The sequence below is a fragment of the Escherichia sp. HH41S genome, assembly GCF_009820115.1.
Lineage (GTDB): Bacteria > Pseudomonadota > Gammaproteobacteria > Enterobacterales > Enterobacteriaceae > Escherichia > Escherichia coli_F.
In genome coordinates this window covers 1-57,671 of the sequence record NZ_VNXE01000123.1, presented here as the reverse complement: position 1 = coordinate 57,671, position 57,671 = coordinate 1, and the positions used below count along the sequence as shown (strand labels likewise).

General features: G+C 48.6%; 52 protein-coding genes and 1 riboswitch (1 of these 53 running past the window's edge). Of the genes, 24 read left to right on the top strand and 28 right to left on the bottom strand.

Annotated features, from left to right (window positions below; genetic code table 11):
• Both ompX and FQZ95_RS24430 read right to left on the bottom strand, forming a co-directional pair.
• Positions 1-272: the 5' portion of an outer membrane protein OmpX gene (gene ompX / locus FQZ95_RS24435; protein WP_001295296.1), read on the bottom strand. The gene continues 244 nt to the left of window position 1, outside the view; the window shows 272 of its 516 coding nt (coding positions 1-272); the start codon lies at positions 270-272; its stop codon lies off the left edge, out of view.
• 52 nt (positions 273-324) lie between these two features.
• Complete coding sequence (locus tag FQZ95_RS24430; RefSeq protein WP_120795379.1) at positions 325-390, bottom strand: protein YliM; 66 nt, start codon at positions 388-390, stop codon at positions 325-327.
• 234 nt (positions 391-624) lie between these two features.
• Here FQZ95_RS24430 and rhtA point away from each other — a divergent pair, with 234 nt between their 5' ends.
• The 6 genes from rhtA (at position 625) to ybiO (ending at position 7,323) form a co-directional block, all read left to right on the top strand.
• Positions 625-1,512: a threonine/homoserine exporter RhtA gene (rhtA, locus tag FQZ95_RS24425; RefSeq protein WP_001295297.1), complete on the top strand. Its 888-nt coding sequence runs from the start codon at positions 625-627 to the stop codon at positions 1,510-1,512.
• A 298-nt stretch (positions 1,513-1,810) separates the two neighbouring features.
• Positions 1,811-2,314 carry a DNA starvation/stationary phase protection protein Dps gene (gene dps / locus FQZ95_RS24420; RefSeq protein WP_000100800.1) on the top strand — a complete coding sequence of 168 codons (504 nt, stop codon included), beginning with the start codon at positions 1,811-1,813 and terminating at the stop codon, positions 2,312-2,314.
• A 403-nt stretch (positions 2,315-2,717) separates the two neighbouring features.
• Positions 2,718-3,464 (top strand): glutamine ABC transporter substrate-binding protein GlnH, encoded by a 747-nt coding sequence (gene glnH / locus FQZ95_RS24415; RefSeq protein WP_000843866.1) that lies wholly within the window; start codon positions 2,718-2,720, stop codon positions 3,462-3,464.
• A gap of 138 nt (positions 3,465-3,602) precedes the next feature.
• Positions 3,603-4,262 carry a glutamine ABC transporter permease GlnP gene (glnP, locus tag FQZ95_RS24410; protein WP_001159065.1) on the top strand — a complete coding sequence of 220 codons (660 nt, stop codon included), beginning with the start codon at positions 3,603-3,605 and terminating at the stop codon, positions 4,260-4,262.
• Positions 4,259-4,981: a glutamine ABC transporter ATP-binding protein GlnQ gene (gene glnQ / locus FQZ95_RS24405; RefSeq protein ID WP_000569076.1), complete on the top strand. Its 723-nt coding sequence runs from the start codon at positions 4,259-4,261 to the stop codon at positions 4,979-4,981. The genes glnP and glnQ overlap by 4 nt, the downstream gene beginning before the upstream one ends.
• Before the next feature lie 116 nt (positions 4,982-5,097).
• Positions 5,098-7,323, top strand: coding sequence for a mechanosensitive channel protein (gene ybiO / locus FQZ95_RS24400; protein WP_160530845.1), 2,226 nt, complete (start codon positions 5,098-5,100; stop codon positions 7,321-7,323).
• On the opposite strand, the gene rlmF is transcribed toward ybiO, so the two are convergent.
• The gene (gene rlmF / locus FQZ95_RS24395) at positions 7,320-8,246 is read right to left on the bottom strand and encodes a 23S rRNA (adenine(1618)-N(6))-methyltransferase RlmF (protein ID WP_160530843.1); all 927 of its coding nucleotides are present in this window, start codon (positions 8,244-8,246) and stop codon (positions 7,320-7,322) included. The genes ybiO and rlmF overlap by 4 nt on opposite strands.
• 275 nt (positions 8,247-8,521) lie before the next feature.
• On the opposite strand from rlmF, the gene mcbA reads away from it, so the two are divergent.
• The 5 genes from mcbA to ybiJ all read left to right on the top strand — a co-directional run bounded on the left by mcbA (position 8,522) and on the right by ybiJ (position 13,084).
• The gene (gene mcbA / locus FQZ95_RS24390; protein ID WP_000710619.1) at positions 8,522-8,782 is read left to right on the top strand and encodes a DUF1471 family periplasmic protein McbA; all 261 of its coding nucleotides are present in this window, start codon (positions 8,522-8,524) and stop codon (positions 8,780-8,782) included.
• Between the two features lie 264 nt (positions 8,783-9,046).
• Positions 9,047-11,329 carry a catecholate siderophore receptor Fiu gene (locus FQZ95_RS24385; protein WP_160530842.1) on the top strand — a complete coding sequence of 761 codons (2,283 nt, stop codon included), beginning with the start codon at positions 9,047-9,049 and terminating at the stop codon, positions 11,327-11,329.
• Between the two features lie 212 nt (positions 11,330-11,541).
• Complete coding sequence (gene ybiX / locus FQZ95_RS24380; protein ID WP_160530840.1) at positions 11,542-12,219, top strand: PKHD-type hydroxylase YbiX; 678 nt, start codon at positions 11,542-11,544, stop codon at positions 12,217-12,219.
• Positions 12,220-12,292: 73 nt separating this feature from the next.
• On the top strand, positions 12,293-12,559 hold the full coding sequence (gene ybiI, locus FQZ95_RS24375; RefSeq protein ID WP_000146357.1) for a C4-type zinc finger protein YbiI: 267 nt from the start codon (positions 12,293-12,295) through the stop codon (positions 12,557-12,559).
• 264 nt (positions 12,560-12,823) lie between these two features.
• Positions 12,824-13,084 (top strand): DUF1471 family protein YbiJ, encoded by a 261-nt coding sequence (gene ybiJ, locus FQZ95_RS24370; RefSeq protein ID WP_000849301.1) that lies wholly within the window; start codon positions 12,824-12,826, stop codon positions 13,082-13,084.
• A gap of 228 nt (positions 13,085-13,312) precedes the next feature.
• Here the strand turns inward: ybiJ and hcxB are convergent, their stop codons facing one another.
• The 5 genes from hcxB to rhlE form a co-directional block, all read right to left on the bottom strand.
• Positions 13,313-14,398 (bottom strand): hydroxycarboxylate dehydrogenase HcXB, encoded by a 1,086-nt coding sequence (gene hcxB / locus FQZ95_RS24365; protein WP_160530838.1) that lies wholly within the window; start codon positions 14,396-14,398, stop codon positions 13,313-13,315.
• 140 nt (positions 14,399-14,538) lie between these two features.
• Complete coding sequence (gene ybiB / locus FQZ95_RS24360) at positions 14,539-15,501, bottom strand: DNA-binding protein YbiB (protein WP_088541628.1); 963 nt, start codon at positions 15,499-15,501, stop codon at positions 14,539-14,541.
• A gap of 27 nt (positions 15,502-15,528) precedes the next feature.
• Positions 15,529-17,679: an ATP-dependent DNA helicase DinG gene (dinG, locus tag FQZ95_RS24355; protein WP_032183796.1), complete on the bottom strand. Its 2,151-nt coding sequence runs from the start codon at positions 17,677-17,679 to the stop codon at positions 15,529-15,531.
• Between the two features lie 283 nt (positions 17,680-17,962).
• A complete protein-coding gene (locus tag FQZ95_RS24350) occupies positions 17,963-19,975 on the bottom strand; it encodes a type III effector (protein ID WP_160530836.1) in 2,013 nt (670 codons plus the stop codon).
• A gap of 607 nt (positions 19,976-20,582) precedes the next feature.
• The gene (gene rhlE / locus FQZ95_RS24345) at positions 20,583-21,947 is read right to left on the bottom strand and encodes an ATP-dependent RNA helicase RhlE (protein WP_000007133.1); all 1,365 of its coding nucleotides are present in this window, start codon (positions 21,945-21,947) and stop codon (positions 20,583-20,585) included.
• 228 nt (positions 21,948-22,175) lie between these two features.
• Between rhlE and cecR the strand changes: the two genes are divergently transcribed.
• The 5 genes from cecR to FQZ95_RS24320 are packed head-to-tail and all read left to right on the top strand — an operon-like array spanning position 22,176 to position 27,817.
• A complete protein-coding gene (gene cecR / locus FQZ95_RS24340; protein WP_001296991.1) occupies positions 22,176-22,847 on the top strand; it encodes a DNA-binding transcriptional regulator CecR in 672 nt (223 codons plus the stop codon).
• A gap of 2 nt (positions 22,848-22,849) precedes the next feature.
• Positions 22,850-23,845: a secretion protein HlyD gene (gene hlyD, locus FQZ95_RS24335; protein ID WP_001296990.1), complete on the top strand. Its 996-nt coding sequence runs from the start codon at positions 22,850-22,852 to the stop codon at positions 23,843-23,845.
• Complete coding sequence (locus tag FQZ95_RS24330; protein ID WP_105277041.1) at positions 23,838-25,574, top strand: ATP-binding cassette domain-containing protein; 1,737 nt, start codon at positions 23,838-23,840, stop codon at positions 25,572-25,574. The genes hlyD and FQZ95_RS24330 overlap by 8 nt, the downstream gene beginning before the upstream one ends.
• Entirely contained in the window at positions 25,567-26,700 is a 1,134-nt protein-coding gene (locus FQZ95_RS24325; protein ID WP_000070131.1) for an ABC transporter permease, read from the top strand. The genes FQZ95_RS24330 and FQZ95_RS24325 overlap by 8 nt, the downstream gene beginning before the upstream one ends.
• Positions 26,701-26,710: 10 nt before the next feature.
• Positions 26,711-27,817, top strand: coding sequence for an ABC transporter permease (locus FQZ95_RS24320; RefSeq protein ID WP_000469031.1), 1,107 nt, complete (start codon positions 26,711-26,713; stop codon positions 27,815-27,817).
• On the opposite strand, the gene FQZ95_RS24315 is transcribed toward FQZ95_RS24320, so the two are convergent.
• Complete coding sequence (locus FQZ95_RS24315) at positions 27,779-28,189, bottom strand: YbhQ family protein (RefSeq protein ID WP_000871981.1); 411 nt, start codon at positions 28,187-28,189, stop codon at positions 27,779-27,781. The genes FQZ95_RS24320 and FQZ95_RS24315 overlap by 39 nt on opposite strands.
• A gap of 132 nt (positions 28,190-28,321) precedes the next feature.
• On the opposite strand from FQZ95_RS24315, the gene FQZ95_RS24310 reads away from it, so the two are divergent.
• Genes FQZ95_RS24310 through FQZ95_RS24300 form a run of 3 tightly spaced genes read left to right on the top strand, consistent with a single transcriptional unit; the run spans position 28,322 to position 31,277 of the window.
• Positions 28,322-29,083: an endonuclease/exonuclease/phosphatase family protein gene (locus FQZ95_RS24310; protein ID WP_160530835.1), complete on the top strand. Its 762-nt coding sequence runs from the start codon at positions 28,322-28,324 to the stop codon at positions 29,081-29,083.
• Positions 29,080-30,321 carry a cardiolipin synthase ClsB gene (clsB, locus tag FQZ95_RS24305; protein ID WP_115738781.1) on the top strand — a complete coding sequence of 414 codons (1,242 nt, stop codon included), beginning with the start codon at positions 29,080-29,082 and terminating at the stop codon, positions 30,319-30,321. Before FQZ95_RS24310 ends, clsB begins: the two co-directional genes overlap by 4 nt.
• Positions 30,321-31,277, top strand: coding sequence for a lysylphosphatidylglycerol synthase domain-containing protein (locus FQZ95_RS24300; protein ID WP_160530833.1), 957 nt, complete (start codon positions 30,321-30,323; stop codon positions 31,275-31,277). Before clsB ends, FQZ95_RS24300 begins: the two co-directional genes overlap by 1 nt.
• A 3-nt stretch (positions 31,278-31,280) precedes the next feature.
• Here the strand turns inward: FQZ95_RS24300 and FQZ95_RS24295 are convergent, their stop codons facing one another.
• From FQZ95_RS24295 to moaA, 11 genes are all read right to left on the bottom strand, one after another.
• Positions 31,281-31,502, bottom strand: coding sequence for a hypothetical protein (locus tag FQZ95_RS24295; RefSeq protein WP_000471748.1), 222 nt, complete (start codon positions 31,500-31,502; stop codon positions 31,281-31,283).
• 13 nt (positions 31,503-31,515) lie between these two features.
• A complete protein-coding gene (locus FQZ95_RS24290) occupies positions 31,516-31,872 on the bottom strand; it encodes a DUF3969 family protein (protein WP_088541620.1) in 357 nt (118 codons plus the stop codon).
• Between the two features lie 8 nt (positions 31,873-31,880).
• Entirely contained in the window at positions 31,881-32,579 is a 699-nt protein-coding gene (locus tag FQZ95_RS24285) for a hypothetical protein (RefSeq protein ID WP_160530831.1), read from the bottom strand.
• 23 nt (positions 32,580-32,602) lie between these two features.
• Positions 32,603-33,316: a Bax inhibitor-1/YccA family protein gene (locus FQZ95_RS24280; protein ID WP_160530829.1), complete on the bottom strand. Its 714-nt coding sequence runs from the start codon at positions 33,314-33,316 to the stop codon at positions 32,603-32,605.
• Between the two features lie 68 nt (positions 33,317-33,384).
• On the bottom strand, positions 33,385-34,125 hold the full coding sequence (locus tag FQZ95_RS24275) for a Bax inhibitor-1 family protein (protein ID WP_237428053.1): 741 nt from the start codon (positions 34,123-34,125) through the stop codon (positions 33,385-33,387).
• A 109-nt stretch (positions 34,126-34,234) separates the two neighbouring features.
• Positions 34,235-34,939, bottom strand: a complete 705-nt coding sequence (locus FQZ95_RS24270; protein ID WP_000373624.1) for a Bax inhibitor-1/YccA family protein — start codon at positions 34,937-34,939, stop codon at positions 34,235-34,237.
• 136 nt (positions 34,940-35,075) lie between these two features.
• A complete protein-coding gene (gene moaE / locus FQZ95_RS24265) occupies positions 35,076-35,528 on the bottom strand; it encodes a molybdopterin synthase catalytic subunit MoaE (RefSeq protein ID WP_000852287.1) in 453 nt (150 codons plus the stop codon).
• Between the two features lies 1 nt (position 35,529).
• Complete coding sequence (gene moaD, locus FQZ95_RS24260; RefSeq protein ID WP_000598604.1) at positions 35,530-35,775, bottom strand: molybdopterin synthase sulfur carrier subunit; 246 nt, start codon at positions 35,773-35,775, stop codon at positions 35,530-35,532.
• The gene (moaC, locus tag FQZ95_RS24255) at positions 35,768-36,253 is read right to left on the bottom strand and encodes a cyclic pyranopterin monophosphate synthase MoaC (protein ID WP_000080885.1); all 486 of its coding nucleotides are present in this window, start codon (positions 36,251-36,253) and stop codon (positions 35,768-35,770) included. Before moaC ends, moaD begins: the two co-directional genes overlap by 8 nt.
• A gap of 2 nt (positions 36,254-36,255) precedes the next feature.
• Positions 36,256-36,768, bottom strand: coding sequence for a molybdenum cofactor biosynthesis protein B (gene moaB, locus FQZ95_RS24250; RefSeq protein ID WP_000084639.1), 513 nt, complete (start codon positions 36,766-36,768; stop codon positions 36,256-36,258).
• Between the two features lie 21 nt (positions 36,769-36,789).
• Complete coding sequence (moaA, locus tag FQZ95_RS24245; protein ID WP_160530827.1) at positions 36,790-37,779, bottom strand: GTP 3',8-cyclase MoaA; 990 nt, start codon at positions 37,777-37,779, stop codon at positions 36,790-36,792.
• A riboswitch (molybdenum cofactor riboswitch) is annotated at positions 37,767-37,911 on the bottom strand. Its footprint overlaps the gene before it by 13 nt.
• A gap of 265 nt (positions 37,912-38,176) precedes the next feature.
• Here moaA and yvcK point away from each other — a divergent pair.
• Complete coding sequence (gene yvcK, locus FQZ95_RS24240) at positions 38,177-39,085, top strand: uridine diphosphate-N-acetylglucosamine-binding protein YvcK (protein WP_001246025.1); 909 nt, start codon at positions 38,177-38,179, stop codon at positions 39,083-39,085.
• 175 nt (positions 39,086-39,260) lie between these two features.
• Here the strand turns inward: yvcK and FQZ95_RS24235 are convergent, their stop codons facing one another.
• The gene (locus FQZ95_RS24235) at positions 39,261-41,558 is read right to left on the bottom strand and encodes a pentapeptide repeat-containing protein (protein WP_105268528.1); all 2,298 of its coding nucleotides are present in this window, start codon (positions 41,556-41,558) and stop codon (positions 39,261-39,263) included.
• A 483-nt stretch (positions 41,559-42,041) separates the two neighbouring features.
• Between FQZ95_RS24235 and FQZ95_RS24230 the strand changes: the two genes are divergently transcribed.
• Positions 42,042-43,694, top strand: a complete 1,653-nt coding sequence (locus FQZ95_RS24230; RefSeq protein WP_000553521.1) for a hypothetical protein — start codon at positions 42,042-42,044, stop codon at positions 43,692-43,694.
• Between the two features lie 158 nt (positions 43,695-43,852).
• Here FQZ95_RS24230 and uvrB read toward each other — a convergent pair whose 3' ends face one another.
• The 5 genes from uvrB to bioB form a co-directional block, all read right to left on the bottom strand.
• Positions 43,853-45,874 carry an excinuclease ABC subunit UvrB gene (uvrB, locus tag FQZ95_RS24225; protein WP_000042541.1) on the bottom strand — a complete coding sequence of 674 codons (2,022 nt, stop codon included), beginning with the start codon at positions 45,872-45,874 and terminating at the stop codon, positions 43,853-43,855.
• A 578-nt stretch (positions 45,875-46,452) separates the two neighbouring features.
• Positions 46,453-47,130 (bottom strand): dethiobiotin synthase, encoded by a 678-nt coding sequence (gene bioD, locus FQZ95_RS24220; protein WP_000044827.1) that lies wholly within the window; start codon positions 47,128-47,130, stop codon positions 46,453-46,455.
• Positions 47,123-47,878: a malonyl-ACP O-methyltransferase BioC gene (gene bioC / locus FQZ95_RS24215; RefSeq protein WP_000246780.1), complete on the bottom strand. Its 756-nt coding sequence runs from the start codon at positions 47,876-47,878 to the stop codon at positions 47,123-47,125. The genes bioD and bioC overlap by 8 nt, the downstream gene beginning before the upstream one ends.
• Positions 47,865-49,019: an 8-amino-7-oxononanoate synthase gene (bioF, locus tag FQZ95_RS24210; protein ID WP_160530825.1), complete on the bottom strand. Its 1,155-nt coding sequence runs from the start codon at positions 49,017-49,019 to the stop codon at positions 47,865-47,867. Before bioF ends, bioC begins: the two co-directional genes overlap by 14 nt.
• Positions 49,016-50,056: a biotin synthase BioB gene (gene bioB, locus FQZ95_RS24205; RefSeq protein WP_000951213.1), complete on the bottom strand. Its 1,041-nt coding sequence runs from the start codon at positions 50,054-50,056 to the stop codon at positions 49,016-49,018. Before bioB ends, bioF begins: the two co-directional genes overlap by 4 nt.
• An 86-nt stretch (positions 50,057-50,142) precedes the next feature.
• On the opposite strand from bioB, the gene bioA reads away from it, so the two are divergent.
• From bioA to FQZ95_RS24190, 3 genes are all read left to right on the top strand, one after another.
• On the top strand, positions 50,143-51,432 hold the full coding sequence (gene bioA, locus FQZ95_RS24200) for an adenosylmethionine--8-amino-7-oxononanoate transaminase (RefSeq protein ID WP_160530823.1): 1,290 nt from the start codon (positions 50,143-50,145) through the stop codon (positions 51,430-51,432).
• A gap of 58 nt (positions 51,433-51,490) precedes the next feature.
• A complete protein-coding gene (locus FQZ95_RS24195) occupies positions 51,491-51,967 on the top strand; it encodes a kinase inhibitor (protein ID WP_000767391.1) in 477 nt (158 codons plus the stop codon).
• A gap of 743 nt (positions 51,968-52,710) precedes the next feature.
• The gene (locus tag FQZ95_RS24190; protein ID WP_001767111.1) at positions 52,711-54,042 is read left to right on the top strand and encodes a sensor domain-containing diguanylate cyclase; all 1,332 of its coding nucleotides are present in this window, start codon (positions 52,711-52,713) and stop codon (positions 54,040-54,042) included.
• Positions 54,043-54,115: 73 nt separating this feature from the next.
• On the opposite strand, the gene FQZ95_RS24185 is transcribed toward FQZ95_RS24190, so the two are convergent.
• Both FQZ95_RS24185 and FQZ95_RS24180 read right to left on the bottom strand, forming a co-directional pair.
• Positions 54,116-54,700: a tail fiber assembly protein gene (locus tag FQZ95_RS24185; RefSeq protein ID WP_001473977.1), complete on the bottom strand. Its 585-nt coding sequence runs from the start codon at positions 54,698-54,700 to the stop codon at positions 54,116-54,118.
• A partial coding sequence (locus tag FQZ95_RS24180; RefSeq protein WP_160530821.1) for a phage tail protein occupies positions 54,700-57,671 on the bottom strand: 2,972 nt, incomplete at its 5' end. The genes FQZ95_RS24185 and FQZ95_RS24180, both read right to left, overlap by 1 nt.

The following is a 57,671-nucleotide window of genomic DNA, read 5'->3' as shown; positions in this document are numbered from 1 at the left end:
CCAGCAGTGATGCCGTAGTACTGGTTTTTGTTGTAGTCACCAGAGCTTGCAGTACGGCTTTTCTCGGTGTAAGTGAAAGAACCGATCACACCCAGCGGGCTGTTGTCTTCTTCATAGCGGTATTTCAGGTTGAAACCGCCCATTTTGTTCATTTGGCCCTGAGCGTCGCTCTGTGCGTAACCGCCAGTTACGGTAGAAGTCGCAGCTACGGAAGTACCTGCGGTGAAAGCCAGAACTGCGGCCAGTGCTGAAAGACATGCAATTTTTTTCATAACCACCTCAAATGTGATTCAAATAAGTCCTAAGTTTTAAATATATCAAAAATTAATGGGAAACTCTTCGCGATTTATGATGTCTAACGGGCCATTTCATGTAACAGAACGTTTCCATACACCGCTATCCATCTAAATTTAAATCACTTTTTCAGAGAACTGCGTAAGTATTACGCATGTATTCCCTGTCATTCATCCAGATTATTCCTAATCACCAGACTAATGATTCCATCAATCCTGGCGCATTTTAGTCAAAACGGGGGAAAATTTTTTCAACAAATGCTCAACCAGCATTGGGTATATCCAGTACACTCCACGCTTTACTTAGGTTTAGATATTTGTGGGAGAAAGGATGCCTGGTTCATTACGTAAAATGCCGGTCTGGTTACCAATAGTCATATTGCTCGTTGCCATGGCGTCTATTCAGGGTGGAGCCTCGTTAGCTAAGTCACTTTTTCCTCTGGTGGGCGCACCGGGTGTCACTGCGCTGCGTCTGGCATTAGGAACGCTGATCCTCATCGCGTTCTTTAAGCCATGGCGACTGCGCTTTGCCAAAGAGCAGCGGTTACCGCTGTTGTTTTACGGCGTTTCGCTGGGTGGGATGAATTATCTTTTTTATCTTTCTATTCAGACAGTACCGCTGGGTATTGCGGTGGCGCTGGAGTTCACCGGACCACTGGCGGTGGCGCTGTTCTCTTCTCGTCGCCCGGTAGATTTCGTCTGGGTTGTGCTGGCGGTTCTTGGTCTGTGGTTCCTGCTACCGCTGGGGCAAGACGTTTCCCATGTCGATTTAACCGGCTGTGCGCTGGCACTGGGGGCCGGGGCTTGTTGGGCTATTTACATTTTAAGTGGGCAACGCGCAGGAGCGGAACATGGCCCTGCGACGGTGGCAATTGGTTCGTTGATTGCAGCGTTAATTTTCGTGCCAATTGGAGCGCTTCAGGCTGGTGAAGCACTCTGGCACTGGTCGGTTATTCCATTGGGTCTGGCGGTCGCTATTCTCTCGACCGCTCTGCCTTATTCGCTGGAAATGATTGCCCTCACCCGTTTGCCAACGCGGACATTTGGTACGCTGATGAGCATGGAACCGGCGCTGGCTGCCGTTTCCGGGATGATTTTCCTCGGAGAAACATTGACACCCATACAGCTGCTGGCGCTCGGCGCTATCATCGCCGCTTCAATGGGTTCTACGCTGACAGTACGCAAAGAGAGCAAAATAAAAGAATTAGACATTAATTAAATTTACATTTCTGCATGGTTATGCATAACCATGCAGAATTTCTCGCTACTTTTCCTCCACACCGTCTTTATATATCGAATTATGCAAAAGCATATTTATTCCGAAAATTCCTGGCGAGCCAATAAATAAGAATTGTTCTTATCAATATATCTAACTCATTGAATTTTTATTAGTTTTGTTTTTCACGCTTGTTACCACTATTAGTGTGATAGGAACAGCCAGAATAGCGGAACACATAGCCGGTGCTATACTTAGTCTCGTTAATTACTGGGACATAACATCAAGAGGATATGAAATTATGAGTACCGCTAAATTAGTTAAATCAAAAGCGACCAATCTGCTTTATACCCGCAACGATGTCTCTGACAGCGAGAAAAAAGCAACAGTAGAGTTGCTGAATCGCCAGGTTATCCAGTTTATTGATCTTTCTTTGATTACCAAACAAGCGCACTGGAACATGCGCGGCGCTAACTTCATTGCCGTACATGAAATGCTGGATGGCTTCCGCACCGCACTGATCGATCATCTGGATACCATGGCAGAACGTGCAGTGCAGCTGGGCGGTGTAGCTCTGGGGACCACTCAAGTTATCAACAGCAAAACCCCGCTGAAAAGTTACCCGCTGGACATCCACAACGTTCAGGATCACCTGAAAGAACTGGCTGACCGTTATGCGATTGTCGCTAATGATGTACGTAAAGCGATTGGCGAAGCGAAAGATGACGACACCGCAGATATCCTGACCGCCGCGTCTCGCGATCTGGATAAATTCCTGTGGTTTATCGAATCTAACATCGAATAAATCCATCGCTGATGGTGGAAAACTTTAGTACCCGATAAAAGCGGCTTCCTGACAGGAGGCCGTTTTGTTTTGCAGCCCACCTCAACGCACTTATTTAGTGCATCCATCTGCTATCTCCAGCTGATTAAGTAAATTTTTTGTATCCACATCATCACACAATCGTTACATAAAGATTGTTTTTTCATCAGGTTTTACGCTAAATAATCACTGTGTTGAGTGCACAATTTTAGCGCACCAGTTTGGTGCCCCAGAATGGTGCATCTTCAGGGTATTGCCCTATAAATCGTGCATCACGTTTTTACCGCATCTCGATAAATCAATGAGTTGCAAAACTGGCACGATTTTTTCATATATGTGAATGTCACGCAGGGGATCGTCCCGTGGATAGAAAAAAGGAAATGCTATGAAGTCTGTATTAAAAGTTTCACTGGCTGCACTGACCCTGGCTTTTGCGGTTTCTTCTCATGCCGCGGATAAAAAATTAGTTGTCGCGACGGATACCGCCTTCGTTCCGTTTGAATTTAAACAGGGCGATAAATACGTGGGCTTTGACGTTGATCTGTGGGCTGCCATCGCTAAAGAGTTGAAGCTGGATTACGAACTGAAGCCGATGGATTTCAGTGGGATCATTCCGGCACTGCAAACCAAAAACGTCGATCTGGCGCTGGCGGGCATCACCATTACCGACGAGCGTAAAAAAGCGATCGATTTCTCTGACGGCTACTACAAAAGCGGCCTGTTAGTGATGGTGAAAGCTAACAATAACGATGTGAAAAGCGTGAAAGATCTCGACGGGAAAGTGGTTGCTGTGAAGAGCGGCACTGGCTCCGTTGATTACGCGAAAGCAAACATTAAAACTAAAGATCTGCGTCAGTTCCCGAACATCGATAACGCCTATATGGAACTGGGCACTAACCGCGCAGACGCCGTTCTACACGATACGCCAAACATTCTTTACTTCATCAAAACTGCCGGTAACGGTCAGTTCAAAGCGGTAGGTGACTCTCTGGAAGCACAGCAATACGGTATCGCGTTCCCGAAAGGTAGCGATGAGCTGCGTGACAAAGTCAACGGCGCGTTGAAAACCCTGCGCGAGAACGGAACTTACAACGAAATCTACAAAAAATGGTTCGGTACTGAACCAAAATAATAACGCTACGCCTGTAAAGCGCACTGGCAGTCCCCTCTCCCCTCTGGGGAGGGGGGTTGGGTAAGGGGCGCAAACCCGCTCCGACGCAATTAATTACCCTAACTTTGATTATTTACACCACGGTAACAGGAACAACATATGCAGTTTGACTGGAGTGCCATCTGGCCTGCCATTCCGCTTCTGATTGAAGGTGCCAAAATGACCCTGTGGATTTCTGTCCTCGGTCTGGCTGGCGGCCTGGTGATCGGATTGCTGGCAGGTTTTGCACGCACCTTCGGTGGTTGGATAGCCAACCACGTCGCGCTGGTCTTTATTGAAGTGATCCGCGGCACACCTATTGTCGTCCAGGTGATGTTTATCTACTTTGCCCTGCCGATGGCGTTTAACGACTTACGCATCGACCCATTTACTGCGGCGGTGGTCACCATCATGATCAACTCCGGCGCGTACATTGCGGAAATCACGCGTGGTGCGGTGCTGTCTATCCACAAAGGTTTCCGTGAAGCAGGACTGGCTCTCGGCCTTTCACGTTGGGAAACCATTCGCTACGTCATTTTACCGCTGGCACTGCGTCGTATGCTGCCGCCGCTGGGTAACCAGTGGATCATCAGCATTAAAGACACCTCGCTGTTTATTGTTATCGGCGTGGCGGAACTGACCCGTCAGGGGCAAGAAATTATTGCCGGTAACTTCCGCGCCCTTGAGATCTGGAGCGCCGTTGCGGTGTTCTATCTGATTATTACCCTGGTGCTGAGCTTTATTCTGCGTCGTCTGGAAAGAAGGATGAAAATCCTGTGATTGAATTTAAAAACGTCTCCAAGCATTTTGGTCCAACCCAGGTGCTGCACAATATCGATTTGAACATTGCCCAGGGCGAAGTCGTGGTGATTATCGGGCCGTCCGGTTCCGGTAAATCGACCCTGCTGCGCTGCATCAACAAACTGGAAGAAATCACCTCCGGCGATCTGATTGTCGATGGCCTGAAGGTTAACGATCCGAAAGTTGACGAGCGCCTGATTCGCCAGGAAGCGGGTATGGTGTTCCAGCAGTTTTACCTCTTCCCGCATCTGACGGCGCTGGAAAACGTGATGTTTGGTCCGCTACGCGTGCGTGGCGCGAACAAAGAAGACGCGGAAAAACTGGCGCGTGAGCTGCTGGCGAAAGTCGGTCTGGCAGAACGTGCACATCACTACCCTTCCGAACTTTCTGGTGGTCAACAGCAGCGTGTGGCGATCGCCCGCGCGCTGGCGGTGAAGCCGAAAATGATGCTGTTTGATGAACCGACTTCCGCTCTTGACCCGGAACTGCGCCATGAAGTGCTGAAGGTTATGCAGGATCTGGCTGAAGAAGGGATGACGATGGTGATCGTGACACACGAAATCGGTTTTGCCGAGAAAGTCGCTTCGCGCCTGATCTTTATCGACAAAGGCCGGATTGCGGAAGATGGCGATCCGCAGGTGTTGATCAAGAACCCACCGAGCCAGCGCTTGCAGGAATTTTTGCAGCACGTCTCTTAACTTCTCAGCCTCCCTTTCCCCCGAAAGGGAGGCACACCAGATTCCTCTCATTTAAAATCGCCCCTCCCCCAGCATCTATACTTATCTTTTTGCTCTGTTTTCTCACTGGAGGAGTCATGCGGTGGATCCTGTTCATCCTCTTCTGCCTGCTGGGCGCACCTGCCCACGCGGTATCCATACCCGGCGTTACAACCACAACGACAACGGACTCAACGACTGAACCGGCCCCGGAACCGGATATCGAACAAAAAAAAGCGGCCTATGGCGCACTGGCGGATGTGCTGGATAATGACACCTCGCGTAAAGAGTTGATCGACCAGTTGCGCACCGTCGCCGCGACGCCTCCTGCGGAACCCGTACCGAAGATCGTGCCGCCGACGCTGGTTGAAGAGCAAACCGTGCTGCAAAAAGTCACCGAAGTCAGCCGCCATTATGGTGAAGCCCTTTCCGCCCGCTTCGGACAACTTTATCGCAATATCACCGGCTCCCCGCATAAGCCGTTTAATCCACAAACCTTCAGCAATGCGCTGACCCATTTTTCAATGTTAGCGGTATTAGTGTTTGGTTTTTACTGGCTGATTCGCCTGTGCGCACTTCCGCTGTATCGCAAAATGGGCCAGTGGGCGCGGCAAAAAAATCGTGAGCGCAGTAACTGGTTGCAGCTTCCGGCGATGATTATCGGGGCGTTTATTATCGACCTGCTGTTACTGGCACTGACATTATTTGTCGGTCAGGTTTTAAGCGACAACCTGAATGCGGGCAGTCGCACCATCGCTTTCCAACAAAGTTTGTTTCTCAACGCCTTTGCCCTGATTGAATTTTTCAAAGCTGTACTACGCCTGATTTTTTGCCCAAACGTGGCGGAACTGCGCCCGTTCACGATTCATGACGAGACCGCCCGTTACTGGAGCCGTCGCCTGAGCTGGTTAAGCAGCCTGATTGGCTATGGCCTGATTGTGGCCGTGCCGATTATCTCTAATCAGGTGAATGTACAGATAGGTGCGCTGGCGAACGTCATCATTATGCTGTGCATGACGGTCTGGGCGTTGTACCTGATCTTTCGTAATAAAAAAGAGATTACCCAGCATTTGCTCAACTTCGCGGAACACTCGCTGGCCTTTTTCAGCCTGTTTATTCGCGCTTTTGCGCTGGTGTGGCACTGGTTGGCAAGCGCCTATTTTATCGTGCTGTTTTTCTTTTCGTTGTTCGATCCGGGCAACAGCCTGAAATTTATGATGGGTGCAACGGTGCGCAGCCTGGCGATTATTGGTATCGCAGCGTTTGTTTCCGGTATGTTTTCCCGCTGGCTGGCGAAAACCATTACCCTCTCGCCACATACTCAGCGTAACTATCCCGAGCTGCAAAAACGGCTGAATGGATGGCTTTCGGCGGCACTGAAAACAGCGCGTATTCTGACAGTCTGCGTGGCGGTAATGCTGCTGTTGAGCGCATGGGGATTGTTCGATTTCTGGAACTGGCTGCAAAACGGCGCGGGGCAGAGAACCGTAGATATCCTGATCCGTATCGCACTCATTCTTTTCTTCTCGGCGGTTGGCTGGACGGTGCTCGCCAGTTTGATCGAAAACCGGCTGGCTTCGGATATTCATGGCCGCCCGCTACCCAGCGCCCGTACGCGTACCCTGCTGACGCTGTTCCGTAACGCGCTGGCGGTGATTATCAGTACCATCACCATCATGATTGTGTTGTCAGAAATCGGCGTCAATATCGCGCCATTGCTGGCAGGTGCCGGGGCATTAGGTCTGGCTATCTCGTTTGGTTCGCAAACGCTGGTGAAAGATATCATCACCGGCGTGTTTATACAGTTTGAAAACGGCATGAACACTGGAGATTTGGTGACTATCGGGCCGTTGACCGGCACTGTGGAACGGATGTCGATTCGCTCCGTGGGCGTACGCCAGGATACCGGGGCGTATCACATCATTCCGTGGTCTTCGATTACCACCTTTGCTAACTTTGTCCGCGGCATTGGTTCGGTAGTGGCAAATTATGATGTTGATCGCCATGAAGATGCAGATAAAGCCAATCAGGCACTGAAAGATGCGGTAGCGGAATTAATGGAAAACGAAGAAATTCGCGGGCTGATTATTGGTGAACCGAATTTTGCCGGGATTGTCGGCTTAAGCAATACCGCGTTTACACTGCGTGTTTCGTTCACCACGCTGCCACTCAAACAGTGGACGGTACGCTTTGCCCTCGACAGCCAGGTGAAAAAACATTTCGACCTGGCGGGCGTTCGCGCGCCAGTGCAGACTTATCAGGTGCTGCCTGCTCCGGGCGCGACCCCGGCTGAACCGTTGCCGCCGGGGGAACCAACGCTTTAACGCTGGCGATTGACAAAACGGCGGCGCTGCTCGTCGTTCATAAAGGTCCAGGCAATAAAGCGGCTCTGCTTTTGCCCCTGGGCCATCTCTTTTTTGACCACTTTCACCGCGCCCACGTCCGTCAGAGCACGATACAACGGCGGTAAGTTTTCGCCACGAGATACCAGCGAGGTAAACCACATCACCTGCTTCGCGAAGCCTTTGCTCTCTTCAATCATCTTTTTGATAAAAGCCACTTCACCGCCTTCACACCACAACTCCTGTTGCTGACCACCAAAGTTCAATGCATCGTCTTTGTTCAGCCCCAGATTACGCCGTTTACGCTCACTACCCGCCCGTGCCGCAGCGGCGGAATCGTGGAATGGCGGGTTACACAAGGTCGCGTCGTATTGCTCGTTTTTGTGGATAATACCGTTAAAAATCGCCCCGCTCTCTTTTTGCCGACGCAGACGAATGGCGCGATTAAGCCCCGGATTAGCGCTGATGATCGCCTGCGCGCTGCTTAACGCCTGGCTGCTGGTTTCACTACCGGTAAAACGCCAGCCGTATTCATGTACGCCAATCAGCGGATAAATACAGTTCGCACCAACGCCGATATCCAAAATGCTGGCCCTGGCTGGAATTGTTCCTGTTGCTTCTGCCAGTAAATCGGCAAGGTGATGAATATAATCCGCCCGGCCCGGTACTGGCGGGCAGAGAAAACCGTCCGGGATATCCCAGTTCGCTACGGCGTAAAAATGGGCCAGCAACGCCTTATTGAGCGCCTTCACCGCCAGCGGATTGGCAAAGTCTACACTTTGCTCCCCGGCAGGTGTAAGCGTGAGGAATTGCCTGAGTTCAGGATTGACCTGACAAAGCGTGGCGAGATCGTAGCGGCTGTGATGACGGTTGCGCGGATGCAACCCCGGTTTCTGGGCGGACATAGCATTCTCCTTTAAGCAGCGGCGTAAGATACCCGCATAACGCGACAGGGTAAATATCTGGCGTCGTGTATCATGCGCAAAATATGCCACTTATCTTGTTACCCCATCAATTCATCATAAAAATCAGCATCATGCATGTCATTGATTTGTCTTATTTTGTAAAAATATATCGTTCAAAAAACAAGCACATCTCTGTCAATTTTTTGCGTCATTTTCATCGTCCAGGCGACCTACACTTATCAGGCACTACCCGTTGTATTTATGAGGATGTCATTATGAAAAAGTGCCTCACACTACTGATTGCCACCGTCCTGAGCGGAATCTCTCTCACGGCTTATGCCGCGCAACCGATGAGTAACCTGGACAGCGGTCAGCTACGGCCCGCCGGTACCGTTTCGGCAACTGGCGCATCAAACCTAAGCGATCTGGAGGATAAACTGGCAGAAAAAGCGCGCGAGCAAGGCGCGAAAGGTTATGTCATTAATTCCGCAGGCGGAAATGACCAGATGTTCGGTACTGCAACCATCTACAAATAACCCCACCAACGTAACTGCATTCGCCTCTGGATGCAGTTTTCGCCTGTTTTGTAATCAAAAAACATCAAATATGAACGCAATGTAAATAAATGTATTTCTTTTTCGCGCAATGGGTGATAGAAAATCGCGCCAAGTGATAATGCTTATCAAAATTATTATCACTTGCACGAACACTATCACGGGATTAACAGTGGCATCGCATCCGCAGAGAGGCTTTCTCGTGGCAGTGAAAATTTCAACATATAAGAAAAAGTCACCTGCAAAATGGAAAACAATCGCAATTTCCCTGCCAGACAATTTCATTCGCTCACGTTCTTTGCCGGTCTTTGTATTGGTATTACGCCTGTGGCACAGGCACTCGCCGCCGAAGGGCAAGCTAACGCGGATGACACGCTGGTTGTCGAAGCATCAACGCCTTCGCTTTATGCACCACAACAATCTGCCGATCCGAAATTCTCGCGTCCGGTAGCAGATACGACCCGCACGATGACGGTGATTTCTGAACAAGTGATTAAAGATCAGGGCGCAACCAACCTTACCGATGCGCTCAAAAACGTCCCCGGCGTGGGTGCGTTTTTTGCTGGTGAGAACGGTAACTCCACCACTGGCGACGCCATTTATATGCGCGGTGCCGATACTTCTAACAGTATTTATATTGATGGGATTCGCGATATCGGCAGCGTCTCACGCGACACCTTCAATACCGAACAGGTCGAAGTGATTAAAGGGCCGTCCGGCACCGACTACGGGCGCAGCGCGCCGACGGGCTCGATCAATATGATCAGCAAGCAGCCGCGCAATGATTCAGGCATTGACGCTTCCGCCAGTATTGGCAGCGCCTGGTTCCGCCGCGGCACGCTGGACGTCAATCAGGTCATTGGTGATACCACCGCGGTGCGCCTGAATGTGATGGGTGAAAAAACGCACGATGCCGGACGCGACAAAGTTAAAAATGAGCGTTACGGCGTCGCCCCTTCTGTAGCTTTTGGCCTTGGCACAGCGAATCGTTTGTATCTTAATTATCTGCATGTCACCCAGCACAACACGCCAGACGGCGGCATTCCGACCATCGGTTTGCCGGGCTATTCTGCCCCATCTGCGGGAACGGCGGCCCTGAATCATTCCGGAAAAGTTGATACGCATAACTTTTACGGCACGGATTCCGATTACGACGATTCGACCACCGACACCGCTACCATGCGTTTTGAGCACGACATCAACGATAACACCACCATTCGCAATACTACCCGTTGGTCGCGCGTAAAGCAGGATTACCTGATGACGGCGATTATGGGCGGGGCATCGAATATTACCCAGCCCACCAGCGATGTGAATAGCTGGACGTGGTCACGTACGGCGAATACCAAGGATGTGAGTAATAAAATTCTCACCAACCAGACCAACCTGACCTCGACGTTCTATACCGGTTCTATCGGTCATGATGTCAGTACTGGCGTGGAATTTACCCGTGAAACGCAGACTAACTATGGCGTTAATCCGGTCACGTTACCTGCGGTGAATATTTATCATCCTGACAGCAGCATTCATCCTGGCGGCCTGACGCGTAACGGCGCAAACGCCAATGGTCAGACGGATACCTTCGCTATTTATGCCTTCGATACGCTGCAAATCACCCGTGATTTTGAGCTGAACGGCGGGATCCGTCTGGATAATTATCATACTGAATATGACAGTGCCACCGCCTGCGGCGGCAGTGGCCGAGGTGCCGTTACCTGCCCAGCTGGCGTGGCGAAAGGTTCTCCGGTCACCACTGTTGACACCGCCAAGTCTGGCAATCTGGTGAACTGGAAAGCCGGGGCGCTGTATCACCTGACGGAAAACGGCAATGTCTATATTAACTATGCCGTTTCCCAACAGCCGCCGGGCGGCAACAACTTCGCCCTTGCGCAGTCTGGCAGCGGTAACAGTGCCAACCGTACCGATTTTAAACCGCAAAAAGCCAACACCAGCGAGATTGGCACCAAATGGCAGGTTCTGGATAAACGCCTGTTGCTCACCGCCGCGCTGTTCCGTACTGATATCGAAAATGAAGTTGAGCAAAATGATGACGGAACTTACTCGCAATACGGTAAGAAACGCGTCGAAGGCTATGAGATATCCGTGGCCGGGAATATCACTCCCGCGTGGCAGGTGATTGGCGGCTATACCCAGCAAAAAGCAACCATCAAAAACGGCAAAGATGTTGCCCAGGATGGTTCCTCATCGCTGCCGTATACCCCGGAGCACGCCTTTACCTTATGGAGCCAGTATCAGGCAACCGATGATATCTCTGTTGGCGCGGGCGCTCGCTATATCGGCAGTATGCATAAAGGTTCAGACGGCGCGGTGGGAACGCCAGCATTTACCGAGGGTTATTGGGTCGCCGATGCCAAACTGGGGTATCGGGTTAATCGCAATCTCGACTTCCAGCTAAACGTCTACAACCTGTTTGATACCGATTACGTCGCCTCAATCAACAAGAGCGGCTACCGTTATCACCCGGGCGAGCCAAGAACCTTCCTGCTTACCGCCAATATGCATTTCTGATTCAGATGTGGGGCGCAGGGCTCACTAATGTTGATGGCGAGAACAGGACTGCCTGATGCGCTGCGCTTATCAGGCCTACAAGGTTGTGCAATGCATTGAATTCACATCATTTGGTAGGCCGGATAAGGCGTTCACGCCGCATCCGGCATGAACAAAGCACCTGCTGTTAAAAATCGGTGTAGGGTAAAAGCCCCACTTTTTGGAGAACTTGTATGATGTACCACATTCCCTGCGTGTTATCGCCACAGGACGTCGCGCGGTTTCGTGAACAACTGGAACAAGCCGAATGGGTTGATGGACGCGTCACCACCGGCGCACAAGGTGCGCAAGTTAAGAATAATCAACAGGTCGACACCCGCAGTGCGTTATACGCCGCCCTGCAAAATGAGGTGCTGAACGCGGTTAACCAACATGCATTGTTCTTTGCCGCTGCCTTGCCGCGTACCCTTTCCACGCCGCTGTTTAATCGTTATCAGAACAATGAAACTTACGGTTTTCATGTGGATGGCGCGGTACGCAGTCACCCACAAAACGGCTGGATGCGCACTGACCTTTCTGCCACGCTGTTTTTAAGCGATCCACAAAGCTACGACGGCGGCGAACTGGTCGTTAATGACACCTTCGGACAACATCGGGTAAAACTCCCGGCAGGCGATCTGGTGTTGTACCCTTCCAGCAGCCTGCACTGCGTGACCCCCGTAACCCGTGGCGTACGGGTGGCATCATTTATGTGGATCCAGTCGATGATCCGCGATGATAAAAAGCGCGCCATGCTGTTCGAACTGGACACCAATATTCAGTCGCTGAAAAGCCGCCATGGCGAAAGTGAAGAGATCCTGTCGCTGCTCAATCTTTATCATAATCTGCTGCGGGAATGGTCGGAGATCTGACGCTTGAACTGCCCGAGTTCGTCCCTATATTAGCTACACTTAACTGTACAAGCATTGATATGGGGAGGACGATATGGCATCCGGTTGGGCTAACGATGACGCCGTCAACGAACAGATCAACAGTACAATTGAAGATGCGATTGCTCGTGCCCGGGGTGAAATTCCGCGTGGCGAGAGCCTGTATGAATGTGAAGAGTGCGGCGCCCCCATCCCGCAGGCCCGTCGGGAAGCCATTCCTGGCGTGCGCTTATGCATTCACTGCCAACAGGAGAAAGATTTACAAAAACCAGCTTATACAGGATATAATCGCAGAGGTTCGAAAGACAGCCAGTTACGTTAACTGCAACTGGCGGGATGTTTAGTGAGTGTAATTTGTATTTTGCGTGGCATTCCGTGCCTTTAACGCTGCCGTGACTGCCACGCTGTATAAAACAAGTCCATAAGTACAACAAATAAATGGTTTATCAGTATGTTAGATATCAATCAATTTATTTGAACAAGGCGGTCAATTCTCTTCGATTTTATCTCTCGTAAAAAAACGTGATACTCATCACATCGACGAAACAACGTCACTTATACAAAAATCACCTGCGAGAGATTAATTATGAAAACTATCAATACTGTTGTTGCTGCTATGGCTCTTTCAACTCTGTCCTTTGGCGTGTTCGCGGCGGAACCGGTAACGGCATCCCAGGCACAGAACATGAATAAAATCGGCGTGGTTTCTGCCGATGGCGCATCCACCCTCGATGCCCTGGAAGCGAAACTGGCTGAGAAAGCTGCGGCTGCTGGTGCCAGCGGATACAGCATCACTTCTGCCACCAACAACAATAAATTAAGCGGAACTGCGGTTATCTATAAGTAATTCGTAGGCCGGATAAGGCGTTCACGCCGCATCCGGCAACAGGTGCCTGATGCGACGCTACAGCATCTTATCAGGCCTACAAAATCCGAACCGTTGGACGGATAAGGCGTTGACGCTACGTCCAGCAAAAGTATTTCCCTGTCTGTTTGCCGACAGACGCATATGCTCTAACCCTCATTGATCCTATGTTACCCTTGTTTGCCCGTCCGTCACTGGACGGGCTTTTTTTTAGCTGGCTAACTGCTGAAAGAAAGCCTGCAACACCTCTTCCGGCATACCAATCTGCCGTGCCGCATCACAAATGGCCTGCCAGCTTCCCGCATCCAATGGAATCCCCTGCTCCTGCCGTTCGCGACGCGTGTTAACTTCCCACTCGCCCGGTAGCAAAATCGGCTTATCGTCATCATGCGGCGAGGCTTTCACCCACTCGGCAAAGGCTTCGGTCTGCGCGCTACAATCCGGCGCGCCGAACAGTTCCGGGTTGATGATGATAGTGGTCATGCAGTTAAGAATGGCATCGGGACTGGTTTGTAACGTTTCCTGATGCGTCGTTTTACCGCCGGAAAGCGCCCCACCAAGAATTTCACACATCGCTGCAAGGGCGTAGCCTTTATGTTCGGCAAAGGTCAACAGCGAACCCAACGGCGACTCCTGCATTACCGCCGGATTTGTTGTCGGTACGCCGTTAACGTCAATCAGACAGCCTGGCGGCACGGGTACGCCTTTATGCCAGGCGACGCGAGTTTTCCCAAATGCGATGGCGCTGGTGGCGTAATCGAGCAACAGCGGGAAATTATCTTTACGTGGGAAAACCACACAGAACGGGTTGGTGCCAAAGCGGCTGTCGCGGCCGTGGAACGGCGCGACCATTGGAATACCCACCACGCTAACAAAGTGGATAGAGACAAACCCCGCCGCCGCGCACTGTTCTGCCCAGTAACCAATACGACCGATGTGATGCGAGTTATGCAGCGCCACGGCGGCTATGCCGTGCTGATGCGCTTTCTCAATCCCCAGCGCCATCGCTTCGTGTGCCGCGACCTGACCAAATGCGCGAGCGCCATCAAGCGTAACCACCGCGCCCGCTTCTTTAACGATTTTGGCATGGTGGTTAATTTGCAGATGCCCCTGACTCCAGGAACGCACATAGCTTGGGATCATGCCAATACCATGTGAATCATGCCCTGCCAGGTTTGCCGCGATTAAATGATCGGCAACTAATTTCGCTTCTTGTTCCTCGCTACCCATCTGACGAAATACAGCCTGAATAAAACTGTGCAGCGTCTGAGCATCAAAGCGATGACCACTTTCCATGATTAACTCCTGTTTATGTTATGTGTTTGTTGTTTTTTTATGCTGCACGCCGGGCGCGGGAAGGTCAATAAAGATGCAGGAATTTCATATTGCGGTGGGGTAAAAGCCGGATGACATGGATCATCCGGCTGAGAAAGAAATTAAAATGCCTGATGAACGCGCGCCAGGGCGTCGCTAATAGTTGCCGCTTCACCTGTTGCCACCAGGCAGCAAGCCATCTGGATTTTCAGCGATTCGGGAATCGGCTCGCTGCCAGCCAGGCAACGCTCAATCCACTGCGCCGTGGTTTCCGGATCTTTTGCTTGTGGCAGTAACTCGCTACCAGCAGGGTCCTGTTTTTCATACAGCACCCGCATTCCTTCGCGGTCAATGAGATTGATCTGCGGGCAGCGCTGCGGATTAGCATACACTTCACCTTCAGTACCATGCATTAGTAGCGCCCGCCCGCCGATATCGCTAAAGAACTTCGCGACGCGTCCAATGTATTCCGGATGCGAAACGCTGGAAAGACGCAGCGCCTCACCTTCGGCAAATGGTGTCGCCAGTTTCGCCAGGGTATGTGCACTGTTACGCACGCCCATCCGCCAGCGCATCGCCAGTTGTTTTTCCAGCGGCGGGCAAAACGCGCCGACTGGCATAAACACCGGTTGATGTTCGTCGAGCTTCGCCTGCGCCTGCCCGCCGTGCAACGTTGGCGTAATACCCATCAGTTCGAAAATGGTTTCTGTCAGCACGCGAGTTGGATCTTCGCTAACCCCGTGAACCACCACAGGAAAACCGAGTTTGTGCAGCAGAATCGCCAACAACGGCGTCAGGTTGGCCTGTTTACGCGCGCCGTTGTAACTGGGGATGACTATCGGCATCGGCTTGCTAACAGGCGGCGTCAGTTTGATGGTGTGATTTTGCATGGCTTCGTAAAAGCCGAGCATCTCTGCTTCCCCTTCCCCTTTGATACGCAGCGCAATCAATACGCCGCCCAACTCAAGGTCAGGGACTTCACCATTGAGCATATGGGCATACAGACCGCGCGCAGTATCCCGGTCTAAATCGCGCGCGTGGTTTTTCCCGCGCCCGATCTCTTTAATGATTTTGCGATAGTCCATTTACGACTCCTTACCTGACTCACATCATTAACGCCGCCGACGGCGTGGGGATTTCGTTTTTTCTTTCTTTTTAACTATACCTTCAGGGACTTCCGGTTGCTCTATCGGAAATACCGGTAATGCATCCAGTAGTCGCTTGCCATAATTTTTGGTCAGCAAGCGTTTGTCGTAAATCACCACTTCGCCCCAGCAACCGTGGCTTCGAATCAGTCGCCCAACCTGCTGAATCAGGTTAAACGAGGCGCTCGGCAGGCTTTGTACTTCAAACGGATAGCGGTTGAGGCTTTTCAGCCATTCACCTTCGGTGATCACCACCGGGCTGTCGATGGGCGGAAAAGCGATTTTGTGGATATGCACCTGGCTGAGCAGATCACCTTTCAAATCAAGCCCTTCGGCAAATGACTGTAAACCCACCAGCACGCTACGCTCACCGTTGGCGACGCGTTTGCGGTGCAGTTCAACTAAACGGTAACGCGGTTGATCGCCCTGCACCAGCAACATCAGGCGTAAATCCGTCACATAGTCGAGAAATCGCTGCATTGCCCGTCCGCTGGCAAACAGCACCAACATACCGAGATGTTTTTTGCTCTCCACCTGTTCACGGAAAAAGGCCGCCATTTCAGCAATATGCTGTTCTTCGTTGTCGATGGAAGGCTCAAAGCGCATCCGGGGAATAACAATTTTGCCCTGTTCGCAGTGGTTAAAGGGCGAATCCAGCGCCACAAAGCGGTCACCCGCTTTCTCTTTCAGCCCGCTCATCTCCTGCAAACGCGAAAAACTGTTCAGCGAACGCAAGGTTGCGGAGGTAACAATAATGTGCGGAATACTACGCCACAACAGCCTTTCCAGCTGATCGCTGACACGTATTCCCACGCAGTGAAACCAAAGGTGTAACTGCCCGTCGCGCTCTTCCCGCGTCGCCCATTTAGTGACGGGTGCACCGGAAGATTGCGCCAGAGACGCCAGCCGCCAGAGTTTGCTTTGCGCCTCGAACATCCCCAACGCGCGGTTCATCTGCAAAATCAACCGATGCAGACGCACAATGTCGTGGCTGCCGGTTTTCTCACTTAAATCGTTAAGAAATAACTCCGCCAGACCACGCAGCATCTCGGTGAGTTTTGCCAGCCGCTGGCAGATCTCCAGCACTTCATCAGGCAGTTCGCCCATCGCAAAACGGTGCTCTGCCTCCTGCCCGGCAGGCATGTAGAGATTGAGAATGTTGTTTAACGAGGCGATAAGCTCATACAGCTCTTCACAATGCGCATTCAAACGTTCAGGGATTGCCAGCGGTGGGATGGTCTTCGGGCGAAACTGCTCCATACAGGTAGCAACAAGCTTCGTAAACAAGTCCAGCTGCAGCCGATACCACGGCGCGGTAATTTCGGCGCTCATCTCCAGCGCATCCCGTGCCACATCAGGCAAGTGATGACCTTCATCCAGCACCAGCAGTAAATTTTTCGGGTCAGGCAATACGGCTTCGCTTTCCATCGCCGCCATCACCAGCGCATGGTTTGCCACGACAACTTCGGCTTCCTGAATTTCCCGACGAGCGACAAAAAACGGGCATTCGCGATAGTAATAACAGTTGCGGTTGAGGCAGCTGGCTTTGTCGGTACTCAAACGACGCCAGAGATCGTCATCAATGGCGATATCCGTATGATCGCGCAGACCATCCCATTTATAAGTGTCGAGATCGCCCTTCAACTTCGCACAACGTTTTTGCTCTTCCTGATTGTTCGGCGTCAGTTCGTCGTCAAGAAACGCCAGCAGATCCTGTTGCGTGGGTTCAGTGCTGGCGAGCGCCGTCAGATTACGCGGGCAAACGTAGCGCCCACGCCCGAAAGCGGCGGTAAATTTAAGATCGGGAATGATCTTTTTCAGCAACGGTAAATCTTTGCTGTAGATCTGATCCTGCAAGGCCACGTTAGCGGTACTCACCACCAGCGTTTTTTGCTCTTCGCGAGCAATGGCTATGCCGGGGATTAAATAGGAGAGCGTTTTCCCAACGCCGGTGGGTGCTTCAATCGCCAGATGCCGCCCTTCTTCTCCGGCCAGCGTTTTGGCGACGTCCGCAATCATCTGCCGCTGCGGCGCACGGGGAATAAAGTCGGGGATCTGTTCCTGAAGCGCCTTATACCAGGCGGCAATTTGCGCTTTAAGCGCGGCGGTTAATGCCATGAGAAAACCTGAAATACTGTATAAACAGCCAATATTGTGGCATTTTTCGGTTTTCAGGGGTAATGGTTTTTCTGTTTCTGGAAAGCTGCTCGCAATAACGCCCTCTCGCAATATATTTGATTGAAAGTTCGACGGCACAGTGAGCGCCAGTCTTCAGGGCAGAAAACAGCAAGTGATACCGCATTTCGTGGTTACACTTGCCGCCGTCATCGCTTCGCAGGAACCGGTATTGCCCGCCCTGGCCTGAGCCAGGGCCATCAATGCCATTATTCTGCTGCGATCTTTACAGCCATGCGTCTGGCGTCCACTCGGATAAAACTTTAGAAAAACGATATTGTGCGTAGTGGACCATATCACGATATAACGAACTTATACGCAGCTGGTTGGCCTCTTCATTAGACAGATTATTGAAATCAAGCAATACCGCTTTGTATGTATTAAAAGTTTGAGTGCTTATCATATTTTCATCTAAAGAGTGAGCTTTAGCCAATAAAGCAAATGCATAACGTTTTAAAATTTTTGACGCATCAGGAATACCGTTAAAGACATTACTGTGAGAAATATTTGCAAATACGGCGGACAGACAGAAAAATATTTTAGATTTATCACTTTCACTGGCCTCTTTGAGATCCAGCATCATTAATAGATTAGTGTAATGTTTTTCTTTCAAAGTATGCTGTTGCCATTGGTCTGAATCGGTCATCAAAGAGGAAAATAATGATTTAAATTCTGTCGATTGATTATCCGATTCTGGCACAAAGTCTGTTTTTCGCATTATTGCTGACATAAATACATCACGAATATAACCTTTCAATCCAAGAGCATTGAGAATCAATTGGTGTTTCTTATTTTTCTGCGCATATTCCCATCCTTTTGCAAATAAAGGAAATGCACACGTACAAATCTCTTCTGGATCATCTCTGACAACTTCATGGGTATCCTGCAAAGATGGATAAATAGAGTAATTATTCCAGATGGTCTTTTTCTTAACTTCTGGCTCAAGCATTGAGATTAACGCCTGGTGCGATAAGCGCATTACTCGCCCAGAGTTATCGGATGATAACAGGATATAACATTTATTATCTTTATCTAACAATCCTTGCAGCTGATTGAAATTCAACTTTATTTCTTCAGTAACGAATTGTTTTATTTCAGGTAATACCTGATAATTGTGATAAAGGTCAAATGCTAAGTTTTTCTCTTCAACACTTCTGTTTTCAAAAAGCAAATCAACAAATTGAATAAATCTATAATTTTCAGAAACCATCAACTCTGGTCTCTTTAAAAAGAGAGCATAGAAAAAGTTTATTATTTCCGCATCGTTACTCAGATTTTTATTTCTGAAGTAGCACAGATACGTATCCAGTACGCGCATAACAAGTTCATGATCGCTATTAAGTGGGGATTTTAATAGTTTTGCTATTATGGACGATGGGAATGCTACCATGTCCCGCAGCGTGAAGAGTTCCATGCCATCAGTTAATTGCGATAGCAAATCTTTTACTGTTTTTATGTTATAAGTATTATCATTGAAAGATTCGTCTGCCAGAGACTCTAGTTTTTCTATCATCCCCCCGATTACAAATATATCTTTTTCGCTCTCCACGTCATGATTAGACATATCATCGACGATATCTTTAACTTTACTATCACTTTCATATAGTTTTTCTCTCACAATATTATTAGCGTTTACTGCAGAAGTCGCATCATAATAGGATGGCGGAATAATAACAGAGAATTCGTTAGTGAATATAGAATGATATGCAAGATTATCATCATTCAATTTCTCACCAACGTTAAGCGAATTAACATTCCTCAGAATATGCGTCTCAATCTGACTGTCAAAAAGACTTTTAGAAAAACCACTACCTTCAGTCAGTTCAATTTTCATCCTGAGTATTTTATTTTTGAGGTCAGAAAATGTATTTACATAAGGAATAAAAACATCTGATGAATTAGAGTTATTTTTCTTTCCATTAATATTATCTATTCGGACAGTGATCCCTTTCTCATCACGAGGAATTGCATCATTCATATTTATAGAGATAATTTTTTCATGTCTGGATTGGCCGGTTTTAATCGTCATACTGATATCATTTGCGCTGATCTCCGAAATCTCACTGACGAATTTTTTAAAAGCATTATAGCGCTGGTGGCCTGCATTAAATTTGCCAAATGAGATATAATATGCGAAATGTTCAAGGAAACCATGTAATTCCAGTAAATTAACCGGGTCAGAACCATGCACCATATTTAATAACATCGTCGCATAACCATTGCATTTTGAACAATCCATACACCGCTCCTTTGCACATGAATGATCTGCGGATCATAAGCCTGGCAAAATAGGGAATCTTACAGAAATCGCTCATTTTTAACTTTTCGTACTGCAAACTCAGGATCAACCGGGTTATGAAAGTCTGCTGCTGTACGGATCTAAACAGGCTGGCAATCAATCTTTCTATCAATAAGCAGAAATGAGCGATTTTTGATAGTTTATTGGAAATGCTAAAGATATACGGTAATGAAACGACTGCACACTTTATTTTGCTTAGGGAGATAGTCGGATACACTATAGACAATGAAAATAATAAAATCAGGGACAGAATCAAGCTAATACTAAATCACATATCTCATAATAATTTTCCAGATGATGAACAAACACTTTATGCAATAGCATGTTTATTCCAGACTTTCCCAGAATTTGTTTATGAATATCAACCAATGTTATTAACAATAATTCAAATTGCAAGAAGAAATAATTTCATTGCCATTTTATATACACTAGATAGATCATAAAGCAAATTTATTAAAACAATAAAATCAGACATGTCATGCATGTCTGACCGTGTTACCTGAATAATAGGCAAAAGCCTGTGATACTCTTTTGCCCTTACATGGTATTACTGCGCAGCGGCAGGTTTACGCGGACGGCGACGGCGTTGTTGCTCGCCTGCCGGTTTGGCATCGCCGAGACGACGAGATGGTTTTTCTGCAGGTTTTGCACTTGCAGATTTTGAGCCACCTTCTCCACGGCGTGGTTGCTGTTGACCGCGACCACCACCTTGCCCACGACCGCCGCCGCCACGTTGCTGGCGACCGTTCTGGATCGGTTCGGCTTTGATTGACGGGTCCGGCTCATAACCCGGAATCGCAATGCGTGGAATCTCTTTTTTCAGCAGTTTTTCGATATCACGCAGAAGTTTGTGTTCATCCACACACACCAGCGACAACGCTTCACCAGTTGCCGCTGCACGACCGGTACGCCCGATACGGTGGACGTAATCTTCCGGTACGTTTGGCAGTTCATAGTTGACGACGTGCGGCAACTCTTCGATATCCAGACCGCGTGCAGCGATGTCAGTTGCCACCAGAACACGAATATCGCCCGATTTAAAATCGGCCAGTGCACGAGTACGCGCACCTTGCGATTTATTACCGTGGATCGCCGCACTGCGGATACCATCTTTATTGAGCTGTTCAGCCAGATGGTTAGCACCGTGTTTGGTACGGGTAAACACCAGTACCTGCTGCCAGTTCCCTTTACCAATCATGTGCGACAGTAATTCGCGTTTACGTTTCTTATCGACAAAGTGAACGTGCTGGGTCACCTGATCAGACGCGGTATTGCGGCGTGCCACTTCAATTTCCAGTGGGTTATGCAGCAGTTTTTCCGCCAGGTTTTTAATATCGTCTGAGAAAGTGGCGGAGAACAACAGGTTCTGGCGCTTCGCTGGCAGCTTAGTCAACACACGACGGATATCGTGGATAAAGCCCATGTCGAGCATGCGGTCAGCTTCATCGAGGACGAGAATTTCAACCTGATCCAGCTTCACTGCATTCTGATGTTCCAGGTCCAGCAAACGCCCCGGCGTTGCCACCAGCACATCAACGCCACCGCGCAGCTTCATCATCTGCGGGTTAATGCTCACACCGCCAAATACCACCAGCGAACGAATGTTCAGGTATTTGCTGTAATCACGGACGTTTTCGCCAATCTGTGCTGCCAGTTCACGGGTTGGGGTAAGAATGAGCGCACGGACCGGACGACGCCCTTTGGCGTGCGGCTGGCGAGTAATCAAATGTTGCAACAGGGGCAGCGTAAAGCCCGCTGTTTTGCCAGTGCCGGTCTGGGCGCTAGCCATCAGGTCGCGGCCTTCCAGCACCGCAGGGATCGCCTGCTGCTGAATAGGGGTGGGTTCACGGTAACCCTGCTCGGCAACGGCGCGCAGGATATCAGGGCTTAAACCCAAAGAATCGAAAGACATAACTACTCCGAACCGCCCCGACCGTTACCGGTGTAGTTTTCAGGGAGATACTGAAAAGGAAAATGACAAAAACCACAATGTCATGAGGGAGCGGAGTGTAGCAGTTTTTGTGACGCAGCGCATAAATTATCCCTGTGACTGGCGTTGCTAAAATTCCTGGTCATACTGGACAACTCCCATATGGAGTCATAATCTTAATCAATCATTTGATTAAGAATGGACTGTGCGATGAATAATCCTGCCATGACAATCAAGGGTGAACAGGCGAAAAAACAGCTGATTGCTGCCGCACTGGCGCAGTTTGGTGAATATGGAATGAACGCCACCACCCGCGAGATAGCCGCCCAGGCCGGGCAGAATATCGCTGCCATCACCTACTACTTCGGTTCGAAAGAAGATTTGTATCTCGCCTGCGCCCAGTGGATTGCCGATTTTATTGGCGAGCAGTTCCGTCCGCACGCTGAAGAAGCCGAACGCTTGTTCGCACAACCACAGCCGGATCGCGCAGCTATTCGTGAACTGATCCTTCGTGCCTGCAGGAACATGATTAAGCTGCTCACCCAGGATGACACCGTCAACCTCAGCAAGTTTATCTCCCGTGAGCAACTCTCTCCTACGGCAGCCTACCACCTGGTGCATGAACAGGTGATTAGCCCGCTACACAGCCACCTTACACGCCTGATTGCCGCCTGGACCGGCTGCGACGCCAACGACACCCGCATGATCCTTCATACCCATGCGTTGATTGGTGAGATTCTGGCGTTTCGTCTTGGCAAAGAAACTATTTTGTTACGTACCGGCTGGACCGCGTTCGATGAAGAAAAGACCGAACTGATCAACCAGACGGTGACCTGTCATATCGACCTGATTTTGCAAGGATTATCGCAAAGGAGTTTGTAGTGATGAAAAAACCTGTCGTGATCGGACTGGCGGTAGTGGTACTTGCCGCCGTGGTTGCCGGAGGCTACTGGTGGTATCAAAGTCGCCAGGATAACGGCCTGACGTTATATGGCAACGTGGATATTCGCACCGTGAATCTTAGCTTCCGTGTTGGGGGGCGCGTTGAGTCGCTGGCCGTGGACGAAGGTGATGCGATTAAAGCGGGCCAGGTGCTGGGTGAACTGGATCATAAGCCGTATGAAATTGCCCTGATGCAGGCAAAAGCGGGTGTTTCGGTGGCACAGGCGCAGTATGACCTGATGCTTGCCGGGTATCGCGATGAAGAAATCGCTCAGGCCGCCGCAGCCGTAAAACAGGCGCAGGCCGCATATGACTATGCGCAGAACTTCTACAACCGCCAGCAAGGGTTGTGGAAAAGTCGCACTATTTCGGCAAACGACCTGGAAAATGCCCGCTCCTCGCGCGACCAGGCGCAGGCAACGCTGAAATCAGCACAGGATAAATTGCGTCAGTATCGCTCCGGTAACCGTGAACAGGACATCGCCCAGGCGAAAGCCAGCCTCGAACAGGCGCAGGCGCAACTGGCGCAGGCGGAGCTGAATTTACAGGACTCAACGTTGATAGCACCGTCTGATGGCACGCTGTTAACCCGCGCGGTAGAGCCTGGCACGGTGCTCAATGAAGGTGGCACAGTCTTTACCGTCTCACTGACACGTCCGGTGTGGGTGCGCGCTTATGTTGATGAACGTAATCTCGACCAGGCCCAGCCGGGGCGCAAAGTGCTGCTTTATACCGACGGTCGCCCGGACAAACCGTATCACGGGCAGATTGGTTTCGTTTCGCCTACCGCTGAATTTACCCCGAAAACTGTCGAAACGCCGGATCTGCGTACCGACCTCGTCTATCGCCTGCGTATTGTGGTGACCGACGCCGATGATGCCTTACGCCAGGGAATGCCGGTGACGGTGCAATTCGGTAACGAGGCAGGACATGAATGATGCCGTTATTACGCTGAACGGTCTGGAAAAACGCTTTCCGGGCATGGACAAGCCCGCCGTCGCGCCGCTCGACTGTACCATTCATGCTGGTTATGTAACGGGGCTGGTGGGGCCGGATGGCGCAGGTAAAACCACACTGATGCGCATGCTGGCGGGATTACTGAAACCCGATAGCGGCAGCGCCACGGTGATTGGCTTTGATCCGATCAAAAACGACGGCGCGCTGCACGCCGTTCTCGGCTATATGCCGCAGAAATTCGGCCTGTATGAAGATCTCACGGTGATGGAGAACCTCAATCTGTACGCGGATTTGCGCAGCGTCACCGGTGAAGCGCGGAAGCAGACTTTTGCTCGCCTGCTGGAGTTTACATCTCTTGGCCCGTTTACCGGACGTCTGGCGGGCAAGCTCTCCGGCGGGATGAAGCAAAAACTCGGCCTGGCCTGTACGCTGGTGGGCGAACCGAAAGTGTTGCTGCTCGATGAACCTGGCGTCGGCGTTGACCCTATCTCACGCCGCGAATTGTGGCAGATGGTGCATGAGCTGGCAGGCGAAGGAATGTTAATTCTCTGGAGTACCTCGTATCTCGACGAAGCCGAGCAGTGCCGTGACGTGTTACTGATGAACGAAGGTGAATTGTTGTACCAGGGAGAACCGACGGCCCTGACACAAACCATGGCCGGACGCAGCTTTCTGATGACCAGCCCGCACGAGGGCAACCGCAAACTGTTGCAACGCGCCTTGAAACTGCCGCAGGTCAGCGACGGCATGATTCAGGGGAAATCGGTACGACTGATCCTCAAAAAAGAGACCACACCAGACGATATTCGCCACGCCGACGGGATGCCAGAAATCGACATCAGCCAAACCACGCCCCGCTTTGAAGATGCGTTTATTGATTTGCTGGGCGGAGCTGGAACCTCGGAATCACCGCTGGGCGCAATATTGCATACGGTGGAAGGTACACCTGGCGAGACGGTGATCGAAGCGAAAGAGCTGACCAAAAAGTTTGGCGATTTTGCCGCCACCGATCACGTCAACTTTGCCGTCAAACGCGGTGAAATCTTTGGTTTGCTCGGGCCAAACGGCGCAGGGAAATCGACCACCTTTAAGATGATGTGCGGCTTGTTGGTACCGACCTCTGGCCAGGCGCTGGTGCTGGGGATGGATCTGAAAGAGAGTTCTGGCAAAGCGCGCCAGCATCTCGGCTATATGGCGCAAAAGTTTTCGCTCTATGGCAACCTGACGGTCGAACAGAATTTACGCTTTTTCTCCGGCGTGTATGGCTTACGCGGGCGGGCGCAGAACGAAAAAATCGCCCGTATGAGTGAGGCGTTCGGCCTGAAAAGTATCGCCTCCCACGCGACCGATGAACTGCCATTAGGTTTTAAACAGCGGCTGGCGCTGGCTTGTTCGCTGATGCATGAACCGGACATTCTGTTTCTCGACGAACCGACTTCCGGCGTTGATCCCCTCACCCGCCGCGAATTTTGGCTGCATATCAACAGCATGGTAGAGAAAGGCGTCACGGTAATGGTCACCACCCACTTTATGGATGAAGCAGAATATTGTGACCGCATCGGCCTGGTGTATCGTGGGAAATTAATCGCCAGCGGCACGCCAGATGATTTGAAAGCGCAGTCGGCCAACGACGAGCAACCCGATCCCACAATGGAGCAGGCCTTTATTCAGTTGATCCACGACTGGGATAAGGAGCATAGCCATGAGTAATCCGATCCTGTCCTGGCGTCGCGTGCGGGCGCTGTGCGTCAAAGAGACGCGGCAGATCGTTCGCGATCCGAGTAGCTGGCTGATTGCAGTGGTGATCCCACTGTTGCTGCTGTTTATATTTGGCTACGGCATTAACCTCGACTCCAGCAAGCTGCGGGTCGGGATTTTGCTGGAACAGCGTAGCGAAGCGGCGCTGGATTTCACCCATACCATGACCGGTTCGCCCTACATCGACGCCACCATCAGCGATAACCGTCAGGAATTGATCGCCAAAATGCAGGCGGGAAAAATTCGTGGCCTGGTGGTGATTCCGGTGGATTTCGCCGAACAGATGGAGCGCGCCAACGCTACCGCGCCGATTCAGGTGATCACCGACGGCAGTGAGCCAAATACCGCTAACTTTGTGCAAGGTTATGTCGAAGGGATCTGGCAGATCTGGCAAATGCAGCGGGCAGAGGACAACGGGCAGACTTTTGAACCGCTTATCGACGTCCAGACTCGCTACTGGTTTAACCCGGCGGCGATTAGCCAGCACTTTATTATCCCCGGTGCGGTAACCATCATCATGACGGTTATCGGCGCGATTCTCACCTCGCTGGTGGTGGCGCGAGAATGGGAACGCGGCACCATGGAGGCGTTACTCTCTACGGAGATAACCCGTACGGAACTGTTGCTGTGTAAGCTGATCCCTTATTACTTCCTTGGGATGCTGGCGATGTTGCTGTGTATGCTGGTGTCAGTGTTTATTCTCGGCGTGCCGTATCGCGGGTCGCTGCTGATTCTGTTTTTTATCTCCAGCCTGTTTTTGCTCAGTACTCTGGGAATGGGGCTGCTGATTTCCACAATTACCCGCAACCAGTTCAACGCCGCACAAGTTGCCCTGAACGCCGCTTTTCTGCCGTCGATTATGCTTTCCGGCTTTATTTTTCAGATAGACAGTATGCCCGCGGTGATCCGCGCGGTGACGTACATTATTCCCGCACGTTATTTCGTCAGCACCCTGCAAAGCCTGTTCCTCGCCGGGAATATTCCGGTGGTGCTGGTGGTGAACGTGCTGTTTTTGATCGCTTCGGCGGTGATGTTTATCGGCCTGACGTGGCTGAAAACCAAACGTCGGCTGGATTAGGGAGAAGAGCATGTTTCATCGCTTATGGACGTTAATCCGCAAAGAGTTGCAGTCGTTGCTGCGTGAACCGCAAACCCGCGCGATTCTGATTTTACCTGTGCTTATTCAGGTGATTCTGTTCCCGTTCGCCGCCACGCTGGAAGTGACTAACGCCACCATCGCCATCTACGATGAAGATAACGGCGAGCATTCGGTGGAGCTGACCCAACGTTTTGCCCGCGCCAGCGCCTTTACCCATGTGCTGCTACTGAAAAGCCCGCAGGAGATCCGCCCAACCATCGATACGCAAAAGGCGTTATTGTTGGTGCGTTTCCCGGCTGATTTCTCACGCAAATTGGATACCTTCCAGACCGCGCCATTGCAGTTGATCCTCGACGGACGCAACTCCAACAGTGCGCAAATTGCCGCCAACTACCTGCAACAGATCGTCAAAAATTATCAGCAGGAGCTGCTGGAAGGAAAACCGAAACCTAACAACAGCGAGCTGGTGGTACGCAACTGGTATAACCCGAATCTCGACTACAAATGGTTTGTGGTGCCGTCGCTGATCGCCATGATCACCACTATCGGCGTAATGATCGTCACTTCACTTTCCGTCGCCCGCGAACGTGAACAGGGTACGCTCGATCAGTTACTGGTTTCTCCCCTCACCACCTGGCAGATATTCATCGGCAAAGCCGTACCGGCATTAATTGTCGCCACCTTCCAGGCCACCATTGTGCTGGCGATTGGTATCTGGGCGTATCAAATCCCCTTCGCCGGATCGCTGGCGCTATTCTACTTTACGATGGTGATTTACGGTTTATCGCTGGTGGGATTCGGTCTGTTGATTTCGTCACTCTGTTCAACGCAACAGCAGGCGTTTATCGGCGTGTTTGTCTTTATGATGCCCGCCATTCTCCTTTCCGGTTACGTTTCGCCAGTGGAAAACATGCCAGTATGGCTGCAAAACCTGACGTGGATTAACCCTATTCGCCACTTTACGGACATTACCAAGCAGATTTATTTGAAGGATGCGAGTCTGGATATTGTGTGGAATAGTTTGTGGCCGCTACTGGTGATAACGGCCACGACAGGGTCAGCGGCGTACGCGATGTTTAGACGCAAGGTGATGTAACTTCTTATCTTTCGCCAGCAAAGACACTACCGCCGGGCCAGCAAGGATTGCCAGCCCTGCAATTGCCAGCAAAAAGTTGTTTTCCAGTACGCGGGACAACAGCCACAGCACAATCAGCGCTGCGCCAAAATACCAGGTCGTAGTCAGCTCTTCCAGCACGTCTGCCACCTCACGCCAGCGTTGCTCGGGGTGGCGCTGAAACACCAGCATCATCACTACCGTGACACAATACAGTGCGCATAATCCCACGCCGACGTGAACCAGAGTCTTACTCATCCAGCCCACCACCAGCAGCGCCACTACCAGTAAATGCAACATAATCTGCCAGCAACTTAGACCCGTTGCGACACGAACACGTTGTTGCCACTTCATGGCTTCTCTCCTGAAGAATTTATCTCTACTTACTCAGAGTACCGAACTTTACGGAAAATTCCGTAAGACCGCACCTTTTTGTGACGCCGACTACACTATTTCAATGAGATAAGAGGCAAAGACAGGAAAATTATGCCCGTTCAAACACAACAATTTTCGTTCAAGGTGCTCACCATCAATATTCACAAAGGCTTTACCGCGTTTAACCGACGCTTCATTTTGCCGGAACTTCGCGACGCCGTGCGTACCGTCAGTGCCGATATTGTTTGCCTGCAAGAAGTGATGGGTGCGCACGAAGTTCATCCGCTGCATATGGAAAACTGGCCCGATACCTCGCACTACGAGTTTCTCGCCGACACTATGTGGAGCGATTTTGCCTACGGTCGCAATGCGGTGTACCCGGAAGGGCATCATGGAAACGCCGTACTGTCACGCTATCCCATTGAACATTATGAGAATCGTGATGTTTCAATCGATGGTGCGGAAAAGCGCGGCGTGCTCTACTGCCGCATTGTGCCGCCGATGACCGGGAAAGCGATTCATGTGATGTGCGTACATCTGGGCCTGCGTGAAGCGCACCGTCAGGCGCAGCTTGCGATGCTCGCTGAATGGGTGAATGAGCTGCCGGACGGCGAACCGGTATTAGTGGCGGGTGATTTCAACGACTGGCGGCAAAAAGCCAATCATCCCTTAAAAGTGCAGGCCGGGCTGGATGAGATATTTACCCGCGCCCACGGACGCCCGGCGCGCACGTTTCCGGTGCAATTTCCTCTACTACGACTGGACAGGATCTACGTCAAAAATGCCAGCGCCAGCGCGCCAACCGCGTTGCCGCTGCGGACATGGCGACACCTTTCTGATCATGCCCCTTTAAGTGCGGAGATTCATTTATGAAATGTAGCTGGCGTGAAGGCAATAAGATCCAGTTGCTGGAAAACGGCGAGCAATATTATCCCGCGGTGTTTAAGGCGATTGGCGAGGCACAAGAACGCATCATTCTTGAAACGTTTATCTGGTTTGAGGATGACGTCGGCAAACAGCTGCATGCGGCGCTACTGGCAGCAGCGCAACGCGGGGTGAAAGCGGAAGTCTTGCTGGATGGCTACGGTTCGCCGGATCTCAGCGATGAGTTTGTCAATGAACTGACGGCAGCTGGCGTGGTATTTCGCTACTACGATCCCCGCCCTCGCCTTTTTGGTATGCGCACCAATGTGTTTCGCCGGATGCATCGCAAAATTGTGGTGATCGACGCGCGTATCGCCTTTATTGGCGGGCTGAATTACTCCGCCGAGCATATGTCCAGCTACGGTCCAGAGGCTAAACAGGATTACGCGGTGCGCCTTGAAGGGCCGATTGTCGAAGATATTCTCCAGTTTGAGCTGGAAAACCTGCCAGGACAGAGCGCGGCCCGACGCTGGTGGCGACGTCATCACAAAGCGGAAGAGAACCGCCAGCCGGGAGAAGCGCAGGTATTGCTGGTCTGGCGCGATAACGAAGAACATCGCGATGATATCGAACGCCACTATCTGAAAATGCTCACTCAGGCGCGTCGGGAAGTGATTATCGCCAACGCCTACTTCTTTCCTGGCTATCGATTTTTGCACGCCTTACGTAAAGCGGCACGGCGCGGGGTGCGGATCAAGCTGATCATTCAGGGCGAACCGGATATGCCCATTGTCAGAGTCGGCGCGCGTTTACTGTACAACTATCTGGTTAAAGGCGGCGTTCAGGTATTTGAGTACCGCCGCCGCCCGCTCCACGGTAAAGTGGCATTGATGGACGATCACTGGGCGACGGTAGGGTCCAGTAATCTCGATCCGCTCAGTTTGTCGCTAAATCTCGAAGCAAACGTCATCATTCACGATCGTAATTTTAACCAGACGCTACGCGATAATCTGAACGGCATCATCGCCGCCGACTGTCAACAAGTGGATGAATCCATGCTGCCGAAACGCACCTGGTGGAACCTGACCAAAAGCGTGCTGGCATTCCATTTTTTGCGCCACTTCCCGGCGCTGGTTGGCTGGCTTCCGGCACACACGCCACGTCTGGCGCAGGTTGACCCGCCCGCTCAGCCGACAATGGAAACGCAGGATCGGGTAGAAACTGAAAACACGGGGGTAAAACCCTGATGAGTAAATCACACCCACGCTGGCGCTTAGCAAAGAAGATCCTCACCTGGCTATTTTTTATCGCAGTGATTGTGTTGCTGGTGATCTACGCCAAAAAGGTAGACTGGGAAGAGGTCTGGAAGGTCATCCGCGATTACAATCGCGTTGCGTTGCTCAGTGCGATTGGGCTGGTGGTCGTCAGCTATCTGATATATGGCTGCTACGACCTGCTCGCCCGTTTCTACTGCGGTCACAAACTGGCGAAGCGCCAGGTGATGCTGGTGTCGTTTATCTGCTACGCCTTCAACCTGACGCTCAGTACCTGGGTCGGCGGCATAGGTATGCGCTATCGTTTGTACTCCCGGCTAGGGTTACCGGGCAGCACTATTACGCGGATTTTCTCGCTCAGTATTACCACCAACTGGCTGGGCTATATTTTGCTGGCCGGGATTATCTTTACCGCAGGCGTGGTGGAGCTGCCGGATCACTGGTATGTCGATCAAACTACGCTGCGTATTCTCGGCATTGGCTTACTGCTGATTATCGCGGTTTATTTGTGGTTTTGCGCTTTCGCGAAGCACCGCCATATGACCATCAAAGGGCAAAAGCTGGTGCTGCCTTCATGGAAATTCGCCCTCGCCCAGATGCTGATTTCCAGCGTTAACTGGATGGTAATGGGAGCGATTATCTGGCTGTTGCTAGGTCAAAACGTGAACTATTTCTTTGTACTGGGCGTATTACTGGTAAGCAGTATTGCCGGGGTAATTGTGCATATTCCGGCGGGAATTGGTGTACTGGAAGCGGTGTTTATCGCGCTACTGGCTGGGGAGCATACCTCCAAAGGCACAATTATCGCCGCCCTGCTCGCTTACCGTGTGCTGTATTACTTTATCCCGCTGCTGCTGGCGCTGATCTGTTACCTGTTGCTGGAAAGCCAGGCGAAGAAGCTACGAGCGAAAAATGAAGCGGTAATGTGAAGTTTAGTTAAGTTCTTTTGGTTTAAGTTCGGGATGCTGTTTATAGATGGGGTTCATGATATCGATTAACATGCGCCCCATAATTTCCCCGACGGCGGAACGATAAATATTAAGCTCAGATTCATCGCAAGCTTGCTGAACATATAATACTGATGCATCTAATTGAGAACCAATATTGAGCATTAATGCGCTGATATCTGCTGCCAGAGTCTTATCTTTGAACATTTTATAAACCTTTTCAATTTCTAAACATAAAAGATACTGCATGTTCCATTTTATTACCTACGGGATAATTATCTTTTATTGCATATGTAAAATCACTTGTTTTGGTTATTAAATTTTTTAAAGCATCATCAAGATACTCAGGAACCAATGACTCAATATCTTCAAGAACACAACCAAGATCAATTATCTCTATTAGCTCTTTATCACAATTATTTTTGTGTAAAACCCTGGAAATAAAAGGTCTGAAAACTAAGAGTTCAGATTCATCTATAGTTATAGTGCCTTCTTTCAAGGAATGTAACACTCCTGAAAGCAGTATAGCCATAAATTTATCCACATATTTATTATCGATGGTGTAAACTAATTGCATACTATTCCTTATGACTTTCGCAACCATTGTCTGACGTTGAGCAACTCAAAAACCATTACAACAATTGACCAAAAGAAGCAGACAAAATCAAAGTAAAGCATTAATGCCCCAGCAATGACACAATGCTTCAACGTCCAGGGTTCATCGCTATATAACTTGCGCGCATAAAGCTTCAGTACATTTAATTTCATTAAGACAATATATGACCATAATAATACAAAGAAAAAACTCATTACCCAAAGATACAAACTATTCAACAAGACGAAATTAGAAACAAAAGAAATACTCCAACCGACCCCAAATAATAATAAAGCAAACCAACGTGAGACCATATTGATACTAAAACTCAAAGCCAGCAGTGTACTAAGAAAGAACATTGCCCCACCGATGCCCAATAATAGCCTGACAAACGCAATCGAAAAAAGGCTTGCAATAAATATTGAGAATAGACTGATTATGGAAAAATAAACAATACATATTGTTAATGTGTTTATTTTCTCAATTTTCGTCCTTAATCCGTATCCAAAAATAAGAAGCAAGACAACGGCTAAAAAGAATGGTGCGGTATGTTGATGCGTTGCGGTAATGTTATAATAGTCTGCTATCCATGCAAATCCTGCAGTTACCCATAAACCAACCGCTGTTATCAACCAGATACAGGCCATCATTCTGGTCATTAAAGGCTGTTTTTTCATTAAACCTGTCATTGTGATTTTTCCATAAATCATGACTACCACTGAAACCGTGAATGCCTTTGCCAGACAAGCGTTATCGCTATAGCTGCAAGAATCCCAAAGAAGCCGATAAAATAGTAATAGAGTGTTAATGCACCTGTAACAGCGCAACGAACCGGACTCCACAACTCTTCGCTATGGCATTTTCCTGCCAGTTCAAGGAGCTTATTTCGTCCATGCGAGATAATGCCTGACCATAAAACAATCATTAAGCAACTTATTACCCAAATGGGCCGTTCACTCATTAATGCGGCATTCACGATGATCACCAGGGCCAACCCTGTCAACGTCATCATAATGATAAAACGATGAGAACCAGGATCAACATTAAATAATAAACCGGCCAGCATACTGATTAAAAACATCGCGCCCGCAGTGCTGAACACAAGGATAATGGCAGATACAGGAACTAAACTTGCAACCACAATCGCCACCAAAGAGAGTAAAAACAGATATATAACGCCTGAGATGGCGGCATTTATCTTGTTGATATCTTTACTTAAGCCATACATACAAAGTAATAATAATCCTATGGCGACATACATTTGCGGTGAATCATATTTTGTTGCCGTAATTTTGAGATGCTTAGCTCCCCAGGCCAGTCCTGCGGTTGCCACCAAACCGACAGCGGTAATGAGCCATATGGCATTTAATATCCTGGCCTCGTACTGAAAATCATTAGTTATGTTTTTTGATGAGTACGATTTCATTATTTTTATATCCTTAAGTTGAATATCAATATCTATTGCAATTAACGCAAAAAACTCATCAATTCACGCTACCACACTAAACCATTAATAAAGTCAAGAACCGTTACAGCAAGTCTAAAAAGGACGCTTAGGATACTGAAATAGAGTGTTATTGCCCCTGCAACAATACAGCGAAGAACACCTGAAAATTCAGAGTTGTCGGCAACACGGATCAAATCTTCCAGTGTTGTTGCTTCACAGGCAGCCGTAACGCCCCAGATAACGACAGTCAAAATACTCGCTAACCATACGGAAAAACTGCTGGTAAGAATCAGGTTAACAACAAAAGCAATACTCAAACCACAGAAAATATATAAATATAACTGTCTGACTGGTGGGATAACCCTATTACTACAACAGCAAATCAGCGCCATTGCGGCAAACATCCCTCCCGTAATTCCCATTACCGTCGCTATGCTCGAAAAGGTAAAAAGGCTGGCGAAGAGAAAGCCAATAAGCAGGATTATTAGCAGATAGACCAGACATGCGCCTGATGCATTGAGTCTTTTCAGGGCGTAGTTTAACCAAAGACCACCTATTATCAGTGCAGCCAAAGCGAAGACAAACGCGCCTGGAGATTTTTGTGACGTAACCCAATGCAAGTGCTGAAATATCCAGGCACAGCCTGCCGTAGCCCATACTCCAGCAGCTGTTAACCACCAAATGAGGAACAGCATTTTGCTGAGCGAAGCGCTTTTTTGCTGTAATTGAGTAGCAGTGGATCGTCTGTTCAAATGCGTTATCTGCCCCTGAAATTGCGTAGTGGACATAGTCTGGCATTTGCGGCGATTCAGTTCTCATGTAAATGAGCGGAATAGTCTTTATAAAATCCGAAAAAAATCCCGACACATGGCCGGGATATTGATGGTGAAAAAAGAATTAACGGCGGTTGCCGAAGATCCGCAACAACATCAGGAACAAGTTGATGAAGTCCAGATACAAGGTTAACGCGCCAAGAATGGAATATTTGCGCAGGTTCGACGTATCGCGGGTATCAATCTGCTCACCCATATTTTTCAGTTTCTGCGTGTCATACGCCGTCAATCCGACAAAGACAATCACGCCGATATAGGTAACCGCCCACATCAACGCTTCGCTTTTCAGCCAGAAGTTAACCAGCGATGCCAGCACAATGCCGATTAACGCCATAAACAGCATATTGCCAAAGCCGCTTAGATCACGTTTGGTGGTGTAACCGTACAGGCTCATTGCGCCGAACATCCCGGCAGTAACGACGAAAGTACTGGCAATCGAGGCGGCGGTATAGACAATGAAAATACTGGAAAGCGTAAGACCCGTCAGCGCCGAATAAAGCATAAAGAGCATCGTCGTTACACCTGCGCTCAGCTTTTGAATCATCGCTGATAACACAATAACCAATGCTAATTGCGCGATGATCAGACCGATTAAAAAGACACGGTTAGTGAACAACAGCTCCATCACGGCCGCAGAATTAGCCGCATACCAGGCAACAAATGCGGTCAGCAACAAGCCAACGGTCATCCAGCCATAGACTTGCGCCATATAAGTTTGCAAGCCAGCCCGGGGTTGTACAATTGAATCAGAACGTGGGAATCTGTCCATGACGATCTCCTGAAGATATAAGGAATATCTTAAGGATACTGCAAAATGATGAGGCTGTGCATCGACGCAGCGTAAACGCATATACTGAGCGGTGAAATTGCCGGACGCAGCGGTGCCTTATCCGGCTAACAAAAAACTACCAGCGTTTTGCCGCCTGCTGATCGCTCTCCCGAGCTTCGACCCAGCGGTCGCCTTCCGGCGTGGCTTCGCGCTTCCAGAACGGTGCGCGGGTTTTGAGATAATCCATAATAAACTGCCCGGCTTCAAACGCACTGCTGCGATGCGCACTGGTGACACCGACAAAAACGATTTCATCGCCCGGCCATAATTCCCCGATGCGGTGAATCACCGTGACGCGCCCCAGCGGCCAGCGGTTACGCGCTTCATCGACAATTTCTGCCAGTGCTTTTTCAGTCATCCCCGGATAGTGTTCGAGGGTTAATGCTTTGACGCTGTCGCCAAGGTTATGGTTGCGCACCTTACCGGTAAAGGTGACTACCGCACCGTCTTCATCACGCTCCGCCAGCCACGGATACTCTTCTCCTACGCTGAATGGCTGCGGGCCGACAACAATTTTGGTTTCTGCCATCTTAACCTCCGGTTACCGGCGGGAAGAAAGCCACTTCGTCGCCGTCAGTCAGCGGATGGTCAAAACTCACCAGCGTCTGGTTGACGGCAGCCAGCAATTTGCCATCTTCCAGCGCCAGCGCCCAGCGATCGCTCTGCGCAGCCAGATGTTGGCGTAACGCTTCAACGGTTGGGAAATCCGCAGCCACTTCGCTTGCATCTGTTCCCACCAACTCGCGCACCTGGGCGAAAAAAAGAACTTTAATCATCCGCTTCCACCTTAAAGTCACCTGACTTGCCGCCGCTCTTCGCCAGCAAACGTACCGGACCAATTACCATATCTTTTTGCACCGCTTTGCACATGTCATAAATGGTCAGCGCCGCCACCGAGGCCGCGGTTAACGCTTCCATTTCAACGCCGGTTTTCCCGGTCAGGCGGCATAAGGTTTCTATACGCACCCGATTGTGCTCCGGCTCGGCCTGCAAATTGACTTCAACTTTACTGAGCATCAGCGGATGACACAGCGGGATCAAATCCCATGTGCGTTTTGCTGCCTGAATACCGGCGATACGCGCAGTGGCAAATACGTCGCCTTTGTGGTGGCGACCATCAATAATCATCGCCAGCGTCTCGCTGCGCATGGTGACAAAGGCTTCGGCGCGCGCTTCACGCACGGTTTCTGCTTTGGCGGAGACATCCACCATGTGCGCTTCGCCAGCGGCGTTGATATGGGTCAGTTGCGACATACTTATTTCTTCAAATGTGGATGGAAATTACACGGACGCGTACGGGCATCCAGCTGCGGTGCAATGATATTTTCCCAGGCGGTACGGCACGCTTTGGTTGAACCGGGCATGGCGAAAATCAGCGTTTTGTTAGCGACACCCGCTACCGCACGAGATTGCAACGTTGAGGTGCCAATCTCTTCGAACGACAACATCCGGAACACTTCACCAAAACCTTCAACTTCACGGTCGAACAACGGCAGCAGTGCTTCGGGAGCCTGATCACCTTCCGTCAGGCCAGTACCCCCCGTAATCAACACCACTTGTACATCGTCGCTGGCGATCCACGCAGATACCTGAGCGCGAATAGCGTAGCGGTTTTCTTTCACAATGGCTTTATCGACAACGTGATGGCCCGCTTCTTGCGCCGAATCGCGCAGATAGTGACCGGAGGTATCGTCTTCTTCACCGCGACGATTAGAAACCGTAAGAATAGCAATACGGGTCGGGATAAATTCAGTGCTTACCTGACTCATCTGATCTCTCCTTTTGACGTTTTAGCCGCCAATGTACGATAAGTTTTGCGTAATACCGGTGTTGTTTTGATGCAGGAAATGGGTCTGTTTCTTCTCCCGCAGCGCCGCTGAAATACGCGCTTCCAGCGCCTGTTGCTGGGTATCGTCTTCCAGCAGATCGCGCAGGTTAACGCCGCCTTCACCAAACAGGCAGAGATGGAGTTTACCAGTGGAGGAAACGCGCAGGCGGTTGCAAGTGGCGCAGAAGTCTTTTTCATACGGCATGATAAGGCCAATCTCTCCGGCGTAATCCGGATGACAAAAGACTTGCGCGGGACCGTCGCTGCGTTGACGTAATTGGTGGATCCAACCGCGACGCAGTAGCTCGTCACGCAGAACCTGCCCAGAGATATGATGCTTGCGGAAAAGCTCGCTGCCCTCGCCCGTTTCCATCAGTTCGATGAAACGCAGCTGGATGGGGCGATGCTGGATCCAGTTCAGAAAGGTGTCGAGTTGGTGATGATTAACATCACGCATCAGCACGGTATTGACTTTGACCTTCTCAAAACCGGCCTCAAATGCAGCATCGATCCCTGCCATGACCTGGTTGAATTTATCCTGTCCGGTAATAGCCTGAAACTGGCGAGCGTCGAGGCTATCGACACTAACGTTGATACCAGTAAGACCAGCATCACGCCAGTACGCCACGTCGCGTTCCAGACGGTAACCATTGGTGGTGACCGCTATCTGGCGAATAGCGTCGTTTTCTCGCACAGCGGCGATGATATCGGTAAAGTCGCGACGCAAAGACGGCTCTCCGCCCGTCAGACGGACTTTTTCGGTGCCCAGACTGGCGAAGGCGCGCGTAACCCGGCGAATTTCATCGACGGTAAGAAAGCCTTTATTGGTGACGCCGCTCGGTTTGTAGCCATCCGGCAGGCAGTAGGTGCAACGGAAGTTACACACATCGGTAATCGACAGGCGCAAGTAGTAAAACTTACGCGCAAATGCATCAGTCAGTTGTGAAGCCATGTACACCTTTCCAGATACGGGAGGCGAAGTCATTTCTTCCTTCGCCCTGGTGGCAATCTTTGTAAGCATTGTCACGGCCAAAGCACCATATCAGTTGACCCAGGTGCAGAGGCTAGAGTGTTTAGTGGTTAAGCCGATACTAGCGTGTAAATGTGATTTTTACCATCCACACTTTCGCTATGTAATCATGTATATAGCGTCATGATCGTGCTATTTCGCTACAGAATAAGGGAAAATGGCGGTTTTACTTTGATATACATCATCAGGGAGGCATAGCGTGCATCGTCCTTTAGAGGTAGAAGAAAATAGTTTGTATCCTCAATATTGGCAGGTTAATTGCTGTTTCCCCGCAATTTGCGCTACTGTAGCGCGGAAAATCTGACTCCAGGAAACTATAATGCGCAATCGTACGTTGGCTGACCTTGATCGTGTCGTTGCTCTCGGCGGAGGGCATGGACTGGGACGCGTTCTCTCATCACTTTCGTCTTTGGGTTCTCGTTTAACGGGTATCGTGACCACCACGGATAACGGTGGTTCAACGGGGCGTATTCGCCGCTCAGAAGGTGGAATTGCCTGGGGCGATATGCGCAATTGCCTTAACCAGTTGATAACGGAACCCAGCGTCGCTTCCGCAATGTTTGAATATCGTTTCGGCGGTAATGGCGAACTTTCCGGGCACAACCTTGGAAACCTGATGTTGAAGGCACTGGATCACCTTAGCGTGCGGCCTCTTGAAGCGATTAATCTGATTCGCAATCTGTTGAAAGTGGACGCACATTTGATTCCGATGTCGGAGCATCCTGTTGATTTAATGGCGATTGACGATCAGGGGCATGAAGTATACGGCGAGGTCAATATTGACCAGCTCACTGCGCCGATACAGGAGCTACTCTTAACCCCCAACGTACCTGCCACACGTGAAGCGGTGCTGGCGATTAATGAGGCGGATCTGATCATTATTGGGCCAGGGAGTTTTTATACTAGTCTTATGCCCATTCTGCTGCTCAAGGAAATGGCTCAGGCATTACGCCGAACGCCTGCCCCGATGGTGTATATCGGTAATTTGGGGCGAGAATTAAGCCTGCCTGCTGCAAATCTCAAGCTGGAAAATAAGCTGGCGATTATGGAGCAGTATGTTGGTAAAAAAGTGATTGATGCGGTAGTTGTTGGACCGAAAGCTGATGTATCCGCAGTTAACAACAGAATTGTGATTCAGGAAGTACTGGAGGCCAGCGATATTCCTTATCGTCATGACCGCCAGTTGCTGCATAACGCACTGGAAAAGGCATTACAGGCACTAGGTTAAGCGCCTGTGCCGGGGGCAGAAAAATACGACTGTGACTATGGCGTTTTAAATTATAGAAGGCCATAGTCACCTTTTTTTGGCACAACCCCATTGTTAGCAGCTCATTTATCTTTCCACTTTCTGGAATTTAGTTTTGCTTCTTGATGTTTCTTGTGCCATGACTATTCTAAAAATGTTATAATCCCCATGCTTTGGGAGCCACCGAATCTAAATATTTATCAATATGATGAGAACGAGTATAATCTGCTATATTTTTTGATAAAATGGCCGTGCAATTTAAACCAGAGCCTAATCCCAGTAGTACCGTTAACCAGTTATCCAGAGCTTCAGATTCAACAATCGAGTTTTCCAGTTCATATGCTTTTAGTAAAAGAGCAGCAGAGTAAATTCTGAGGATTTGCGGAGAATTGTATTCCGTTCCTAAACTTGAAGCTGAAGAATATCTTGCGAACACGACAGCAAAACTTATCAGAAGCATTGCTTGTTCCGTTTTATTTGCATTTTCCATTCTGCAAGCCTTCATTAAATCTTTATAATGGTTTCCCTTAATATTTAAACAAGACTTATACTTCAATAGTTCGCTAACATTCTTTTTTTGTTTTATCTTTTTATTTTTACTTAACATTTCGTAACCCGCACCTTCTATAGATTGCGCCTGCAATGAGTAATTATCTATGAGTTTCATAAGAGGCGCAAAAATTTCATTTAATTTTATTTGTTCATCAATACCATCCATTTTGGTTTGAGAACAACAACTTTGTGATGCAGTGACAAATGGTTCGTATAGATCACCAAGCTGAAGGATTTTGAGATAATTTTTTAATAAAATATTATGTTGTGACCGTTTCCATGGGTAGGAAAACACTGGGAATTCGGTCATCAATACGGTATTAAGATTAATATCTGCAAGCGAGCACACTTGTTCTGGTGCTGCATATAGATAAAAATGGTCCCAGTCCTTATTTTTAATAGTGGTATCCAACATTTTATTTAAGGCATTAGATGAAAGACGCATTGCACGATTATTTTGCTGTGCTGAAAACAATACGTACCAAGCATCATCATGATCTTGTTGTTTACGCCATTCCGAGAAGTCTGGATAATCATTTCCTTCAGTATAAGGTTTAACATCCTTATGTTGTAAATATGTTTTATAAATATTATATGCTTTTTCTGCCAATATATTATTTTTACTTTTTAGTGCCAGGTCAGTCATCATTACATATGCAGTACTAAATGATAACATTAATGTAGGTTGTTCTGTAAAGCGATCTAAATAATAATTAATCCTCTCTTCACTAAGATTAAACAAAAAAGAAGAAGAGATACAGCAATCAACTGTAATTAATGACAAAATAAAGTTATCAAATATATTTATATCATCATTTTGCAATATATCATTTAATCCCTCTGGTGGTCTGTTAGACGTATAGTATTTTGCTAAGCAATTAATTTCTGATACATCCTTTTTTAATTTTGCAAGGTCATAGATACAATTTTTTGTACTCAGTTCGTTGGCGAGGATTTTTTTTATTTCAGGCATTGAATCTTCAGAGATATCTTCAAAGATTTGATAAATTTTCTGGATATGTTCTTTTGCTTTACATATATCAACCCTGATTAAATCTTGTAATGGAGGAGTATCGTCAAAGAAAAATTTCCGCATAGATCCCGTATGCATTTTTATTATTTTCGCTTCACGCAACACTATATTTTTTAAAATACAAGTACTAAAGTCACCTCTCTCTATAGTTGCGTATTCAAAATTTACCCCCGACATATTCGTACCAGCAACATCACAGGAAAATAAAGTGGCATTCTTGAATGAACTATTTTCAAACTGTGCGCCATTCAATATGGCATACTCCATATAACATCCTGAAAAATCTGCACAACCCTTGGCTTCTGTTAGATCTGTCCTTACAAAACTAGCACCGCTCAATTTGCAATCCATGAGTGTTGCTCTCTTCATATTAGCATCATTAAAATTAACGTTAGAAAAATTTGATTCACCGAATTCAGTATCTTCAAAATTGAGCCTCGAAAAATCAAAGCGCCCATTGGGATCCTGCAAAATAATTAGTTGTCGAGTTCTGACTGGTTTATCTCCAATAAAATAAGTTGTTGTCATCACACTGTCTGAAAATTCTATCTTGCACTTAAAAAGCTCATGCATGTGCGGAGGACAAAAATTTTTCAGGGTCAAAAACTCATTACGTTCTTTATTATATTCTTTTTTTTCATCGGTAAGGTAAGGTGATAAAAACAATCCATAGCGAGAATGGATATCATTATACATTCTACTTAAAAAATCTTTTTTCGTTTCGAAACCCAAAATGAATCGCAGCACATCAAAAAGCCGCTCCCATTTACTCATATAAAAAGTATGGTCATTGTCAGCAAGAAGCAATTGCTCTGCGCGCTTTTCATCAATTTCAAAAGATGACTGTCGATGATTAACTGATAACATCATGCTGCCTCCATCAGATAAACAATTAATTGCTGCAGTCTTCCTGAATACAGTTTATTTACTATCAAAAATCGCTCATTTCAAATAGGCTTGTTCCCGATTACACAAATAAAAGCATATTATTTATTAACTTTTAAATAATTACACCTATAATTATAACAATTAATATATATGCATTATCATTATATTAAACTTAAGATAATTGAGATAAAGAGTATTGTCGTTAATATAAATTGAGTCCATTGGATAAACTTGACTCATGTTATGTCTTGCGTAGAAGGATCTAAACACACTTAACTTCGAACTTTCATTAACACATTAATTTTGTCCGACTAAATGAGCGATTTTTGATAGAAAAATATCTTTACTTGTTTAAAAAATTACTCAATTTGATAACAAACGATTGAGTAAGTAAGTACCCTCAAAAAGCAACGATTATCTTATTATGCGGCGAATTTAGTACTTTAACATTAAAAGGAAATAATTATGCACCCTAGATTTTTTACATCATGCACTCCCCGTCTTCCGGAAAGATTTCCAGAAAAATGCCCCCCAAAAGTTTTGCATTCATGGTTTGATAATGGCGCAAAAAAATTTAATGAGGAATTTGCACGCTGGAAAGAGCTCGGGCGTGAAAATGATTTCAATAATCAGTTTATAAGTTCATATATAAATAATAATATCAGCACCTACCAGAATATATCAAATGGTTTACATAATAATATTAATACAATACATGATTTATTAATTGAAAACACATCAAGAATGCCGCTTTCGGAAAGTTTAGACACATTATTAGTTATGGGACAGTTATTTGAAAGTGAATATAACAGAATATTCGCAAATATACCTTTGTTTGCAAACCTCTTTAAAGCAGCCCTAATACAATATATAACAAACAATAACACACTACTAATTGAAATATATAAAAACGCTCTAAATAAAATTCATAATAAAGAGGCCATAAGTTTCATTATTCAGAATATTTTTACTCAATCGATAGATGATCCCTGCTTTTACGAACCGTGCAATTTACATTTTTTACTTGATATCGCTAACAATTATGTCTTTTCTTTTAAAAAAGAGATGTTATTATCAGAACCACACTTACAAAACTCATTCCTGGAAATAATCAATCATTTTAATAATGATGAAGACAAAATAAGAGGTATTATTTTATTTATTTCTTATCTTGAAAATCTAGCTATTAAAATCAAGATTAACTTAAAGGATTTCCTGGAGAAGCTAAGATTTTCTAATATAAAAATTAAGATTGAACTCTATACCCATTTATTCAAAGCATTACCTGAAATAAAAGGGAGCGATATTATATCACTATATTTTACTATTGAATCAGCCTATAAAGAAGATATGCCAAAACAATTAACTGAACTATTAAATTTAGTTACAAACATTCCTGACATTGAAGATAAATTTCAATTCATAACTAAATTGGGTCATGCATACTGCCTCTCCGGAATTAATCTTTCAGATTACTCAACCTTTCTTTTAAAATTATTTCAGGATACTAAAGTAAACAGATTATGTGATTATTATAAGTTAAGAGTTCCTGGTGAACCAGAGTATCAACTTAGAATACCTTTAGATGGGTTGACATTTCAAATGCTTAGTGAACTGTACAGAGTATCGCCAGAAAACGTTTTCATTTTCGATGAACTTTTTCGAGAAATGATTGATTTCAGCACATTCGAAGGACGAGTGAGTTATTACAACACCATACTTTATTTAATAAACCAGAATACCGAAAGCATCAATAAAATAAATCTATTTAGCCATTTGATTAAACGTCTTCCATTATGTAATTTCAAAACTCAAGACTTTGAAACAAGATTAATACTTGCATTGCCTGAGTTAACAATCGAGCATGTGAATAAAACCGTATTAGAATATTTAAACGAGCTTACTGATATGTACAAAAGAAAACCATATTTAATTCTCACTGACCATGATAAATATTTTAGCTTTATCAAATATGCATTTAACAATGGAAATATTAAGATATCAAATGCCTTGATTGACGTCATAGAGAAAATAAATACAGAAAATCCTACTTCCCAGAGAACAAAAAGAAATCTTTCTGTATTAACGCAACCATTCAAAACATGCCAAATTTTATGAATAACGTAAATAAGTAATGAGTTTTAGTTTAGCACATCAACGTACCAGAGCCGCTTGCAACTCTGGTACGCTTCCTTTTTCACCAGTGTAACTGCACTATGCATGTTAACTGCTTTTGAACATAACAAGCGAAACCGAGCATTTTCCCATCTCCAACATCACGAAGCCGCAATGAACAATTCACGCAGCTGATGCAACTGGTCACGAATTTGCGCCGCTTCTTCGAACTCCAGATTCTGCGCGTGTTGCATCATTAGCCCTTCCAGTTCATGGATTTTCTGCTGCAACGCTTTAGGCGACATATCCATCGGCACATTATCCGGCTCAACAATCGGTCGCGATTTTCCTCTGCCCTTCGCTTTGGTTTTAGCAATGTTCTGCCCCAGCGCCAGGATATCGACCACTTTCTTGTTCAAGCCTTGCGGCGTAATGCCGTGTTCCTCGTTGTACTTCTGCTGTTTCTCGCGGCGACGTTCGGTTTCGCCAATCGCTTTCGCCATTGATGGGGTGATCTTATCGCCGTAGAGAATCGCTTTACCGTTAACGTTACGTGCCGCACGACCAATGGTCTGGATCAACGAACGTTCGGAACGCAGGAAGCCTTCTTTGTCGGCGTCGAGGATCGCCACCAGCGAAACTTCCGGCATATCCAGACCTTCGCGCAGTAAGTTGATCCCTACCAGCACGTCGAACTCACCCAGACGCAAGTCGCGGATGATTTCCATGCGCTCGACGGTATCGATATCTGAGTGAAGATAACGCACACGCTCGCCGTGTTCTTCGAGATATTCCGTAAGATCTTCCGCCATCCGCTTAGTCAATGTTGTGACCAGCACGCGTTCGTTAATTGCCGCTCGCTGGCGAATCTCCGAAAGAAGATCATCAACCTGTGTTGCCACCGGTCGCACTTCGATAATCGGATCAAGCAATCCGGTTGGACGTACGACCTGATCCACCACATCACCACCGGATTTTTCCAGCTCGTAATTACCCGGCGTCGCCGAAACATAGATGGTTTGTGGCGCTAATGCTTCGAACTCTTCAAACTTCAGCGGACGGTTATCCAGCGCTGATGGTAGGCGGAAACCGTACTCCACCAGCGTCTCTTTACGCGCCCGGTCACCGCGATACATACCGCCAATTTGTGGAATGGTGACGTGAGATTCATCGACGACCAGCAACCCATCGGCAGGCAGGTAATCAAACAGCGTCGGCGGTGGCTCACCTGGTCCACGGCCGGAGAGGAAGCGTGAGTAGTTTTCAATGCCCGAGCAATATCCCAGTTCGTTCATCATCTCCAGGTCAAACTGGGTTCGCTGAGTCAGCCGCTGCTCTTCCAGAAGTTTGTTGTTCTCTAACAGCACTTTGCGTCTGGCGGCCAGTTCTTCTTTGATCTCTTCCATCGCCTGTACGATGCGCTCGCGCGGCGTGACGTAGTGCGTTTTCGGGTAGATGGTAAAACGTGGAATAGTAGAAACAATCTGCCCGGTTAGCGGGTCAAATAACGACAATCGTTCAACTTCCTCATCAAACAGCTCCACGCGAAGTGCAATGTCATCCGATTCTGCCGGGAAGATATCAATCACCTCGCCACGAACGCGGAAAGTGCCACGCTGGAAGGCTTGATCATTCCGGGTGTATTGCAGCTCCGCCAGTCGACGCAGGATCGCGCGCTGATCGATAATCATACCGACCGTAAGATGGAGCATCATCTTGAGATATAAATCAGGATCGCCCAGACCATAAATCGCGGAAACCGATGCCACCACAACCACATCACGCCGCTCCAGCATCGCTTTGGTGGCGGACAAACGCATCTGCTCGATATGTTCGTTTACCGAGGCATCTTTCTCAATGAAGGTGTCGGAACTCGGTACATAGGCTTCCGGCTGATAATAGTCGTAGTAGGAGACGAAATATTCCACCGCGTTTTCCGGGAAGAACTCTTTCATTTCGCCGTACAGCTGGGCCGCCAGCGTTTTGTTGGGCGCCAGTACCATGGTTGGGCGCTGAAGGTCAGCAATGACATTGGCAATGGTGAAGGTTTTCCCGGAGCCAGTTACACCGAGTAACGTCTGGTGCGCCAGGCCATCTTCCAGCCCCTCTTCGAGACGTCGAATCGCCTCTGGCTGATCGCCAGAAGGTTTAAAAGCGGAATTCAGTTTGAACGGTTTACTCATGAGTCGCTACCTGAAGGAGTTGGGCGGGCAGGTATGTAATTTTACTCGTCGTACTTAATTATGCCAACAAATTATACTGGATAAAAAAACAGTTACCCACCATAATATTTCTGTTACAGCGTAAACTCCGCTGTCAATCATGAGCAAAATTTACTCTGTGGCGAGATAAAACTCCGGCCTTACCGGGTTATCCCCAAAGCAACGGCTTTTTTAACATTTGTCAAGATGAGTGATGATAGTTTTATGGCAAGAGATGCCTCTTCAGTGACTGCCATTGCAATTATCTAACCAGTTAAAAAATAAAAGATATTTCTTTGAGCCGTCTTTAACGCCAATTCGCGTGCAAGCCGCGTATTCTCTCGCTTGCCTCGTGTTTTCTAACTCTAATACACATGGTTATCCACAGGAATAGTGGATAACTGTCTGCAGCCCCTATCCCCCGCCGCCTGGGCAATTCCCACATTCACCACATGATGCGGAAGTAAAATTTTTTTCGTGATTATTTTAGAATTTAATTGGTTAAATTGCAGTCAACCGAAGACGCGATCTCGCTCGCAATTTAACCAAATACAGGATAGCTACAACAAGGCAAGGTTTATGTACTTTCCGGTTGCCGCATTTTCTGGATTTTCTGCAAGCCAGGGAATTTCGCCCAGCAGCGGCGCGGGAATCATGCGGGTGAGCGTGGTCATATATTCAGCGTGACGTTTTCCAGGAGGCGTGACATCATTCGCCACCCAACCCGCCAGAGTCAGTCCGGCGTGTTGTATTGCCTGTGCCGTCAACATCGCGTGATTAATACAGCCGAGTTTCACACCAACTACCAGTATCACCGGCAGTTGTTCCTGTGTTACCCAATCCGCAAAAGTGAAAGTGTCAGAAAGCGGCGTAAACCAGCCGCCAGCACCTTCCACTAACACCCAGTCAGCCTGTTGTTCAAGCGCGCGTAATCCGGCGCTCATTACCAATGATTCTATCGGCCTGCCCTCTTGCGCGCTGATGATGTGCGGTGAAGTGGGTTCTGCGAAGGTGTAAGGATTTACCGTTGCGTAATCCAGCTGCAGGCTGCCGTTGTGCTGTAACGCCAGCGCGTCACTATTACGTAAGCCGTCCGGGGTCTTTTCGCTGCCAGAGGCGACCGGTTTATAACCTGCCGTCCGATAACCTGCTGCCTTCGCGGCTTGTAAAAGTGCACAACTGGCGACAGTTTTCCCCACTTCGGTATCCGTTCCGGTGACAAAATAACGTTTACTCACGAGCAATCACTCCCAAAAAAAGATGATACGTCAGAGGATATCGCCCCTGTTGTTGCGGCCAGGCCAGTTGCAATCGCTGCAACTGCGAACGCGTTAATATTCGTGGGTAGCGCCCTTCATGAAGATGCGTGGCACCGATGCCTTTCAGCGAACGCATGGCACTGAGCGCATCAGCAAACCACAGCGTGATGGGCTGAATATGATGTTGATAATGCACGCTGTTCAGCGACTGTTCGATTTCATCTGGCGGTAAAAAGCGATTAGCATGCGGGCGCTCGTCCACCGCCTGCCACGCCTGATGCAATTCAGGGAGCGATCCCTGCACCAGCGTGGTAAACGCGACCACGCCTCCGGGGCGCACCACGCGATACAGCTCGCGAAGTGCCGTGGATAAATTACCGCACCACTGCACCGCGAGATTGCTCCATGCAAGATCGAAGGTTGCAGTCGCTAACGGCAGGGATTCGATATCTCCCGCCAGATAATGGTCTGCGGCATCCTTCTGGCGTGCCTGAACAAGCATTGGCGGCGAGAGATCTAACGCTGTCACCTGCGCGTGACGTTCCCGCCAGTGGCGACTCATCCAGCCAGGTCCACAACCCGCATCCAGTACGTGGGTGTATTTACGCTGTGGGAGCATTGCCAGTAAGACGTCAGCACTCTGGCGCTGTAGATCCGCATGTTGCTCATAATGTGCGGCTGCCCGACCAAATGCCGCAGCAATGGCTTGTTTATTAACCGTTGCCATGCAGCACCTCCAGCAGACGGTCGATATCCTGCATTTCATGCGCGGCGGTTAGCGTTAAGCGCAGTCGCGCAGTACCAGCGGGTACGGTTGGCGGGCGAATCGCCGTGACCCAGCAGCCTTGCTGGCGCAGTTTTTCTGCCAGTTGTAACGCACGGCTGTTATCACCGACAATCAATGGCTGGATGGCGCTGTATGAATCAGCAAGCGTAAACGGCAAATCCTGTACTCCGGCACGAAAACGCGTAATGAGTGCCGCCAGTTTTTCGCGCCGTGCATCACCCTCATCACGGCGAATGACCGCCAGCGACGCACGTAATGCCTGCGCCTGAGCGGGCGGCATACTGGTGCTGTAAATAAGATGGCGGGCAAATTGCAGTAGATAATCCGCCACCGTATCGGAGCAAAGCACCGCTGCCCCGCTGACGCCAAATCCTTTGCCAAAAGTCACCACCAGCAATTCTGGTTTTACCTTTTGCAGCCAGCAGTTGCCGCGCCCCTGTTCACCGATAACACCCGTGCCGTGGGCATCGTCGACCATCAACCAGCCATTGTGCTGTTGCGTTACCTGCTGGATTTCCGCCATTGGTGCACTATCACCGTCCATGCTGAATACACCTTCTGTCACCACCAGCTGCTGCCCCGGACAGGGGGAAGCAAGCAGTCGCGCCAGATGAGCGACATCGTTATGAGTAAAACGGCGAAGCTGCGCGGGGCTTAAACTGGCAGCTTCCAGCAATGAGGCGTGACTCAGCCGATCGGCAACAATACGGTCCTCTTTCGCCGTCATCGCGGTAATGACTGCCTGGTTAGCGGCAAAACCAGAGATAAACAGCAGTGCCCGCGAATAGCCCAGCCACTCGGCCAGTTCTTCTTCCAGCGCCTGATGCGCCACGCTATAACCGCTGACGTGACCGGAACCGCCGCTACCGACGCCAAATTGCTCCGCACCCTGCTGCCATGCACGGATGATGTCCGGATGATGGCTTAAGCCGAGGTAATCATTGCTGGAAAAGTTCAGATACTGGCGATCATCCGCCACCAGCCAGCGTCCGGCCCCTTGCGCCACCGGATAACGGCGACGCAGGGCATCGGCAGCACGCCGCGCATCGAGCGCCGCGTTGATTTTCTCCTGCCAGCTCATAGTGCTGCCGCGTTGTAATATTCGTCGGTGTCCGGGGTCATCAGTGCCTGCTCCAGACGCTGCTGTTGTTCGTTATCCCCTGCCAGCACGGCAGTTTGCTGTGGATTTAGCCCCAGTTTGCGGAACAGTTGCAGGTCTTTATCTTCTTCCGGATTCGGCGTGGTTAGCAGTTTGCAACCGTAGAAAATTGAGTTAGCCCCGGCCATAAAGCACATCGCCTGAGTCTGTTCATTCATCTGCTCGCGTCCGGCAGAAAGGCGCACGTAAGAGGTCGGCATCATGATCCGCGCGACTGCAATAGTGCGAATAAAATCAAAGGCATCGACATCATCGTTATCCGCCAGCGGCGTGCCTTTCACCTTCACCAGCATGTTGATTGGTACGCTTTCCGGCGGCGTCGGCAGGTTTGCCAGTTGTAGCAATAATCCGGCGCGATCTTTGACCGTTTCGCCTAAGCCAACAATGCCACCTGAACAGACTTTGATCCCAGCATCGCGCACTTTTTCCAGCGTATCGAGACGTTCCTGATAAGTGCGTGTGGTGATGATATTGCCGTAAAACTCCGGCGAGGTGTCGAGGTTGTGGTTGTAGTAATCCAGCCCGGCGTTCGCTAGGCGCTGCGCCTGAGATTCACTCAACGTGCCCAGCGTCATACACGCCTCCAGGCCCATCGCTTTTACCCCCTGCACCATCTGCTCCAGATAGGGCATGTCGCGTTCGTGGGGATTCTTCCACGCCGCGCCCATACAGAAACGTGTCGATCCCGCCGCTTTCGCTTTTCGCGCCGACTCCAGCACCTGTTCAACTTCCATCAACCGCTCGGCTTCCAGCCCGGTTTTATAGCGCGAGCTTTGCGGGCAATATTTGCAATCTTCCGGACAAGCTCCGGTTTTAATCGACAGCAAAGTGCTGACCTGGACCTGACGAGGATCGAAATGCTGACGATGCACCTGCTGCGCTTCAAACAGCAGATCCAACAACGGTTTTTCAAATAATTCTGTGACTTGCGACAATGTCCAGCGTGGGCGGTGAGCCATGGGGCTTCTCCAAAACATGTTTTTTGTTGTTAATTCGGTGTAGACTTGTAAACCTAAATCTTTTCAATTTAGTTTACAAGTCGATTATGACAACGGACGATCTTGCCTTTGACCAACGCCATATCTGGCACCCATACACATCCATGACCTCCCCGCTACCGGTTTATCCGGTGGCGAGCGCCGAAGGTTGCGAGCTGATTTTGTCTGACGGCAGATGCCTGATTGACGGTATGTCGTCCTGGTGGGCGGCAATCCACGGCTACAACCACCCGCTGCTTAATGCGGCGATGAAGTCGCAAATTGATGCCATGTCGCATGTGATGTTTGGCGGTATCACCCATGCGCCCGCCATCGAGCTGTGCCGCAAACTGGTGGCAATGACGCCGCAACCGCTGGAATGCGTTTTTCTCGCGGACTCCGGCTCCGTAGCGGTGGAAGTGGCGATGAAAATGGCGTTGCAGTACTGGCAAGCCAAAGGCGAAGCGCGCCAGCGTTTTCTGACCTTCCGCAATGGTTATCATGGCGATACCTTTGGCGCGATGTCGGTGTGCGATCCAGACAACTCAATGCACAGCCTGTGGAAAGGCTATCTGCCAGAAAACCTGTTTGCTCCCGCGCCGCAAAGCCGCATGGATGGCGAATGGGATGAACGCGATATGGTGGGCTTCGCACGTCTGATGGCGGCGCATCGTCATGAAATCGCGGCGGTGATCATTGAACCGATTGTTCAGGGCGCTGGCGGAATGCGCATCTACCATCCGGAATGGTTAAAACGAATCCGCAAAATGTGCGATCGTGAAGGTATCTTGCTGATTGCTGACGAGATAGCCACCGGTTTTGGTCGTACCGGCAAACTGTTTGCCTGCGAACATGCGGGGATCGCGCCGGACATTTTGTGCCTCGGTAAAGCCTTAACCGGCGGTACGATGACCCTTTCCGCCACGCTCACTACACGCGAGGTGGCTGAAACTATCAGCAACGGCGAAGCCGGATGCTTTATGCACGGGCCAACCTTTATGGGCAATCCACTGGCCTGCGCAGCAGCAAACGCCAGCCTGGCGATTCTCGAATCTGGCGACTGGCAGCATCAGGTGGCGGCTATTGAAGGGCAGCTACGCGAGCAACTTGCCCCCGCCTGTGACGCCGAAATGGTTGCCGATGTGCGCGTACTGGGGGCAATCGGCGTGGTCGAAACCACTCGTCCGGTGAATATGGCAGCGCTGCAAAAATTCTTTGTCGAACAGGATGTCTGGATACGACCATTTGGCAAACTGATTTACCTGATGCCGCCCTATATTATTAGCCCGCAACAGTTGCTGCGCCTGACCACAGCGGTTAACCGCGCGGTACAGGATGAAACATTTTTTTGCCAATAACGGGAAGTCAGCGTGAGGGTTTCTGGCTACACTTTCTGCAAAAAAGAAAGGAGGTTTCATGAAACTCATCAGTAACGATCTGCGCGATGGCGATAAATTGCCGCATCGTCATGTCTTTAACGGCATGGGTTACGATGGCGATAATATTTCGCCGCATCTGGCATGGGATGATGTTCCTGCGGGAACCAAAAGTTTTGTCGTCACCTGCTACGACCCGGATGCGCCAACCGGCTCCGGCTGGTGGCACTGGGTAGTTGTTAATTTACCCGCTGATACCCGCGTATTACCGCAAGGGTTTGGATCTGGTCTGGTAGCAATGCCAGACGGCGTTTTGCAGACGCGTACCGACTTTGGTAAAACCGGATACGATGGCGCAGCGCCGCCGAAAGGCGAAACCCATCGCTACATTTTTACCGTTCACGCGCTGGATGTAGAACGTATTGATGTCGATGAAGGTGCCAGCGGCGCGATGGTCGGGTTTAACGTCCATTTCCACTCTCTGGCAAGCGCCTCGATTACTGCGATGTTTAGTTAATTGCTCAACCAGATGGCGCAATGCCATCTGGTATCACTTAAAGGTATTAAAAACAACTTTTTGTCTTTTTACCTTCCCGTTTCGCTCAAGTTAGTATAAAAAAGCTGAACGTGAAACATTAAAAACCAGTAATATCAATGTGTTACAATATCTTTAGTCTAAAAAATAGACTACATGATGCTACAAAACACAACATATCCAGTCACTATGAATCAACTACTTAGATAGTATTAGTGACCTGAGACAGAGCATTAGCGCAAGGTGATTTTTGTCTTCTTGCGCTAATTTTTTATTATCAAACATGTCGCACTCCAGAGAAGCACAAAGCCTTGCAATCCAGTGCAAAGATTTGTGTGCCTCAGTTTTGTCTAAGTGTTCTACTGAAAACATAGTAAAATCGGCAACAGCTGGAAATCATTCAATACTCGCACTATCGAAAGTTCACCAGCCAACCGCAGCACGTTCTTGCATACGACGTGCTGCGGTTTTCTTTATGATTTATGCACAATGGACAATTTGAAATTATTGATGATTGTATGGTGCATCGTTTTCTGAACCTACACTGATTTTTTGGTATAGCCTTGCCTAGCCAGTCTTACCGGATCAAACCCTTCGCTATTGCAATACTAACCAAAATCATCAATTTGACAGCGATTAACCAGAATAATAGTATACTATTACCAGTAAGAAATTATCGTTATTTGTAGCGATACATATTATATATATCATTCTCAGGTGCGTACATGATTATCAACCAGGTACCTATAAAAATAAAAATCTTCATCTTTTTATTTTCATGCATCTCTATTATATTTTTATTACTGCATGAAAATAATGGAATATACATAACACAAACAACACAAATAAGTTATAGTGTTTTCATTATTGGGCTTTTTTTCATAAACCTGATGATTTTTATTTTTCTATTGCTTTACTATGTTTCTAATCAGAGACAAAGTTATCTCTTAATTCTTTCATTCGCGTTTTTGAGCAACACGTATTATTTATTAGAAGTGGCTATTATTTCTTTATCTCCGTTAGGTAACGATTTATCTACAATCTATCAGAAATCAAATGATATCGCAATATATTATCTATTCCGTCAGTTCAGCTTTATATCTATAATCTTTCTGGCTGTTTATTCCACCAATGTTAAAAATAAAAGTGTTTTAGAAGATAAAAGAAACATAATAATTGTTGTTTTGTCAATATTAATTCTTTTTATTACTCCGTTTGTAGCAAAAAATCTAAGCAGTGACAATATAAAATATAGTCTTAATATTATACAATACTCGCTGAATCGTCATTTGTCGACGTGGAATATCGTGTACACCAAAATAATATCAGTATTTTGGCTTGTATTACTTATCAGCTCATGCATCAGCATACGTAATTACTCAAAAATATGGCTGTGTATAATACTTATTTGTATAGTATCAGTATGCAATAATCTAATTTTATTGTATTTTATTGATAAATCCCATCCTGCATGGTACATGACAAAATTTCTTGAATTGATATCAATGATTTATATCATTTCAACACTCATGTATTATGTTTTCAGGAAATTAAATCATGCTAATCATATGGCAATTCATGATCCACTAACGAATACATACAATAGAAGATACTTTATTGACTCATTGAAGAATATATCAAAACACCATGATTTCTCAGTAATAATGTTAGATATTGACAATTTCAAAAGCATCAATGACAAATGGGGGCATCATATGGGTGATCAAGTCATAGTAATGGTTACCAGAATAATAAAAAAATCCATCAGGAAAGAGGATATATTAGGGCGCTTAGGCGGTGAGGAGTTCGGTATTATCATTAAAGGTAATACTCAAAAGCTCCTGCTATCAATTGCAGAGCGAATCAGAAAAAACATTGAAGAGCAATGCTCGGAAAAATTATTATCGCATGGACCTGAGAAAATAACTGTCAGTATTGGTTGCTTTACTTCAAAAGAGAATAATCTCAGTCCATCTGAAATGTTAGTCAATGCCGATAAAGCGTTATATCAAGCCAAAAGAACCGGAAAAAACAAGGTGATAACTCACTCAAAATAAACACCTTTTTAAAATACAGCCCCAATAAACTGCAGAATATTATCCCATATAATATCCTGCAGTTCGTAATGCACTATTCGATAATGGGTCCTGTTGGCCATTCAATATCCGGTGCAGTTGATGTATCAACACGGTTCAGCAATACCCGATACTTTTTCCATGCTTCCAGCAACGAGATTTCTTCCTCCGTTGCAATTTCCAGATCTGCAGCATCCTGAAGCGGCGCAATATGCTCACTGGCTACCTGCATCAGGTTGTTTTTTGTTTCTTCCGCCTCCCGGATCCGGAACAGTTTTTCTGCTTCCGTATCCTTCAACCAGGCTGTGCCGTTCCACTTCTGAAACTCCCCTTCCGGCGATAACCAGGTAACATTTTCCGGTAACGGACCGAGTTCAGAAATAAATAACGCGTCGCCGGAAGCCACGTCATAAACCGTTTTACCCCGATGATCTTCAACGAGATGCCACGATGACTCATCACTGTTGAAAACAGCCACGAAACCAGCCGGAATATCTGGCGGTGCAATATAGGTACTGTTTGCAGGCAGACCTGTATGAGGCGGAATATATGCGTCACCTTCACCAATAAATTCATTAGTTCCGGCCAGCAGATTATAAATTTTTATGGTCCGTGGTTGTTCACTCATTCTGAATGCCATTATGCAAGCCTCACAATGTAGTTAAATGCGATGTTTTTGACGGTGTTTTCCGCGTTACCAGCAGCGTTAACGGTGATGGTATGTCCATGTGAACCAATCGCAACGGAGTGCGTATGAGCACCAATACCGACAGTATGTGCGTGTGCACCTGCGCTTGCAGCAGTACCCGATACAGAGTGCGTATGAGCGCCTGCAGAAGAAGTGTTAACACTGTATTTAGAATAATCAGGTGATCCACTTCCCGGAGCACCACTGGAACCACCTGAAACAAATGTCATCGAATGGGTATGTGCACCGGCTGAAGCAGCCGTACCGCTAACACTATGGGTATGCGCACCAGTGTTATTCGTGGATTTAGTGCCGTAATCAAACGACGATGTGGTTTTCGTCCCCAAATCAGTACTGGATGCGCTGGCGCTGTGGGTATGCGATTTTATGCCGTCCTGTTCCTGAGACAATACGGCACGACCACTGGCGGGCTTGCCCTTAATCGTCCAGCCACGCATATCAGGGATCACGCCTGACGGATAAGCGGCTGCAAGTTTCGGGTAGGCAGATTTGTCAAAAGTCTGCCCCTGCATCAGGGCATAACCAGACGGAACGGTATCTGATGGCCACGGGATTGGTGCGCCGACTGGGTAGCTTTCTGGTGGAAGATTTTTCGAGGTATAAACTTCTGCCCAGTCTTCCTCAAAACCATAACCGTCTCTTGAAGAACGGTAGAACAGACCACCATTTCTGTAATGCGCCTTCATCTGCAAGGTCCGGCAACTTCCGACTCCGGTATAGAAGTTAACCAGAATATAGCTGTCGCCAGAGCGGGTGACATTATAAGCGCCTGATTCGGCATTCCAGGGAACGCCACCATCCGCATCGGCATATGTATCCGTTGCCCTTCTGGCAAAAGCAGCCACATGCGCGGCGGTTAAAGTAATATCTTTGGAACCATCAAACTCAACACCAGAAACCCGTCTTGGCGTTTGCAGCTTTGTTGCTGTTAATGCATTACCGTTCAGACTTGCGGACAGTTTGGTTCCAATAACCAGTTCGCCAGTTGCGTTATCAATAGCAAACGGTCTTAATGTATTCCAGCCACCATAAACATCACCTTGATTGGTAAGCAGCAGGTAAGTTTTAGCGCCATCATTACGCCATAATGCCCCATACTCCCCACCTATCATTCGAATCTGATTACCACCACGCGCTACAATTTCGTCTGTGGCAAAAAGTTTTTTGCACGACAAATTATCGTTAACGATTAACGAATGAGACTCATAAAAACCACGCCCACTCTTAAAATCAAGGATAACGTCCGCCGCGATACATTCAGTCGCTGGATTTGTTGCCCCAAACTTATAGGTCGTATCATTAACAACGAGATCAGCACCAGGTGCGGATATTGACAGGCCATCTTCGATAAACGCAAAAACAGGGAAAGCAGCGCCATCAACATAGAACACAGAGCGCAAATCATCGCCCTTATTACTCATCATTATTGAGTGGATGGCTCGTTCATTGTTTTGATATTGCCAGAACATTCCATAAGCATAACGCCCCCTGTCAGTCCAGCCACCAGGCATAACAAATCCGTTAAACTCGCAGTTATTCATCGGATCGCCTGCGGTTCGCGTTGCCGTGGTGATAATGACCCTTGATGCCAGTTCGCTTACTGAGCCAGCAGAACGCATAACAACAACAGGGTAATATTTTCCAGATGTTGCACCTGCAGGAGCGTTAACCCGCACATAACGCATACCACGCTTATCAGCAAAGTCTGTTTTACTGACCGCGTTAATGTTGTTCAGGAAGCGTCCCTTATCGGGTATATCAGCGCCGTTCTGGTCTTTCTGCAGACGTTTCTCTGCATTGTCATAGGCTGATTTTACTGCCTTTGGCGTTGCCGCCAGCGTTTCAGACGTACTGTTGGTCGCACTGCTGAGCTGTACTATCCCCTTTTTCGTCGTGCTCGCATCCTCAAGCGCCACGGCGGATGCAATATCCTCTGCCCGTTTTGCCGCTGTCTCAGCGCGCGTTGCTGCAGATTCCGCCGTACTTTTGCTCTGAGCTGCTGCCGTCGCACTACCAGCTGCCTCTGTCGCCTTCGTGGATGCCGTCGTGGCGCTGCCTTTCGCTGCTGATGCCTGTCTGGTCGCCTCATCTTTTGAAGCAGACGCCGATGATGCCGATGACGCCGCCGAACTGGCGGACGATGCGGCAGCCGTTTTTGAGGATTCTGCGCTGGTTTCCGACGCTTTCGCGTTCGTCTCGGATGTCTTCGCTGCGGAAGCAGACCTCGCTGCTGCGCTGGCCTGTTCAGTGGCTTCGCCAGCCTTCGTTGTGGCTGTTGAAGCGGACGATGCGGCGCTTTCTGCCGATTTTCCGGCGGCGCTAGCACTGGCTGAGGCCTGCCCGGCACTTGTTGACGCTGCACTGGCAGACGACGCAGCCGCTGTTTTTGAGCCTGCCGCAGCTGAGGCACTCTGTTCCGCTGCCGTTTCAGAAGACCTGGCGTTTGTCTCAGACGTCTTTGCCGCCTTCGCAGAATTGCCTGCCGCCGTTGCCGAGGAAGCGGCACTACTGGCGCTCGAGGATGCGTTCGTTTCTGATGATTTCGCTGCCTCTTTTGAGGCCGCCGCATCCCGGGCTGAGGTGGCTGCTTCTGACGCCTTCGTGGTCGCGGCGGATGCAGAAGTGGCTGCTGATTGTTGTGACGCTGCCGCATTCGTTTCTGACGTTTTCGCCGCAGCGGCACTGGTAGCTGCCGCGCTTTTTGAGGACTCTGCAGCAGCAGCACTTTTCGATGCTTCACTGGCCTTTGTTGATGCCGTTCCTGCGCTGGAAGATGCTGACTGAGCCGACGACGCGGCCTGTCCGGCTGACGTGCTGGCTGCGCTTGCTGAGCCTGCAGCATCAGTCGCATGGGTTGCCGCCTCACGGGCTGATGTGCCGGCATCGCTGGCTGACTTCTTCG

Bases quoted from the DNA above. Each gene is read 5' to 3' on its own strand.
- FQZ95_RS24320 (WP_000469031.1), top strand. From the start codon at position 26,711: ATGTTTCATCGCTTATGGACGTTAATCCGCAAAGAGTTGCAGTCGTTG.
- FQZ95_RS24295 (WP_000471748.1), bottom strand. From the start codon at position 31,502: ATGTTCAAAGATAAGACTCTGGCAGCAGATATCAGCGCATTAATGCTC.
- ybiX (WP_160530840.1), top strand. From the start codon at position 11,542: ATGATGTACCACATTCCCTGCGTGTTATCGCCACAGGACGTCGCGCGG.
- FQZ95_RS24300 (WP_160530833.1), top strand. From the start codon at position 30,321: ATGAGTAAATCACACCCACGCTGGCGCTTAGCAAAGAAGATCCTCACC.
- bioA (WP_160530823.1), top strand. From the start codon at position 50,143: ATGACAACGGACGATCTTGCCTTTGACCAACGCCATATCTGGCACCCA.
- bioC (WP_000246780.1), bottom strand. From the start codon at position 47,878: ATGGCAACGGTTAATAAACAAGCCATTGCTGCGGCATTTGGTCGGGCA.
- dinG (WP_032183796.1), bottom strand. From the start codon at position 17,679: ATGGCATTAACCGCCGCGCTTAAAGCGCAAATTGCCGCCTGGTATAAG.
- ybiJ (WP_000849301.1), top strand. From the start codon at position 12,824: ATGAAAACTATCAATACTGTTGTTGCTGCTATGGCTCTTTCAACTCTG.
- rhlE (WP_000007133.1), bottom strand. From the start codon at position 21,947: ATGTCTTTCGATTCTTTGGGTTTAAGCCCTGATATCCTGCGCGCCGTT.
- FQZ95_RS24310 (WP_160530835.1), top strand. From the start codon at position 28,322: ATGCCCGTTCAAACACAACAATTTTCGTTCAAGGTGCTCACCATCAAT.
- FQZ95_RS24315 (WP_000871981.1), bottom strand. From the start codon at position 28,189: ATGAAGTGGCAACAACGTGTTCGTGTCGCAACGGGTCTAAGTTGCTGG.
- FQZ95_RS24270 (WP_000373624.1), bottom strand. From the start codon at position 34,939: ATGGACAGATTCCCACGTTCTGATTCAATTGTACAACCCCGGGCTGGC.
- bioB (WP_000951213.1), bottom strand. From the start codon at position 50,056: ATGGCTCACCGCCCACGCTGGACATTGTCGCAAGTCACAGAATTATTT.
- FQZ95_RS24350 (WP_160530836.1), bottom strand. From the start codon at position 19,975: ATGGATTGTTCAAAATGCAATGGTTATGCGACGATGTTATTAAATATG.
- mcbA (WP_000710619.1), top strand. From the start codon at position 8,522: ATGAAAAAGTGCCTCACACTACTGATTGCCACCGTCCTGAGCGGAATC.
- FQZ95_RS24285 (WP_160530831.1), bottom strand. From the start codon at position 32,579: ATGACAGGTTTAATGAAAAAACAGCCTTTAATGACCAGAATGATGGCC.
- moaA (WP_160530827.1), bottom strand. From the start codon at position 37,779: ATGGCTTCACAACTGACTGATGCATTTGCGCGTAAGTTTTACTACTTG.
- rhtA (WP_001295297.1), top strand. From the start codon at position 625: ATGCCTGGTTCATTACGTAAAATGCCGGTCTGGTTACCAATAGTCATA.
- cecR (WP_001296991.1), top strand. From the start codon at position 22,176: ATGAATAATCCTGCCATGACAATCAAGGGTGAACAGGCGAAAAAACAG.
- FQZ95_RS24330 (WP_105277041.1), top strand. From the start codon at position 23,838: ATGAATGATGCCGTTATTACGCTGAACGGTCTGGAAAAACGCTTTCCG.
- FQZ95_RS24275 (WP_237428053.1), bottom strand. From the start codon at position 34,125: ATGTCCACTACGCAATTTCAGGGGCAGATAACGCATTTGAACAGACGA.
- FQZ95_RS24280 (WP_160530829.1), bottom strand. From the start codon at position 33,316: ATGAAATCGTACTCATCAAAAAACATAACTAATGATTTTCAGTACGAG.
- FQZ95_RS24190 (WP_001767111.1), top strand. From the start codon at position 52,711: ATGATTATCAACCAGGTACCTATAAAAATAAAAATCTTCATCTTTTTA.
- moaD (WP_000598604.1), bottom strand. From the start codon at position 35,775: ATGATTAAAGTTCTTTTTTTCGCCCAGGTGCGCGAGTTGGTGGGAACA.
- yvcK (WP_001246025.1), top strand. From the start codon at position 38,177: ATGCGCAATCGTACGTTGGCTGACCTTGATCGTGTCGTTGCTCTCGGC.
- hcxB (WP_160530838.1), bottom strand. From the start codon at position 14,398: ATGGAAAGTGGTCATCGCTTTGATGCTCAGACGCTGCACAGTTTTATT.
- FQZ95_RS24385 (WP_160530842.1), top strand. From the start codon at position 9,047: ATGGAAAACAATCGCAATTTCCCTGCCAGACAATTTCATTCGCTCACG.
- ybiI (WP_000146357.1), top strand. From the start codon at position 12,293: ATGGCATCCGGTTGGGCTAACGATGACGCCGTCAACGAACAGATCAAC.
- rlmF (WP_160530843.1), bottom strand. From the start codon at position 8,246: ATGTCCGCCCAGAAACCGGGGTTGCATCCGCGCAACCGTCATCACAGC.
- glnH (WP_000843866.1), top strand. From the start codon at position 2,718: ATGAAGTCTGTATTAAAAGTTTCACTGGCTGCACTGACCCTGGCTTTT.
- moaE (WP_000852287.1), bottom strand. From the start codon at position 35,528: ATGGCAGAAACCAAAATTGTTGTCGGCCCGCAGCCATTCAGCGTAGGA.
- ybiO (WP_160530845.1), top strand. From the start codon at position 5,098: ATGCGGTGGATCCTGTTCATCCTCTTCTGCCTGCTGGGCGCACCTGCC.
- glnP (WP_001159065.1), top strand. From the start codon at position 3,603: ATGCAGTTTGACTGGAGTGCCATCTGGCCTGCCATTCCGCTTCTGATT.
- FQZ95_RS24290 (WP_088541620.1), bottom strand. From the start codon at position 31,872: ATGCAATTAGTTTACACCATCGATAATAAATATGTGGATAAATTTATG.
- clsB (WP_115738781.1), top strand. From the start codon at position 29,080: ATGAAATGTAGCTGGCGTGAAGGCAATAAGATCCAGTTGCTGGAAAAC.
- moaC (WP_000080885.1), bottom strand. From the start codon at position 36,253: ATGTCGCAACTGACCCATATCAACGCCGCTGGCGAAGCGCACATGGTG.
- uvrB (WP_000042541.1), bottom strand. From the start codon at position 45,874: ATGAGTAAACCGTTCAAACTGAATTCCGCTTTTAAACCTTCTGGCGAT.
- ybiB (WP_088541628.1), bottom strand. From the start codon at position 15,501: ATGGACTATCGCAAAATCATTAAAGAGATCGGGCGCGGGAAAAACCAC.
- FQZ95_RS24235 (WP_105268528.1), bottom strand. From the start codon at position 41,558: ATGATGTTATCAGTTAATCATCGACAGTCATCTTTTGAAATTGATGAA.
- dps (WP_000100800.1), top strand. From the start codon at position 1,811: ATGAGTACCGCTAAATTAGTTAAATCAAAAGCGACCAATCTGCTTTAT.
- bioF (WP_160530825.1), bottom strand. From the start codon at position 49,019: ATGAGCTGGCAGGAGAAAATCAACGCGGCGCTCGATGCGCGGCGTGCT.
- moaB (WP_000084639.1), bottom strand. From the start codon at position 36,768: ATGAGTCAGGTAAGCACTGAATTTATCCCGACCCGTATTGCTATTCTT.
- FQZ95_RS24230 (WP_000553521.1), top strand. From the start codon at position 42,042: ATGCACCCTAGATTTTTTACATCATGCACTCCCCGTCTTCCGGAAAGA.
- FQZ95_RS24185 (WP_001473977.1), bottom strand. From the start codon at position 54,700: ATGGCATTCAGAATGAGTGAACAACCACGGACCATAAAAATTTATAAT.
- hlyD (WP_001296990.1), top strand. From the start codon at position 22,850: ATGAAAAAACCTGTCGTGATCGGACTGGCGGTAGTGGTACTTGCCGCC.
- FQZ95_RS24325 (WP_000070131.1), top strand. From the start codon at position 25,567: ATGAGTAATCCGATCCTGTCCTGGCGTCGCGTGCGGGCGCTGTGCGTC.
- FQZ95_RS24195 (WP_000767391.1), top strand. From the start codon at position 51,491: ATGAAACTCATCAGTAACGATCTGCGCGATGGCGATAAATTGCCGCAT.